Source organism: Streptomyces sp. C10-9-1 (assembly GCF_024497955.1).
Lineage (GTDB): Bacteria > Actinomycetota > Actinomycetes > Streptomycetales > Streptomycetaceae > Streptomyces > Streptomyces sanyensis.
Window position 1 is genome coordinate 167,156 of record NZ_JANHKP010000006.1, and the last position, 57,671, is coordinate 224,826.

Here is a 57,671-nt window from a genome sequence, read left to right on the forward strand (position 1 = left end):
GGCCCTGGAGGGAGACGGAGTAGCCGCGCCCCTCGGCCCAGCCGGCCAGGTCCTTCAGCCAGCTCTCGGGCAGCAGCGGCCGTTCCACGACGAGGTAGGCGAACAGGTCCTCGGCGACGCGCTCCTTGCGCAGCCAGGCCGGGTCGGCCGTGGCGGCGAGGTGGGCGCGGATCTCGGCGAGCGGGGCGCATTCCGCGGCCAGCCGCCGCTCGACGGACCGGTACCAGTCGGGGTCGCTGACGCCGTCGACGAGGAGATGGCCGCCGTTGGCGCAGATCGCGTAGCGGGCGGGCCCGCCCGGCAGGTGGATGCGCTGGTACTGCTTGCGGGTGCGGGTCGTGGTGGGGACGAAGACGGTCTCCTCGGCGAGGCGGGCGAGGAGCCCGGCCGCGGTCTCCGTCAGGTACGACAGCGGCTTGTGCTCGTGGACCTCCACGCACAGCAGGCGGGGGGCGTCGGCATCGGGCATCGCCAGCGCGAGTGCCGCGGAGGAGTAGATGAGCGTCCGGTCCAGGTCGCTGGCGACGAGCACGGGGCCGTCGCGGTGCGCGGGGGTGCCGGAGGGGGCGGGCGCGGCGGTCATCGGGCGTCCACCGCCTTGCCGTCGGCGCCGGTCGCGCCGCGGGTGTAGCGGGGGTGGATCAGCCCGACACAGGTGTAGGGAAGGCCGTCGACCTCCTCCACGGGCACCCCCCGCTGCTCGGCCAGCAGCCGGACATGGGCGAGGTCGCTCCCGGCCCCGCGCCGCGCGAGCACCTTCCAGGGGACGCGGCGCAGCAGCACCCGGGTGGTCTCGCCGACGCCCGGCTTGACCAGGTTGACGTCGTGGATGCCGTACTCCCCGCTGATGCGCTCGACGGCCGCCCAGCCCTCCCAGCCGGGCTCCCGGTCGGGGGCGGCGAGCAGCTCCTTCACCTCGGCGGCGACGGAGTCGGCCACCTCGTCGAAGCGCGCGGCGACGGTGTCCAGGAAGTGTCCGGAGACGTCCGAGCCGGCGAGGTCCCGGTAGAACTTGGCGCCGTGGAAGTCGTGGGGGCCGACCAGGTCCTGGCGGAGCACGGTGCGGGATATCAGCCCCGAGACGGTGGAGTTCAGGCACGCGGAGGGGATCAGGAAGTCCTCGCGGGTGCCGTAGGTGCGCACGCAGCCGCCCGGGTCGGCCAGCACCGCGATGCCGGGGTCGAAGCCCGGGAACGCGCTGAGGGCGTCGGCGAGTTCGCGGGTGATGGCGCCCTTGCCCGTCCAGCCGTCGACGAAGACGACGTCGGCCGGGTCGTGGTGGGCGGCCAGCCAGCGCAGCGCGTTGGCGTCGATGCCCCGGCCGCGCACGATGGAGACCGCGTAGTGCGGCAGGTCCAGGCCGTGGCGGTGGAGCGCCCAGCGGCGCATCAGGACCCCGACGGGTGTACCGGCCCGGGCGAGGGAGACCAGGACGGGGCGCGGGGTGCGCTCGGCGAGCACGGTCTCGGTCACGGTGCCGACGGCGCGGGCGATCCGGGCGGCGGACGCCTCCAGCGCGTCCGCGAACAGTTCCTGGTAGCGGGCGCTCGGCTGGTACTCGACGGGCAGTGACTCGGCGTAGTGCGCCCCGCCGCTCTGGACGGCCTCCTCGCGCTCCTCCGTGGGCGCCTCCAGGTCCGCGTCCGAGAGGTCCTGGAGGAGCCAGCCCACCTCCTCGGGTGCGTAGGAGGAGAAGTCCGGTCCGCGGAGCGGGTCGGGCAGCATGGGGGCCCTTTCGGGAGTGCGGTGCGGTGCACCGGCAGCGGTGCGCCCGGCGTCCGGCACGGTGCGCGGGGGAACGTAGGAGGGGACGACGGCGAGGACGACCCGCCCCGTGTGCCCGGCGAGGCGCGCGAGCAGGCCGTCCTCGGCGTGCAGGGCGGCGGTGTCGCCGGCGGAGTCGACGACGGCGACCACCGCGTCGAAGCCTGCTCCGGCGACGTTGTAGGCGTAGCGCTCGCCCGGGCCGTCGGCGGGGTCGTCGTGGGCGGGGAAGACCAGCCGGGTGCGGATGGCGTAGCCGGGGTCGTCCACGGCGAGGACGGGCGAGCGGGTGGTGGTGGAGTAGCGCACCTCCCGGCTGCCGTCGGCGGACTCCTCCAGGGCGAGTGCGAGGCGCAGCGGCGTGTACATCAGCTCCTCGGTGCCGAGGACGAGGACGCGGCGGGTGCCGTGCAGTGCGGCGGCCAGGGCGTCCGCCATGGCGGGGAGCGCGGCGTCGAGTTCCGCGCGGTGCGCGGGTGTGAAGCCGTGGCGGCCTCCGTCGGGGAGCCGCGCGGGCCAGCGGAGGTCGACGCGGACGGGGGGGTGCGCGGCCTTCCCCGATGCCGGCCGCTCCCCCGTCCGGGTGCCTGCCGCCCCCGCTCCCGCGGTCGGCTCCTCGTGGGTCTCTACCAGGGCCCGGCCCCGGGCGAGCACGTCGGCGGGGAGGCGCACGGTGCCCGAGGCCAGGGTGACCAGGTCCAGGCGTGCGCCGATCTCGTCCGCCGCCGCGGCCAGCGCCCTGTGGTGCTCGGGGCCGCGCATGTCGACCAGGGCGACGATGACGTACCGCTCGCGGGGGAATCGCCCGTGCAGGGCGCGGACGGTGTTGAGCACGGTGTTGCCGGTGGAGAACTCGTCGTCGACGAGGACCAGCGGGCCGTCCCCGGCGAGGAGGCGCGGGTCCTCGGGCAGCAGCAGGTGGGAGGTGGCGTGGGAGTGGGACTCCTCGAAGCCGCCTGCCGGGGCCACGCCCTCGACGGGGCGGCGGGTGGAGTGGAGGTAGGGCGCGCCGCCGAGCCCGTCCGCGACGCAGTGGCCGAGTCCGGTGGCGGTCTCGGCGTAGCCGAGGACGGTGGCGCGGGCGGCCTCCGCCGGGGTGAGCAGCTCCCGCACGCGGAGGCCGAGCCCGTACCCGGCGTCGCGGACGACGGACGGCCGCTGGGGGACGTGCTTGCCGAGCACCGTGGAGACCAGCAGGTGGGCCCGCTTGGGGTTCCGCCGCAGGGCCAGGCCCAGCAGCTCGGGGAGCCGTGCGTCGCCGTCGATGCCGACCCCGAGCCGCTCGGCGACCCAGCTTCCCGACCACACCACCGCGCCGCCGTCCTTCGTCGTCTGTGTCATCAGTCCCTCTCCCGGCGGCGCGGTGCCGCCGGAGCCCTGCCGGGCCGCTGCCCGGCCGTGTGCCCGGTCGTGGTGCCCGGGGCGCGCCCGCGCAACGGTCCGGCGGGCGCCGCTCCCGATCCTGCCCCACCCTCAGTCACCGAGGCACGCCGCCAGCAGGTCGACGAAGCCGACGTCCGCGGCCGCGACGCCGAAGACCTCCGCGCGCTGCAGGGTGCGCTCCGCCCAGGCCCGGTGGGGCTTCACCTCGTTCATCTTGTTGGTGTAGGCGGAGCGCAGCACTCCGCCGCCGCCCCGCTCGGGCCGCAGGATGTCCCGGGCGTCGCTGTACTCCTCGTGGCTGACCACGGACAGGGCGTGCACGGGGGCCACATGGGTGGGGTGGATGCAGGTCTTGCCGAGCAGTCCGTTGGCCCGGTCCAGTTCGATCTCGCGGAGGAGCCCGTCCATGTCGCGCTCGATCAGCGCGGTGCGCAGCTCCTCCGCGCTGCCCTCCAGGAAGGGGCTGCGGCGCAGCTGCGGCTTGAACATGCGCTCCGGTGCCGGGAAGTACTCCCAGACGGGACCGGTGATGGTGAAGCCGGTGCCGTCGGAGCGGCCGAGCACGTTGACCACGTCGGCGATGACGGAGGTGACGATCCGCACGTCGTAGGCGGTCATCTCCTGGGAGCGGCGCAGTCCGTAGGCGGAGCAGAAGTCGGTGACGCCGAGCCGGAGGGCCAGGACCCGTTCGCGGTACTTGTCGACGGCGCGCGCGATGCCCAGGAGGGTGTCCGTCCGCGTCTCCAGGTAGAGCAGTTCGGGCGACTCCAGGACGGGCATGGCGAAGAGGCGGCGGCCGGTGGCGGCCTCGGCGGCGCCGAGCGCCTCCAGGAAGGGCACGCCACGGGCCTCGGTGAACTTGGGGAGTACGAATCCGGACAGGAGTCGCCTGGCCGGTCCCAGTCGTTCGGTGAGCGTGGGGATCTGCTCGGGGTGGCGGACCCGGATGAAGAGCAGGGGCACCTCCGCTCCCGCGTCACGGAGGTCGGCGAGCGCGGAGAACTGCCGGACCAGATTGGCCTCGGCCTCCTCCACGTCGGCGTCGTCGATGGAGTCCTCCAGGCAGAGCACCATGGACACCACGCCGTGACCGGCCTGTTTGGCCACGTCCTCGGCGAGCCGGGGGCGCGTGGCGGGGCTGTAGAGGGTGGCTCCGAGCGCGGCGGACAGCACCGCGGCCGGTGAGTCCGCGTCGAACTCGCACGGCTGCCGGTGGAACAACCGGTCTCGGGACGCGGCCGGGATGTGCCCGAAATGACGCATGGAGATCCCCTGTAGCAGCCTCGACGGCCCTGGTGACGTATGGCCGGTAATAGTACGTAGGGGCGGGTGTCCGGAGTTCCCGGTGTGCATGAAATCCAGGTAACCCGTCCGCTTCCGCCGGGTGGGAGGCCGGGCGGCGGCGGGTGCGACCGGCCGGTGCCCGCCCCCGCGTTGTCCCCTCACCCCTCGGCCAGGCAGGATGACGGGCATGACGCACGCGATGACGAAGGGCTCGAACGTCCCCCTCGGTGCCGCGGCCGTGCGGGCCGTGCTGCGCTGGACCCCGGGTACGGGGGTCCCGGACGTGGACGTCTCGGCGCTGCTGCTGGGCCCGGGCGGCCGTGTGCGGAGCGACGAGGACTTCGTCTTCTACAACCAGCCCCGGCATCCGTCGGGCCTGGTCCGCCGTCTGCCGAAGAAGCGGGTGGCGGAGCACCTGACGGACACGGTGGAGGCCGACCTGACGGCGCTGGACGCCTCCGTGGAGCAGGTGGTGATCGCCGCCTCCTCGGACGGCGGGACCTTCGCCCACGTACCCGACCTGCGGATTCTCGTGCACGACGCGGCGGGGGGCGACGGGGAGCCGCTGGCCGTCTTCGACGTGCGGCCGGAGACCGGGGAGGAGACGGCCGTCATCTGCGGCGAGCTCTACCGGCGCGGGGAGGGCTGGAAGTTCCGTGCCGTGGGGCAGGGCTACCCGACGGGCCTGGTGGGGCTCGCGACCGCGTTCGGGATCTCCGTGGACGAGGCGGAGGCGGACGGGGAGGACGGCGGCGACCCGGCGGCGACGGAGCCGGAGGGGGCCCCCGCGGCACCGGAGCCGGAGACGCAGGTGGTCCCCGCTCCGCCCGGCGTGCCGCCGGCGTACGGCTATCCGGGGGACGGCGGGGCCGCCCCGGCCTACGGCTATCCGCCCGCGGCGCCGCCTGTCCCGGCCGCGGCCCCCGCGGCCGGGTACGGGTACCCGCAGCCCGCGGGCGCGGTTCCGGGCGCCGGGCCCGATCCGTCGTTCCGGCTGCCGCCGATGGGGCCGCAGTTCCTGCGCAGGTGACCCGGCCCCGGTGCGGGCGCGCCTGGTCCGGGGTCTGACGCCCCCGGCGGGCGGCCCCGGCGGGCGGCCCCGGCGGCGGCTTCGCCGGGGGCCTCGGGGGCACGGACGGCACCGAGGCCGCGAGCGGCTCAGGGCCCGCACCGCGGCCTCCGGGGCGGGGCGCAGCTGTCACACCCTGCTCTTGTAGCCCCTGCCCCACTGGAGCCCCCAGCCGTAGAGCCGGTCCAGCTCGGCCTGGAAGCCGTAGACGAACTTCACCTCGCGGCGGACGACCAGCTCGCCCTTGGTGTTGTCGACGGAGAACACCGCGCAGGACCGGGCCTCGGGGGCGCGCTCGTCGAGTTCGATCTCCAGCCGGGGCCCGTTGCTCGGGTAGAGGGTGCAGGTGGCGTGGGTCCGGTCGAAGGCCGGGGTCTGGTCGTAGATGTAGACGAAGAAGAGCAGCCGCGTGATGTCCTCGCGGTGGTCCAGGTTGACGAAGATCGTCTCGCCGGAGGGGGCGCCGAAGCGGTCGTCGCCGCTGAGGCGCACGTAGGGCGGCTCGTTGAGGTCGCCGAAGAAGCCGCCGAGGGGCTGGACGACGCCCTTGGTGCCGTCGGCGAGCTCGTACAGGCAGCCGAGGTCGAGGTCGACGTTGACCATGCCCTGCGTGTGGGCCTGGACGACCTCCGGCTGGAACATCCTCAGCGGGTTCCTCAGCAGGCCGCCGGCGGGGCGCGAGCGGCCCTCGATGTCGGAGGTGCGCATCCGCCAGGAGAGGTTGACGCGCAGGTTGCCGCTGGCGGCGCCCTGCTTGGACAGCGACACCGACGGGCGCCGCCTGGTCAGCTCGATCGCGTTGGAGGCGGCGCTGCCGGAATCGAACTGCGCCGCGCTGCCTCGAAACAGGTTGTCCCAGAAGGCCATGCCCCACCCCACACTCGCCGTGCCCGACTGTCCGTGCCTGTGCCGCGCCTGCGCGGGCGCTGCGCCCGTGCCCGTGCCCGTGCATGCGGCGGGGCGGCCGCGAGGCTGAGCACCTCGCGACCGCCCCGCCGGGAAGCGTTCCCGCCCGGGGGCGGGTGTCACACCCCTGAGGAGACCCCGGCCTTGTCGCCGGAGGAGCCGCCCTCGGCCGCCGCCGCCTTCCTGTTGCGCTGCAGCGAGGAGAGGAAGGAGGCCGCGATCAGCACGACGCCGACCAGGCCGGTGATGATCTCGCTGATCTCGTGCTGGATCGTGATCAGCAGGATGACGGCGAGGGCGCCGATCGCGTAGTGCGCGCCGTGCTCCAGGTAGACGTAGTCGTCCAGGGTGCCCTGGCGGACCAGGTACACCGTGAGGGAGCGGACGTACATGGCGCCGATGCCGAGGCCGAGTGCCATCCAGAAGATGTGGTTGGTGATGGCGAAGGCGCCGATCACTCCGTCGAAGGAGAAGGAGGCGTCGAGGACTTCCAGGTAGAGGAAGAGGAAGAAGGCGGCCTTGCCCGCCAGGCCGACGGCGGAGACCTGCTTGCCCTCGCGCTTGGCGCGCTCCTCCTCCTCGTGCTCGCGCTCCTCCTCTTCCTCCAGCTTGTCCTCGAAGTAGCCGGAGAGGCCGCCGACGACCAGGTAGGTGATCAGGCCCGCGACGCCGGAGAGCAGGACGGTGGCGGACTTGTCGGCGTGGCCCGTGCTGGTGTGGGCGTGGGTGGCGAAGGTGATCGCCGTGACCAGCAGGACGATCAGGGCGACGCACACCGAGAGCATGTCGATCTTGCCCAGCTTGGCCACCGGGCGCTCCAGCCAGGCGAGCCACTTGTGCTCCCGCTCCTCGAACAGGAAGTCGAGGAAGATCATCAGGAGGAACATGCCGCCGAAGGCCGCGATGGCCGGGTGGGCGTCGGTGACGAGCGCCTCGTAGCGGTCCGGATCGTCCATGGCCAGCTGGACGGCCTCGATCGGCCCGACCTGGGCGCTGATGGCCACGATCACGACGGGGAACACCAGCCGCATGCCGAACACGGCGATCAGAATGCCGATCGTCAGGAAGATCTTCTGCCAGAAGGCATTCATCTTCTTGAGGATGCCGGCGTTCACGACCGCGTTGTCGAAGGAGAGGGAGATCTCGAGGATCGAGAGGATCAGGACGATCCCGAAGGCTTCCCAGCCCCACTGCCAGGCGGCGAAGGCCAGGCCGGCCGCCGTTACGGCGAACGACCAGCCGAAGGTTTTCAGAACCACTGGTTACCCAATCGTGTGATGGTCCCCCGGGTGAAGCCTGGGGGATGGCCCTCCCCCGCACCGCACGCGGCTTTACGAAACATTGACCCCGAAGTCTAGAGCGATGCCGCGCAGGCCCGATGCGTACCCCTGCCCCACCGCGCGGAACTTCCATTCGCCCTGGTAGCGGTAGAGCTCGCCGAAGATCATCGCCGTCTCCGTGGAGGCGTCCTCCGAGAGGTCGTAGCGGGCCAGTTCCTGGCCGTCGGCCTGGTTCACCACCCGGATGAAGGCGTTGCTGACCTGCCCGAAGGTCTGGCCGCGGTTGTCCGCCTCGTGGATGGAGACGGGGAAGACGATCTTGTCGACGTCGGCGGGGACCTGGGGGAGGTCCACGACCACGGACTCGTCGTCGCCGTCACCCTCACCGGTGAGGTTGTCGCCCGTGTGCTGGACGGAGCCGTCCGGGCTGGTGAGCTGGTTGTAGAAGACGAACCACTCGTCGCCGAGCACCCTGCCGTCGCGGCACAGGAGTGCGCTCGCGTCGAGGTCGAAGGGCGCCCCGGTGGTGGAGCGTGCGTCCCAGCCGAGCCCGACGAGGACCTGGGTGAGATTGGGTGCGGCCTTGGAGAGGGAGACGTTGCCTCCCTTGGCGAGTGTGACGCCCATGCTGGTGTGTCCTCCCCTTGGTGACGTGCGGTGCGAGGGTGCCTCGGCGAGGCACGACCGGCGCCGCACGGGGTGTGCGGCGCCGGAGGCGACCTCGGCCCCGCCCCTGCGGCTGCGGCCGTCCGGCCGACGGCCGTCGGCCGGAGTTGCGGGGGCGGGGCCGAGGGGTGTGCGGATCAGACGTTGACGCCGAAGTCCTGCGCGATGCCGCGCAGGCCCGAGGCGTAGCCCTGGCCGATGGCACGGAACTTCCACTCCGCGCCGTTGCGGTAGAGCTCGCCGAAGACCATGGCCGTCTCGGTGGAGGCGTCCTCCGAGAGGTCGTAGCGGGCGAGCTCGTTGTTGTCGGCCTGGTTCACGACGCGGATGAAGGCGTTGCGCACCTGGCCGAAGGACTGCTGACGGGTCTCGGCGTCGTAGATGGAGACCGGGAAGACGATCTTCTCGACGTCGGCGGGGACGGCGGACAGGTTGACCTTGATCTGCTCGTCGTCGCCCTCGCCCTCGCCGGTGAGGTTGTCGCCCGTGTGCTCGACGGAGCCGTCGGGGCTCTTGAGGTTGTTGAAGAAGACGAAGTTCGCGTCGTTGGTGACCTTGCCCTCGGCGTTGGTCAGCAGGGCGCTGGCGTCGAGGTCGAAGTCGGTGCCGGTGGTGGTCCGGACGTCCCAGCCCAGACCGACGGTCACCGCGGTCAGATTCGGTGCGGCCTTGGTCAGCGAGACGTTGCCGCCCTTGCTGAGGCTGACTCCCACGAGTCCCTCCAGTGGTGTTCAGGGGCAGCGCCCCCGGTGGTGCGTTCCTGTACGGATCAACGAGAGGATCCTAGTGACCGGTTCCCGCGCGAAACAGGCTTTCACCCGCGGGTCCGGCCGGTGTGCTCAGCCGTGCCGCCGCCTCACAGGGCGCCGAGGGCCGCGACGTAGTCGTTGAGGTCGCGGGCGTCGGGGAGCCCGTTGACGACGGTCCAGCGCACGATGCCCTCCTTGTCGATGATGAAGGTGCCGCGCACGGCGCAGCCCTTCTCCTCGTCGAAGACGCCGTAGTCCCGGGAGGTGTCGCCGTGCGGCCAGAAGTCCGACAGCAGCGGGTACTCCAGGCCCTCCTGCTCGGCGTAGACGCGCAGGGTGTGGATCGAGTCGTTGGAGACGGCGAGCAGCTGCGTGTCCTCGTTGACGAAGGTCGGCAGCTCGTCGCGGAGGGCGCACAGCTCGCCGGTGCAGACCCCGGTGAAGGCGAACGGGTAGAACAGCAGCACCACGTTCTTCTCGCCGCGGTAGTCGGAGAGTGCGACGGTGCGGCCGTGGTTGTCCTTGAGCTCGAACTCGGGAGCCTTGTCGCCGACCTCGATCGCCATGGGAAACCGCCCTTTCAGTGAGCCGGATCAGTGGGCCGAACCGGTGAGCCGGACCGGTCGGTCCCACCCTACGCAGCCGGTGCGGGGCCCGTGGAAGGGCCCCGCCGGGCATGGGGAAGGCCCCCGTCGACGCAGGCCGGTGCTCCGGGCGTCGGCAGGGGCCTTCGGGATGGTCCGCCGGGGGCGCGCTGTCAGCGCTTGGTCTTGGCCGCCTTCGGGGTGGACAGCCGGCTGCCGCTCCAGTCCTTGCCCACGCTGATGCTGCGGGCCTGGGTGAGTCCGGCCGTCTGCGCCGCCTCGTTGATGTCGCTGGGCTCGACATAGCCGTCACGGCCGGTCTTGGGGGTCATCAGCCAGATCTCCCCGCCCTCGTCGATCAGGCCGATGGCGTCCACCAGGGCGTCCGTGAGGTCGCCGTCCTCGTCGCGGAACCACAGCACCACGACGTCGGCGACGTCGTCGTAGTCCTCGTCGACGAGCTCCTGCCCGATAACGGCTTCGATTGCCTCGCGGAGTTCCTGCTCGACGTCGTCGTCGTAGCCGATCTCCTGGACCACCTGTCCGGGCTCGAACCCCAGCTTCGACGCCGGGTTGGTCCGCTCCTCCGCGTGGTCCGCGGTCGCGCTCACGGCTTGCCTCCTGATCGTTCTCGGAAAATGCGTCGGCCGCGCGCGTACGCGTGGCATGGGCCGTAGTCCACACGGGCGGGACGGATCGCGCAAGTACCCGGCCGTAGGGACCGCCGAAACGGTGACGTTTGCGGCCGTCTCGGCTCAACTCCAGGCGCTGCCGTCCGTTCGGTCGCACGATCCTCCCGGTCGCGCCCCGGCCACGCCCTTTGAGGCCCTTTGCGCCAAACCTACCCCTCCATCCGTCGTTCGGAACCGGGCGGCCGGCCGAAACACGTGAACGGTGTGGGCGTAAGGTTGCGGTTCGATAGGGTCCGCTCCCCCGGTTCGACGGGGCCGACCGCCGCCGCCGGGGCCCGGCGCGGGCCGCCCCGGGCGGTCCGGACCGCCACCGAGGGCGCCACGCGGGCCCGCACCGGCGCACCGGCGGACGGATCCGCCGGACACCGGGAGTTACCACTCGGTAGAGATGACGTACGCGGCCAGGCGGTACACGATGGATGCGGTGCGACAGCTCGACCGTCATCACGTCAGCGCGTCTTCCCGCGGCAGCGCGGCCAGACACCCCAAACAGTGAAGGAACAGCGTGGCTTCCGGATCCGATCGCAACCCGATCATCATTGGCGGCCTTCCCAGCCAGGTCCCCGACTTCGATCCCGAAGAGACGAAGGAGTGGCTGGACTCCCTCGACGCCGCCGTCGACGAGCGGGGCCGCGAGCGCGCCCGCTACCTCATGCTGCGCCTGATCGAGCGGGCCCGCGAGAAGCGCGTGGCCGTGCCCGAGATGCGCAGCACGGACTACGTCAACACCATCGCGACCAAGGCCGAGCCCTTCTTCCCCGGCAACGAGGAGATCGAGCGCCGGATCCTGAACGCCACCCGCTGGAACGCGGCGGTGATGGTCTCGCGCGCCCAGCGCCCCGGTATCGGGGTCGGCGGCCACATCGCCACCTTCGCCTCCTCCGCCTCCCTCTACGACGTGGGCTTCAACCACTTCTTCCGCGGCAAGGACGACGGCCGGGGCGGGGACCAGATCTTCTTCCAGGGGCACGCCTCACCCGGCATCTACGCCCGCGCCTTCCTGCTGGACCGGCTCTCGGAGCAGCAGCTCGACGCCTTCCGCCAGGAGAAGTCGAAGGCGCCGAACGGCCTCTCCAGCTACCCGCACCCGCGGCTGATGCCGGACTTCTGGGAGTTCCCGACCGTGTCGATGGGCCTCGGGCCCATCAGCGCGATCTACCAGGCCCGCATGAACCGCTACATGGAGGCGCGCGGCATCGCCGACACCTCGGGCTCCCACGTGTGGGCCTACCTGGGCGACGGCGAGATGGACGAGCCCGAGTCGCTGGGCCAGCTGTCCATCGCGGCCCGCGAGGGCCTGGACAACCTCACCTTCGTGGTGAACTGCAACCTCCAGCGCCTCGACGGCCCGGTGCGCGGCAACGGCAAGATCATCCAGGAGCTGGAGTCGCAGTTCCGCGGTGCCGGCTGGAACGTGATCAAGCTGGTCTGGGACCGCACCTGGGACCCGCTGCTCGCGCAGGACCGCGACGGCGTGCTCGTCAACCGGCTGAACACCACCCCCGACGGGCAGTTCCAGACGTACGCCACCGAGACCGGCGCCTACATCCGCGACCACTTCTTCGGCGACGACCACCGCCTGCGCGCCATGGTCGAGAACATGACGGACCACCAGATCCTGATGCTGGGCCGCGGCGGCCACGACCACCGCAAGATCTACGCGGCCTACGCGGCGGCCCGGGAGCACAGGGGCCAGCCGACGGTGATCCTCGCGCAGACCGTGAAGGGCTGGACCCTCGGCCCGAACTTCGAGGGCCGCAACGCCACCCACCAGATGAAGAAGCTCACGGTCGACGACCTGAAGGGCTTCCGCGACCGCCTCCACATCCCCGTCACCGACGCCCAGCTGGAGTCCGGCCCGCCGCCGTACTACCACCCGGGCCGGGAGTCGGAGGAGATCCAGTACATGCACGACCGGCGCCAGGCGCTCGGCGGCTACGTGCCGACCCGTGTGGTGCGCTCCAAGCCGCTCGCGCTGCCCGACGACACGGCCTACGCGGCCGTGAAGAAGGGCTCCGGCCAGCAGTCGATCGCCACGACCATGGCGTTCGTACGGCTGCTGAAGGACCTCATGCGGGACAAGGAGATCGGTCGGCGCTTCGTGCTGATCGCGCCGGACGAGTACCGCACCTTCGGCATGGACTCCTTCTTCCCGAGCGCGAAGATCTACAACCCGCTCGGCCAGCAGTACGAGGCCGTCGACCGGGAGCTGCTGCTCGCCTACAAGGAGTCGCCGACGGGCCAGATGCTCCACGACGGCATCTCGGAGGCCGGCTGCACCGCCTCGCTGATCGCCGCCGGCTCGGCCTACGCCACGCACGGCGAGCCGCTGATCCCCGTCTACGTCTTCTACTCGATGTTCGGCTTCCAGCGGACCGGCGACCAGTTCTGGCAGATGGCCGACCAGCTGTCCCGCGGCTTCGTGCTGGGCGCCACGGCCGGGCGGACCACCCTGACCGGTGAGGGCCTCCAGCACGCCGACGGCCACTCCCAGCTGCTGGCCTCGACCAACCCGGGCTGTGTGGCCTACGACCCGGCCTTCGGCTTCGAGATCGCGCACATCGTCAAGGACGGCCTGCGCCGGATGTACGGCGGGGACGCCGAGCACCCGCACGGCGAGGACGTCTTCTACTACCTCACCGTGTACAACGAGCCGATCCTGCACCCGGCCGAGCCGGCGGACGTGGACGTGGAGGGCATCCTCAAGGGCATCCACCTGCTGCGCCGCGGCGGGAAGGGCCGGATCCCGGCGCAGATCATGGCCTCCGGTGTGGCCGTGCCCTGGGCCGAGGAGGCGCAGCGGATCCTGGCCGAGGAGTGGGACGTCCGGGCGGACGTGTGGTCGGCGACCTCCTGGAACGAGCTGCGGCGCGAGGCGGTCGCGGTGGACGAGCACAACCTGCTCCACCCGGAGGAGGAGCAGCGGGTGCCCTACGTGACGCGGAAGCTCTCGGGCGCGCAGGGCCCGTTCGTCGCCGTGTCGGACTGGATGCGCTCGGTGCCGGACCAGATCGCGCGCTGGGTGCCGGGCACCTACACCTCGCTGGGCGCGGACGGCTTCGGCTTCGCGGACACCCGCGGGGCGGCCCGCCGCTACTTCCACATCGACGCCCAGTCGATCGTGCTGGCGGTCCTCACCGAGCTGGCCCGCGAGGGCGCGGTGGACCGCAGCGCCCTGAAGCAGGCGATCGACCGCTACCAGCTCCTCGACGTCGCGGCGGCCGAGCCGGGCGCGGCGGGCGGCGACGCGTAGCGGCGGCACGGACGAGGGGTTTCCGGGGGCGGCGGGCCGGGCGGTCCGCCGCCCCCGGGCCGTGCGGGACGGGGACCCGCCGCCCGGACCGTGTCCGGACCGTGTCCGGGGGTCCCTACGATGCTGGGCATGGAAGTCCGGAACGCGCAGATCCGCTGGGAGCAGCGGATGCAGAACCCCCTGCTGGCCCTGGCGGTGGCCTTCGCCGTCGCCTACGCCGTGCCGATCATGACGCCCGGTGCCCCGTCCTGGGTCCACGGCGCCTGCACGGGCGTCGAGTGGCTGGTGTGGGCCGCGTTCGCGGTGGACTACACGGTCCGGCTGTCGCTGGCGCCCGCGAAGTGGGAGTTCGTGCGCCGCCATCCGCTGGACCTGTGCGCGGTGCTCCTGCCGCTGATCCAGCCGCTGCGGCTGCTGCGGCTGGTGTCCACCGTGCTGCTGGCGGGGCGGCGGGCCAGGATGGCGCCGCAGATCACGCTGACCACCTACGTCGGCGGCTCGGTGGTGGGCCTGATGATGTTCGGCTCCCTGGCGGTGCTGCGGGTGGAGCGGGACGCGCCCGAGGGCAACATCAAGACCCTCGGGGACGCCGTGTGGTGGTCCTTCACCACGATGACGACCGTCGGCTACGGCGACCTGGCGCCCACCACGGGGCTCGGGCGGCTGCTCGCGGTGGGGCTGATGATCTCCGGGATCGCCCTGCTCGGTGTCGTCACGGCCAACATCGCCGCCTGGTTCATCTCGCGCTTCGAGCGGGACGACGCGATGGAGCGCCGCCAGACGGAACTCCTGGAGGCCCTCACGGCGGAGGTGCGGGTGCTGCGCTCGGAGGTGGCCCGGTTGTCTGCGGGCACGGCGCCGGACGGGGCGGACGCCGGTGGGGCGGGGACGGCGCCGGACGGGGTGGACGCCCCGGGGCGCTCCGGTGTGCCGGTGCAGGGGCCCGGCGGCTGAGCGGCGCGGAGAGGGCCCGGGCCCGGCACGGGCGGACCGGGGGCTCCCGGACCGCCGGGCTCAGTGCTCCCAGACCGTGAAGGCCCGCACCCGGTAAGGGGAGAGCGGCACCCAGGTCCCGCTGCCCGGGTAGGTCTCGAACTCGCCCGTCCCGGCGCACTCGGCGGACTGGTAGGTGGTCACCGGGCGCCCCGTGCGGTTGGCGAGCGAGGCGGCGTGGGCCCCCGCGGGCAGGGGGGTGCAGTTCTCCACCCCGGTGGCCGCCAGTTCGTAGCCGCGGCGGGTGCCGCGGAAGCCCGGCTCCGTCCACAGGCACAGCTCCCCGGCGGCGCAGTCGCCGCCCCGGGCGGCGGCCGGTGCGGCGGCCGGTGCGGGGACGGCCGCGGCGGAGGGCGGCAGCGCCGCCGGGGAGAGCAGCGCGGCGAGGGCGGGGACGGCGGCGAGCAGGGTCCTGGGCATGCGGGTCGACCCCCGTGGTGTCGGTGCGGGAGGGCAGGAGCTGGTCCCCCGCAGCCTCGCGCCGCCGCCCCCGGCCGGGGAAGGGCCCCCGGCGAGGATCATCCGGACGGGCGACGGCCCCCCGCCGGGTGGGCGGGGGGGCCGTCGCGCGGCACGGGGTGCGTCAGACGTGCACGCCGCCGCCGGCCGCGTCGGCGTTGGCACCGCGCCTGGCCAGCGTCGCGACCCCGGCCGCGACCACGGCCACCACACCCGCGACGGTGAACGCCAGGCCCATCCCGGACATGAAGGTGTCGTGGATGACCGTGCCGATGGCCGAGGCCAGCTCGGGGGTCATGCCCGGTGCGTCCGCGAGCCCGGCGGGCACGGCGCCGAACTCAGCGGCCTCCTCCAGCCTCGGGTCCGGCGGGGCCGGGATCCCGGCGGCCGTCCAGTTCTCCGCGAACTCGGCGCTGACCCGGGAGGACATCACGGCGCCGAGCACGGCGGTGCCGAGTGCGCCGCCGACCTGCATCGCGGCCTGCTGGAGGCCGCCCGCCACACCGGAGAGCTCCAGCGGGGCGTTGCCGACGATCACCTCGGTGGCACCGACCATCACCGGGGCGAGCCCGAGGCCGAGGAGGGCGAACCAGAGGGACATCGCGAGGGTGGAGGTGCCGTCGGTGAGGGTCGTCATGCCGAACATGGCGACGGCGGTGCAGACCATGCCGCCGACCAGCGGGACCCGCGGCCCGAACCGGGTGATCAGGGCCCCGGCGAGCGGCGAGGAGACGATCATCATGGCGGTCAGCGGCAGCAGCCGCAGCCCGCTGTCGACCGGGCTGAGCTCACGGACGCCCTGGAGGTAGAAGGTCACGAAGAACAGCCCGCCCATGAAGGCGAAGGCCATGAGCACCATCAGGACGGTGCCGGCCGACAGCGGGACGGAGCGGAACATCCCGAGCGGGATGAGCGGCTCCCCGACCCGGGTCTCCCAGAGGGCGAACAGCACGAAGAGCAGGACGGCGCCGCCGAGGCACAGCCAGGTCCTCGTCCCGCCCCAGCCCCAGGACTCCCCGGCCTTGATCAGCCCGTAGACCAGGGCGCCCATGGCGCCCGAGAGCAGCAGGATGCCGGGGATGTCGAAGGAGCGCGGGGCGTTCTCGGCACGGTGGTCCCTGAGGATCACCAGGCCGAGGGCGAGCGCGACCACCCCGACCGGCACGTTGATGAAGAAGACCGACTGCCAGCTGACGTGCTCGACCAGCAGCCCGCCGAGGATCGGGCCGCCCGCGGTGGAGGCGCCGATCACCATGCCCCAGATGCCGATCGCCATGTTGAGCTTCTCGGCGGGGAAGGTGGCCCGCAGCAGACCGAGGGCGGCCGGCATCAGCAGGGCGCCGAACAGGCCCTGGAGGACCCGGAAGAGGATCACCAGGGCGATGGAGCCGGAGAGCCCGATGGCGGCCGAGGCCGCCGCGAAGCCGGCGATGCCGATGAGGAAGGTCTGGCGGTGGCCGAAGCGGTCGCCCAGCTTCCCGGCCGTGATCAGCGCGACGGCGAGGGCGAGCAGATAGCCGTTGGTGATCCACTGGACCTGGGAGAGGGAGGCGCCGAGGTCCTTCTGGATCGCCGGGTTGGCGATCGCGACGATGGTGCCGTCCAGGGCCACCATCATCACGCCGACGGCGACGCCGAACAGGGTCAGCCAGGGGTGGCCGCGCAGCCCCCCGGACGGCGCGGGCGGCGCGGAGTCCCGGGAGCCTCCGGGCTGCTCCGGAGCCTTCTCGGCGATGGTCTGACGAGTCATACCGGGAGGCTAATGTCAGTCGCTGACAGTTGACAAACGGGTTCGGGACCCCCGGCCGCCGGCTCCCCCACCCGCCGCCCGCGGGTAGCCTGAGCAGTTCGGACGCTCTCGGAGAAGGACGGTGGCGTGACGGTCGAGACGACCGGACTGCGGGCCCGCAGGAAGCGGCGCACCCGGGACGCGCTGGTGCGCGTCGCGCTGGAGCTGTTCACCGGCCAGGGCTACGAGCGGACCACGGTGGACGAGATCGCGGAGGCCGTGGAGGTCTCGCAGCGCACGTTCTTCCGCTACTTCTCCAGCAAGGAGGAGGTGGCGTTCGCGGTCCAGGACCTGATGGAGTCGCACTACCTGGCGGCGCTGCGCGAACGCCCCGCGTGCGAGGGCCCGATCGAGGCGCTGACCGCGGCGGTGTTCGCGGCCTGGGACACGGTGGAGGAGGCCGTCTCCGCGATCATCCCGATCGATCTGCACATGCGCAGCTATCTGATGATCGAGTCCACCCCGGTGCTGCTCGCCGCGCACATGCGCCGCTCCGCCGAGTCGGAGGAACTCCTCGCCGGGCTGATCGCCCGACGCGAGGGCCTGGACCCGGTACGCGACCCGCGGCCGCGGGTGGCCGTGGCCGCCTTCGGGGGCGTCATGCGTGCGGCGGGCCGGCAGTGGGGCCAGGGCGGGGACGCGAGCGTGGAGGCCATCCGCACGATCACCGAGGAGTGGCTGGCCCATCTCGGCCCCGCCCTCGCGGCCGACTGGCGGCCCCCGCCCACTCCCGGAAACGCCTGAGGCCCGTCGCGGCACCGGCGCGAACAGGCCGGCCACCGGGCGTGGTTCGGGGCTGGCTCACCGTGCTTCCCGCGCACCGTACGCGCACGGAACGTCACCCTCCCCGCAGGCATTCCGTCCACTCGCGTGATCTGCCTCACCCGTGCCGTGCGGCCGCTCCCGCGTCTCCTAGGGTGTCCCGCAGTGACTCCCATCGACACCGCCCCGCCCCCGACCGCTCGGCGCGCCCTGCTCGTCCTGGCGGTGGTCCTGATGATGCTGGCGACCACCGGCTGGACCGTCGTGCGACATCAGAAGGGCCCCCGCACCGCTCTCGCCGCCGAGTTGGCCCGCTGGCGCGAGTCCGCCACCGCCGGCGGGGGGCTGCCTCCCGCCGACGCCCCGCCCGCACGGATCACCGCCTTCTTCCACTCGCTCACGCCCCGGGAGGGCTCCCGGCTCGCCGCGCGGTACCCGCATGTGGTCGGCAACCTCAACGGCGCCCCGGTGACGCTGCGTTACCTCGCCAACCGTGCGGCGCTCGCCTCGGCACTCGCGCGGGAGGAGGAACGGGTGGCCGGTAACGGACTGACCGCCGACGGGCGCCGCGAGGCCGCGCGGCGGGTGCACCGGTTCAGCTCGCTGATGGGCGAGGACCGTCAGATCCTCGCCTTCGACCCCTCGGGGCAGGGCAGGGTCGCGGAGGTCTTCGGCGACCTGGACGGGGCCGAGCGGGTCTCCGTCGTGGTGCCCGGGGTGGACACCAACCTGCTGACCTTCCAGCGGACCGCCCGCCGGTACTCGGCGCCGGTCGGCATGGCGAGGTCGCTCCACGCCGCCGAGCGGCGGGCGGCCCCCGCGGTGCGCAGCGCCGTGGTCGCCTGGGCGGACTACACCTCTCCCGCCGGGGTGGGCATGGACTCGGCCACCGGACGCCTCGCCGAGCTGGGTGCGGTGCGGCTGACCGCCTTCACCGAGGCGCTGCCGGGCCGTTCCCGGGTGGCGCTGTTCTGCCACAGCTACGGCTCGGTCGTGTGCGGTGTGGCCGCCCGGCACCTGCCCGCGCGGGTGGTGGACGTCACCGTCGCCGGGAGCCCGGGCATGCGCGCCGACGACGTGGCCGGGCTCGGCACCACCGCGCGGGTCTGGGCCGCCCGGGACGCCGACGACTGGATCGAGGGCGTGCCGCACCTGGCGGTCGGCGACCTCGGGCACGGGGAGGACCCCGTGGCCCCGGAGTTCGGTGCGCGCGTGGTCTCCGCCGTCCGCGCGGTGGGTCACACCGGCTACTTCGAGCCAGGCACGGACAGCCTCGGCAACTTCGCGGCGATCGGCGTGGGAGCCTACTCGGCCGTCGACTGCGCCGACGGCGGTGCCTCCTGCCGGAAGGGGACGTTCGGCGCGGAGAACGGCGAACGCGCGTAGAGCACGGGGCGAACGGCTTGCCTCGGAGGGGCGACGGACAGGCCCCGGACGCATACGATGTGGCACATGGGTGACGTACTGGCCGGAATGCACGCCACGTGGGAGTTCGACACCGACTCCGTGCTCATCCGCTTCGAACGGGGTATCCGCGCACCGAGGTTGTTCTCCGTGCTGCGTGAACGGCGTATCCCCTACGAGGCGCTGGCCACGGTGGAGCTGTCCCCCGGCAAGCGGGGCACCGTCGTGCTGCACGCCGCCCCGAGACCTGGTGCGGACCCCCTGATGGAGGCGGCCGCGGGGCAGTTGAAGGAGGGGGTCGACCCCTACCGGCTGGTGCTGCCCGGGGAGCGCGGGACGCTGGCCGAGTACTACACCGAGGAGCTGCGGTCGCGGCTCGGCCCGGCCGCCGGGGAGAGCGCCGAGCGCTACCTGGTGACCGCTCCCGAGGCGCCGCTGGGCTTCAAGGCGTATGACGGAAAAGCGACGTTCGACGGCTCCCGGGTCGCGTTCCGCTGGTACTGGACGGGCGCGACCACCGCCAAGTGGAAGGCCGGCGACCAGAGTTTCGCGCTCTCGGAGCTCAGCGGCGTCGAGTGGCGCTCGCCGGAGGTGCTGGGCGGGTACCTGCGGCTGCTCCCCCGGGGCGGCGGCCCCGGCGCCCCGCAGCCGGACCAGGACCCCGCCGCGGTGGTCTTCGGCCTCGGCTACGGGCTGCTGCACGAGTCCCTGCCGTTCGCCGCCGCGGTCCTCCAGGCCGTGCGCAGCCAGAGTCCCGCCCCGGCGCTGACCGCCGCGCAGCCGCGCCGGGACCCCGCCGACATCGCGGACCGCATCCGCCACCTCGGCGACCTGCACGGGGCGGGTCTGGTGACGGACGAGGAGTTCAGCCGCAAGAAGGCGGAGCTGCTCGCGGAGCTGTGAGCACCGGCCGGGGCCGGCGCGCGTCCTACTCCCGGGCCGCCGAGGTCGTCGACATGTCGGGGTAGCGGTCGCCGGCGACCCGGTCGGCGATCGGCTCCAGCGCGGCCAGCTCCTCCGCGTCCAGGTGGAGCCCGGTGGCGGCGACGTTCTCCCTCAGCCGGGACGGCTTGCGGGTGCCCGGGATCGGGACGACGGCCAGGCCGTGCACCTCGGCCCGCTGCTGCACCCAGGCCAGGGCGACCTGCGCCGCCGTCGCCCCGTGGGCGGCGGCGATCTCGTGCACCGGCTTCAGCAGGGCGGCGTTGGCGGCCGCGTTCTCACCGGTGAAGCGGGGCTGGTAGCGGCGGAAGTCGTCGGTGCCCAGGTCGGTACCGGCGTCGGCGAACGCGCCGGTGAGGAAGCCCCGGCCGAGCGGTGAGTAGGGGACGAAGGCCACACCCAGTTCGGCGGCGGCGCCCACGGCGCTGCGCTCGACGTCGCGGCTGAACAGGGACCACTCCGATTGCAGGGCCGCGATCGGGTGGACCGCGTGCGCCTCGCGCAGTTCCGCGCCCGTCACCTCGCTCAGCCCGAGGTGGCGCACGAGACCGCGCTCGACCAGCTCCCCCATGGCGCCGACGGACTCGGCCAGCGGCACGGCCGGGTCCCGGCGGTGCATGTAGTAGAGGTCGATCACGTCCACGCCCAGGCGGCGCAGGCTGCCCTCGACGGCCCGGCGTATGTACGCCGGGTCGTTGCGCACCGTCCGCCTCTCGTCACCCGCGCCGCGGTCGACGGCGAACTTGGTCGCGATCGTGATCTCGTCGCGGTGGGCGGCGACGAACGGGGCGAGGAACTCCTCGTTCGCGCCCCGGCCGTAGATGTCGGCGGTGTCGAGGAGGGTGACCCCCCGTTCCAGCGCGGTGTCGAGGGTCTCGCGGGCGGCGGACTCGTCGGTGGCGCCGTAGAACTCGCTCATGCCCATGCAGCCGAGTCCCTGGACGCCCACGAGGGGGCCCTGTGCGCCGAGGCGCACCCGGTCGATCACGGGGTCTGCCATGGTGGTTCAGTCCTTCCCGGACGCCGCGACGGCGTCGTGGTAGTAAGCGATCTTGCGGTCGAGGACGGCGAGGGTGTCCCGGAGTTCGGCGATCCGGGCGGCCGTGTCCTCGCGGGTGCGCTCCAGCAGGGCGCGGCGGGCGTCGACGGTCTCCTCGCCGACGCGGACCATCTCGGCGTAGGCGACCATGTCGGCGACCGGCATCCCGGTCAGCCGCAGCTTGGCCACGAAGGCCAGCCAGTCCAGGTCGCGGTTGCTGAAGCGGCGCTGCCCGGTGTGCGAGCGGTCCACGTGCGGCATCAGCCCGATGCGCTCGTACCAGCGCAGGGTGTGCGCGGTGAGGCCGGTGAGCGACGCCACCTCGCCGATGGTGTAGCGGTCGCGGCCGTCGGGGCGCGGGTGGCGCGGCTCGGAGGGGCCGGTGCCGCGGCCCGCGGGGCCGGCGGCCGGCGCCGGGCTGCTCGGGATCACCGTCATGTCCTCCACGCTAGGAGGTTGGAGTGCACTCCAGGCAAGCGCGGGCCCGCGCGGAAACTCCCGGCGGCCGCCGGGGCGCCCGGACTACCCTGTCGCTCCATGATCCCGCTGCGCAGCGCCACGCCCGAGGACGCCGAGGAGCTGGTGCGTCTCCGTACGGTCATGCAGGAGTCCCTCTCCGGCACCGATCCGGACACCGACTGGCAGCCCGTTGCGGTCGCGACCCTGCGCAGGCGGCTGGCCGAGGCGGACGGGGACCTCGCCGCGTACGTCGTCGAACGCCCGGGGGGCGGTCTGGCCGCCTGCGCGGTGGGGACCGTCGAGTACCGCCTCGGCGGCCCGGGGAACCCGCAGGGCACGACCGGGTACGTGTTCAGTGTCGCAACGGATGCCGACATGCGCCGCCGCGGCTTCTCCCGGGCGTGCATGGAGGGGCTGCTGGGCTGGTTCCGCGACCGCGGCGTCCGGCGGGTGGACCTGCGCGCCTCCGAGGAGGCGGAGCCGCTGTACGCCTCGCTCGGTTTCGTGCGCACTCCCGACCCGGCGATGCGGCTGCGCTGCTGACGCGGCCCGGCCGGCGGGCCCGCGGGGCGGGTCCCGCCCGCGGGAGGGGCCCGTCCGGCGGGGCACTAGGCTCGGGGCCATGCAGAGCCTGGCGATGATCGAGAACTGGCCGGTACCCACCGCGGCGGTCGCCGTGGTGCGCGCGGACGGGAGCCTCGCGGGGGCCCACGGGCCCACCGGCCGGCGCTTCCCGCTGGCCTCGGTGACCAAGCCCCTCGCCGCGTACGCCGTCCTGGTCGCGTACGAGGAGGGGGCCGTCGAGCTGGACGAGCCCGCCGGGCCCGCGGGCTCCACCGTGCGCCACCTGCTCGCCCACACCTCCGGGCTGGCCTTCGACGAGGACCGGGTGATGGCCGCGCCGGGCACCCGCCGGATCTACTCGAACGCGGGCTTCGAGGCGCTGGGCGACCACATCGCGAAGGCGACGGACATCCCCTTCGCCGACTACCTGCGCCAGGCCGTCCTGGAGCCGCTCGGCATGGCGTCCACCACCCTGGAGGGCTCCCCGGCGAAGGACGCGGTGTCCACCGTGGACGACCTGGTGCGCTTCGCCGCCGAGGTGCAGGCGCCCCGGCTGCTGGACCCGCGCACGGTGCTGGAGGCGATGACGGTGGCCCACCCCGGGCTGTCCGGGGTGCTGCCCGGCTACGGGCAGCAGAAGCCCAACGACTGGGGCCTCGGCTTCGAGATCCGCGACGGCAAGTCGCCCCACTGGACCGGCTCCGCCTCCTCGCCGCGCACCTTCGGCCACTTCGGCCAGTCCGGCACCTTCCTGTGGGTCGACCCGGACGCGGGGGCCGCCTGCGTGGCCCTGAGCGACCGGGACTTCGGCCCGTGGGCGATCGAGGCGTGGCCCCCGCTGACGGACGCGGTGCTCGCGGAACTCCGCGGGCACTGAGGGCCGTTCCGGCCGGGTCCGCCCGTCGGAGCGGCCTCCGGTGCGGCGCGCCGGGCGCTCCCCGGGTCTGCCCGGCCGAGGCTGCGCGAGGCCGCGGGGGCACAACACGGCCTCGCGGACCGCCGCGGAGGCCCGGTCGCAACGGCGTTCGCACCCGGACAACACAGCGGTGGCACACGGCAGTTGACAGCGCGAATCCAGCGCGTCAGAGTCCCGGCGTGAGCGAGACCGACGATCTTTCACCCGCCGAGGCCCGCGTGTGGCGGGCCTTCCCCCGGGGCGAGTCCGTGGACTTCACGGCGGCCGGGGACGACGACCCGTCGTCCGGCGACGCCTGGGGGGCCGAGCGGACCGTACGGGCCGGCGTCCTGCGGGCGCTGCTGCTCAGGACGCCTCGGGAGGAGGGGGAGATCCCCGCGCTCAGGATCACGGGGGCGCGGATCACCGGCGTCCTGGACCTGAGGTACGCCACCGTCGACACCGCCGTCCGGCTGAGCCGGTGCCGTTTCGACGGCACACCCGACCTGTACGGAGCCCAGCTGCGCCAGCTCGACCTGAGCAGGTCCGTCCTGCCGGGCCTCACCTCGGCGACCCTGCGGGTCGAGGGGAAGCTCCGCATGACGGAGTGCCGTGTCCGGGGGCCCGTGCGGCTCGGCGGGGCACGGATCGCGGGGGCGCTGTTCATGGAGCGGGCGCACCTCACGGCGCCGGACGACTCCGAACCGGTCCTCCAGCTCAACCAGGCGGTGATCGGGGACGACCTGTGGGCGCCGGGGATGCGGGCCCACGGGCAGGTGCGGCTGACGGGCGCCTCCGTCACCGGGCGGATCAACGTCCAGGACGCCGAGTTCGACAGGCCCGGGGGGACCGCGCTGGACGCCCAGAACCTCCACGTGGGCGCGCACATACGGGCGCGGTGCATCCGGGCGCGGGGCCGGGTCGAGCTGCGGGGCTCGCGTATACCGGGCCGCCTCGACCTGCTGCACGCCCGCCTGGCGCATCCGGGCGGCACCGCGCTGCGGGCGAGCAGCTGCGTCATCGGTGAACTCTGGCTGCGCGGGGGCGAGCGCATCGAGGGCGCCCTGAACCTGCGGCGTTCCCAGATAGAGATCCTGACACTCGAACCGGAGATGCTGCCGGACCGGGTGCAGCTCAGCAATCTCACCTACGTCGCACTCGCCCCGCACGAGCCCGCCGAGCGCCGCCTTCCGATGCTGGAGCGGGACGGGGGCGAGTACGAGCCCTACAACTACGAGCAGTTGACGGCGTCCTACCGCCGGATCGGCGACGACGAGGCGGCCCGGCTCGTCCAGCTCGCCAAGCAGCGCCGCCGGCGCCGCACGCTCGACAGGTACGGACGGCTGTGGGGGTACGTCCAGGACGCGGCCGTCGGCTACGGCTTCCGCCCGCTGCGCGCGGCCGCCTGGCTGCTCTCCCTCGTGGCGGCCGGATCCGTCGCGTACGCCCTGGAGCACCCGCGCCCCGTCAAGGCGGACGAGGCGCCGGACTTCAACCCGGTCTTCTACACGCTCGACCTGCTGCTGCCGGTCGTCAGCTTCGGCCAGGAGCCGGCGTTCGCCCCCGGGGGATGGCACCAGTGGCTGTCGTACGCCCTGATCGTCACCGGCTGGATCCTGGCGACGACGATCGTCGCGGGGGTGACCCGTACGGTCAGCCGCCCCTGAGCCCCGCTGCCCCGGCCCGGGTGCCCGGGGCCCGGGCCCGTGGGCGCCGGGGCGGGAGCGGGGCGCAGCGCGCCGTCGCTCCCGGTGGCCCACCGCGGGGAGGTCCCCCTCGCGGTCCTGCACAGGGGCGACCGTGCAGGCCGGCTGCGGCAGGCCCGCCTCCCCGGTACCGCCCACCGGGGCGCCCAGGACCAGGCTCGCCCCCTCCCGCACGGAGGGGCGTCCTCGACGAGCGGGACGCGGGGCGGGGCGGCGTGTCTCCTGGGCGGCCTGGGGCGTTCCGGCACCGGGAGGGGGCGCGGGGCACCCGGCCGGTGCGGCGGGTGCGGCGGGTGCGGCCGCTCTCCGCGACACCCGCCCCGCCCTGACGGCACGCCCCCGCGCGCCGCCGGTTGCCTCAGCGGCCGCTCCGCGGGCGCCGGAGCCGGGCCGCGGCCCGCCCGGTCCACACCTCCAGTTCGGTCAGCCGCAGCGGGCGCGCGCACAGCAGGAACGCTCCGGCGATCGCCGCCGCCCCGGCGGCCGCGGCGGCGGGCGGTCCCGCGGGCGCGGCCCACCGCGCCACGAGGTACCCCAGCGCGGTGGCCGGAACGGCGGCGACGGCCAGCCGGGCCTGGGCGGCGGCCGTGGCGGAGCGCAGGAGCCCCCGCCGCGGCGGGCCGGCGGCCCCGGCGGCCGGATCGGGCACCGGGTCGGGGCGGGACAGCCGCCGGTGGAGCACGGCGGCCGTGACCGCCCACCCGGCGAGCAGCGCGGCGGAGTACGCCCCGGCGATGCCGGTGACCGCCCAGCGGGCCGGCAGCACCCACCAGGCCGCGAGCGACAGGGCGGTGTTGAGCCCGGCGATCACCAGGTTCAGCAGGAAGGGGGTGCGGGTGTCGGACAGCGCGTAGAAGGTGCGGGAGAGCACGTACTGGCCGGAGAAGGCGACCAGCCCGGGGGCGAAGGCCATCAGCACGCCCGCCATGGCGGCCGCGCCGTCCGCCCCGGTGCGCCCGTACCCGAACACGGTGGCCATCAGGGGGTGCGCCAGCGCGACCAGCGCGCAGGCGGCGGGCACCACGAGGGCGGCGCTGCGGCGCAGCGCCAGTGCGGCGTCCCCGGTCAGCGCGCGGATGTCCCCGTCCGCGGCGGCGGCGCTCATCCGGGGCAGCAGCGCGGTCATCAGGGAGACGGTGACGATGCCGTGCGGGACGGCCCACAGCACGTAGGCGTTGGTGTACGCGCTGAACCCGGCGCCCTCGGTGCCCCCGGCCGCGGCGGCGAGGCCCGCGGAGGTCGCCAGCCGGGTCGTGACCAGGTAGGCGGCCTGGTTGGTGAGGACGAGGAGCACCAGCCAGCCGGCCGAGCGCAGCGGCCGGGCCAGGCCGGAGCCGCGCCAGTCCAGGCGCGGCCGGTAGCGGAAGCGCGCCGACCGCAGCGCGGGGAGCAGAGCGGCGGCCTGCACCGCGATGCCCGCGGTGGTGCCCCAGCCGAGCAGTGCGGTCTGGGCCTCCGTGGGCGGCGCTCCGCCGCCGTCCGCCGCCACCGACAGGTAGAGGGCGAAGACGGCGATGACGACCACGTTGTTGAGCACGGGCGTCCACATCATCGCGCCGAACCGGCCGCGGGCGTTGAGCAGCTGCCCCAGCAGGGTGAACAGCCCGAGGAAGAAGATCTGCGGCAGGCAGTAGCGCGCGAACGCGACCGTCATCGCGCCCTGTTCGCCGTCGTAGCCGGTGTAGGCGCCGACGAGTGCGGGGGCGGCCCACACGGCGGCGGCGGTGAGCGCGGCCAGGGCGAGGAGGCAGGCGGTGAGCAGGCGGTCGGTGTAGGCGGCGCCGCCGTCCGCGTGCTCCTTGGCGGCCCGCACCAGCTCGGGCACGAAGACGGCGTTGAGCGCCCCGCCGATGAGCAGGGTGTAGACGATGGTGGGGACGGCGTTGGCGACGGCGTAGCCGTCGGCGACCACGCCCACGCCGAGCGCGGCGGCGACCACGGCGGAGCGCGCGAAGCCGGTGGCCCGGGAGACCAGCGACCCCGCCGCCATGACCAGGCCGCTGCGAGCGAGGGAGGGCGCGGCGGGGACGGGCGCCGATCGGGCGCCACCCGGGGGCGGCGGGGCCTCGGGGGCGGCAGGGACGGAGGGGGAGACCACGGTGGGCGAGGCGGCCGGGGCGGAGGGGGCCCGGTCCGGCGACTCGGGCGCGCCCGGCTCCCAGCTCTCCCCCGCCGGTGCCTGCGCTCCCGTGCGGCCGGCGGCCGTCACCGGCGCGCCCGGTACGACCGGAACGCCCGGCGCGGGGCGTGGTGGGCGGTACCGTCCATAAGTCTCTCCCGTTCCCCCGAGGTCTCCACGACCTCTCCCCCCGGTCCCCGGTTTCCGGCGCAGCCGTCCGGATCCGCGCTCCCCGGCGCCGAGGGGGGAGGGTACCCCGCGCATGCCGTAGACGTCGGCGTCGAGGGCGCGGACGTCCCGGAGCATCGCCACCGCAGCAGCGGAGAGGGGTGCACGTCCCGCCGGTGGCCGACCGGGCACCGGTACCGGGCGCGGCGCCCGAGCCGCACCATCGGCCGTCACCGGGCGAGGCACCAAGGGCGTCCCCGCGCCGGGGCAGCGGCTCCGTCGCGTGGAACCGCTCCTTATACCGGTGGCGGGCGAGGAGCGCACTGCGCCGAGCGGCGTCCTACGAGGGCGGGGCGGTGCCGTCCCCGGCGTGCTCGGCCCGGCACTCGAACCACACCGTCTTGCCCCGCCCGCCCGGACCCGGCCGCACGCCCCACCGGTCGGTGACGGCGTCCACCAGCACCAGCCCCCGGCCGCCCTCGGCCTCAAGGCGACCGCCCCGCGCCGGGGCGGGCAGCCCGGGGCCGTCGTCGGCGACCTCCACCCGGACCCCGCCGCCGATCCGCGCCAGCACCATCCGGCAGCGGCGGCCGGGGACGTGGCGCACCACGTTGGCGACCAGCTCGGTGAGCGCCAGCCCGGCGGCGTCGGTGAGTTCGGGCAGTTCCCAGGCGGAGAGGTGGAGGTACAGGATGCGGCGCAGATGGCGGGCGGAGTGCTCGGCGACGGCGAACTCCGCCCGGTAGGCGGTCTCTCCGGGGCGGCGGTCCGCGACGTGGGGGCGCACGTCCGCCTCGTGGGGGTGAGTTGCGTGATCCATGCCACCAGAGTGCGATGCACTGGCTACGCTCTGCTACGCAAGGAACCGAACGCCGCGAGGCGTTGCCGACCGGAGGTGCCCGCCGTGGCCAACGTCCAGTCACTCGACCCCAGTGCGTCCCCGCTCGACTACTACGGCTGGGAGCTGCGCCGCCTGCGCGAGGCCCAGGGCCTCAGACAGGGCCAGCTCGGCGAGATCGTCTTCTGCACGGGCTCGCTCATCGGCCAGATCGAGACCACCAAGAAGGTCCCCACCAGGGAGTTCTCCGAGCGGGTGGATGCCGCCCTCGGCACGGACGGGGTGTTCTCCCGACTGATCGGACTGGTGCTGCGCAGCCAACTCCCCAGCTGGTTCCAGCCGTACGCGGAGATGGAGGCGAAGGCCGCGTACATCTCCACCTACCAGGCCCAGTTGGTCTACGGGCTGCTCCAGACCGAGGCGTACGCGCGTGCGGTGCTCGCGACGGGCGAACCGGACGGTCTCGACGGGCTGGTGGCGGCCAGGATGGAGCGCCAGCGCATCCTGGAGCGCGAACAGCCGCCGCTGGCACTGGTGGTGCTGGACGAGGCGGTGCTGCACCGGCCGATCGGCGGCCGCGCGGTGATGCGGGCCCAACTGGAGCGCCTGTTGGAACTGGGCGGACACCGGTGGATGCAGATCCAGGTGCTGCCGAACGAGGTGGGTGAACACCCGGGACTGGCAGGGGCGTTCAACATGCTCAGGTTCGATGCGCATCCGGATGTCTTCTACACCGAGGACATGATGTCAGGCCACATGACCGCCGATCCGCAGGTCTTCAGAGAGGCTTCACTCCACTACGCTCGCATGCAGGCCCTCGCCCTCTCGGCAAGGGACTCGAAGGCGCTGATCGAGCGCGTGATGGAGGAACGCTATGGAGACCAAGACGACCCCGGCGAACACACTTTGGCGTAAGTCCAGTTACAGCGGCCCCAACGGCGGCGACTGCGTGGAGTGCACCGTCGCCGGGGCCGCCGCCTGGCGGACGTCCAGCCACAGCGGCAACACCGGCGGCGACTGCGTGGCGGTCGCCGACGGCTGCCCCGAAGCCACCGTGCCCGTGCGGGACAGCAAGAACCCGCACGGCCCGGTCGTGGTGGTCGGCGCCGCCGCCTGGCAGACCTTCGTGGACGGGCTGCGGTAGGCCGCGCAGCCGGTACGCGAAACGTTCCTCCGCACCCGGCCCCCGTCCGCCCCGGCCGCAGGACCAGGATCACCACGGGGCACGATGTCCGCATGACCACCGAGAGGAAGCCCGTCGCGCCGCGGACCGCGACGCTAGACGACACCCTCCTCGTCGGCGGCGTCCTCGCCCGCGCCTTCCACGACGACCCGATGACGGCCTGGTTCTTCCCCGAGCCCACCGCCCGGGAGGCGCGGCTCGCGCGGTACTTCGGCACCCTCTTCGCCCGCCAGTACGCCCACGACGGCGTCTGCGAGCGCACCGACGCGGCGGCCGCGTTCTGGGTGCCGCCGGAGGGGCGGGCCAAGGCCGTCCCCGACGCGGAGACCGCAGCGGAGCTGACCGGCCTCCTCGGGGACCGGGCGCCGCTGTTCCGGCAGGCCGTGGAGGCGGCTGCCGCGCACACCCCGGCGGAGGACCACTGGTACCTCGCCGTGATCGGCGCGGACCCGGCAGCACAGGGACGGGGGCAGGGCGCCGCACTGCTGCGCTCCGGGCTCGCACGGGCCGACGCCGCCGGGCTTCCGGTGCTCCTGGAGTCCTCCCAGGCCGCCAACCTGCCGGTGTACGAGCGCTTCGGCTTCACCGTGACGGGCGAGCTGCGCCTGCCGGGAGGCGGGCCGCCCCTGTGGGCCATGCGCCGCGAGCCCTTGGCCGCCGCGGGAGGCTGAGCCCGCCCCGAGGCCGCCGCGTGCGACCGTACCGGTCCTCCACAAACGAAAAGGCAAGGAGTTCGTCCGCTCCTTGCCACTCTCAACCTATAGCGCACCGGGGGCCTTGCCGCAAGGCCCCCGGTGTGCTGCACAATCACCGACCTGAGCCGGAAACTGCGAGCTTCTCACCTTTGCTGCATGACCTACCGGTATGAGCGGGTTCATGCGCAGAGAGCAGGGGCCGGAGTGCGCGCCGCCGGGACCGCATGCGGCGGCCGACGGCATACGACGGGTGAAGGGGGATTCCCGATGGACGAGACCATCGACGTGATCATCGCCGGTGGCGGACCGACCGGTCTGATGCTCGCCGCGGAGCTGCGCCTGCAGGACGTGCGGGTGCTGGTGCTGGAGAAGGAACAGGAGCCGACCCGGCAGGTCCGGGCGCTCGGCCTGCATGTGCGCAGCATCGAGGTGATGGACCAGCGCGGCCTGCTGGAACGCTTCCTGGAACACGGCACGCGGTACCCGCTGGGCGGGTTCTTCGCCGGCATCGGCAAGCCCTCCCCGGGCGGGCTCGACACCGACCACGGCTATGTGCTGGGCATCCCGCAGCCCGTCGTCGACCGGCTGCTGGCCGAGCACGCCGCCGCGGCGGGCGCCGGGATCCGGCGCGGCTGCGCCCTCGTCGGCCTGGAGCAGGACGGCGACGGGGTGACCGTGGAGCTGGCCGACGGGACCCGGCTGCGCTCGCGGTACCTGGTGGGCTGCGACGGAGGGCGCAGCACGGTGCGGGGGCTGCTCGGAGTGGGCTTCCCCGGGGAACCCGCGCGGCACGAGACCCTGCTCGGCGAGATGGAGGTGGACATGCCGCCGGAGGAGGTGGCGGCCGTGGTGGCCGAGGTCCGCAGGACCCAGCTGCGGTTCGGCCTCGGCCCCCTCGGGGAGGGGGTGTACCGCGTCGTCGTGCCCGCCGAGGGGCTTGCCCCGGACCGCTCCGTCCCGCCGGGCCTGGAGGAGTTCAGGGAGCGGCTGCGGGCCGTGGCGGGCACCGACTTCGGGGTCCACTCGCCCCGGTGGACCTCGCGCTTCGGCGACGGGACCCGGCTGGCCGACCGCTACCGGGTGGGGCGGGTGCTGCTGGCGGGCGACGCCGCGCACGTCCACCCGCCCGCCGGCGGGCAGGGGCTCAACCTCGGCCTTCAGGACGCCTTCAACCTCGGCTGGAAGCTGGCCGCCGCCGTGGCGGGCCGCGCCCCCGCGGGGCTGCTCGACAGCTACGAGGCCGAGCGGCGCCCGGTGGCCGCGGACGTCCTGGACACCACCCGCGCCCAGATGGAGCTGATGTCCACCGAGCCGGGGGCCGTGGCGGTGCGGCGGCTGCTGTCGGAGCTGATGGACTTCGACGAGGTGAACCGGTACCTGATCGAGAAGATCACCGCCATCGCGGTCCGCTACGACCTCGGCGGGGGCCACGACCTGGTGGGCCGCCGGATGCGGGACCTGAAGCTGGAGCGGGGCCGCCTCTACGAGCTGATGCGCGACGGGCGCGGCCTGCTGCTCGACGGCACCGGTCGGCTCTCCGCGGAGGGCTGGACGGACCGGGTGGACCACGTCATCGACCCCGGCACGGGCGCCGTACGCCCCGACGCCCCCGCCCTGCTACTGCGCCCCGACGGCCACATCGCCTGGGCGGGCGAGGCCCAGGACGACCTGCACGCCTCCCTCGCGACCTGGTTCGGCGCGAAGGCGGGTTGAGGGCTCCGGGCCCTGCGGGAATGGCTCGCCGTCCGCGTTCCGGGGGTCGAGAAGAGTGCCGAGGGGCCAGCCGCGCATCTCGCGCGAACAGACGGGGGATCGACTGCGTGCCGAGTGCTTGAAATCCCCGCCGCTGGTTCCGCTTCTCGCTCTGCCCGAGGTGATCGCCCCAGGGGATACGTCACCAGCAACACGCTCCCCCAATGGGTGACGTTCTCGGACGGCCCCGACCACTGGACCGGCGCCGGACGCCCATCCTGCTGCCAGGACTTAGCCGCTTTGACGGCACCCTCACGGACTCGCGTCACCCTCCCGCCGCCGGGGCGGTTGCCGGGACGCGGTTTGCGTCGGCGGTGGTGGGGACCTGGCGCGGATGTGAAGGCCACCGACCCGCACCGGACGCCGATGGGTCATCCAGTGCGAGCCCCGCCGCAACGGCCTCGCCAGCCTCGCAGTGTCGTTCAAGGGGTGCCGTGCAGAGCCTCGTTGGTCGTGCGCGGCTGGAGCGACAGGAAGCGATCGACCTAGACCAAAATTGTAGGAGTGGGATAAGTTCCCCCTGACCACAATTGTTTCATGAGATTTTCATGATGCGGGGGAATGAAGAAGATGCAGACGCATGCGCGCATGCGCGGCGTCGGGGGAACCATCGCACTCGCTCTCAGTTCCGCACTCGCGGTCGGGCTGCTGCCCGCCACCGCGACGGCGGCCGTCGTCTCGAAGGCGCCGGACACCCAGAACGCACTGACCAGCTCTGGGGATGCCGCGCTGTCCGAGGACAAGGCACGGGAGCAGGCCGTACGAACCGGCCGCAGCGTGGAGATCACCTCGATGCGCGGTGAGAGCACCGAGGTGTTCGTGACCCCCGAAGGGGATCTTGAAAGACGGGAGTACCTACGTCCCGTCCGGGCCAGGGTCGACGGCGAGTGGAAACCGGTCGACACGGCTCTGACGCCGAACGGCAACGGCACAGTCGCGCCGAAGGTGGCCACCGTCGGACTGGAGTTCTCCGGCGGCGGCTCCGACGCACCGCTGGTGCGGATGAGCAAGGCGGGTCGCGAGCTGGCGCTGTCCTGGCCCGGCATGCTGCCCGCGCCCGAGCTGGACGGTGCCACGGCGACGTACCGGGACGTGTTGCCGGATGTCGATCTACGCATGGGCGCACAGGAGGACGGGTTCACCCAGCTGCTCGTGGTCAACTCGCCTGAGGCGGCCGCGAGTCCGGCACTGACCGAACTGCGACTGAAGCTGGCCGCCGACGGCATGGAGGTGAAGGAGACCGCGGCCGGTGGACTGGCCGCGGTCGACAAGGGCGCCGGTACCCCGGTGTTCGAGGCTCCGAAGCCACAGATGTGGGATTCCGGCGACGGCAGGCTCGGCGGAGGTGCCGACAAGGATGACGACGCCAAGAACACCGAGGAGGGGCCCGCTCCTCAGTTCCTGAAGACCGCCGCCCTGTCGGATGACGTCGATCCTGCTCCGGACGGCGCCACCGACAGTGAACCCGGCCCCGCCGAGTCCGCCAAGCTCGCCCCCGTCGGTGTGGAACTCCCGGCCGGTGGCCGCGAGCTGGTGCTCAAGCCCGATCTGGACGTGCTGAAGGGCGAGGACACCGAGTACCCGGTCTTCATCGACCCCCAGTGGTACACGCCGCGCGCCTCGGCCTGGACGATGGCGTCCAAGTACTGGGCGTCGTCTCCGCAGTGGAAGTTCAACGGCAAGTCGGACTCGGGCCTCGGCTACTGCGGTTGGGCGTACTGCAAGCCGTACGACACCAAGCGGCTCTTCTACCGCGTGCCCACGTCCAAGTACGCGGGCCGGACGATTCTGTCCGCCGAGTTCGTGGTCCGCAACACATGGTCGGCCTCGTGCTCGAAGCGGGAGGTCGAGCTGTGGCGGACGAAGGACATCTCCTCGTCGACGACATGGAACTCTCAGAACGCCTCCGGGTTCTGGATCAAGCAGCTGCGGTCCAGCTCGTTCGCGTACGGCTACTCGGGCTGCGCCTCCAAGGACGCCGAGTTCGATGTGAAGGCGGCGGTGCAGGAGGCTGCGAACGGCAGGTGGCCGACGATGACGTTCGGGCTGCGCGCCGGCAGCGAGTCCGACCGGTACGGCTGGAAGCGGTTTTCCGACAAGGCGTTCCTGCGGGTGAAGTACAACCGTCCGCCGCAGCAGGTGAAGATGTCACAGCTCGCCATGGAGTACGGCGGCACCTGCAAGAAGCCCGGGAGCGCGGCCCGGGTGCGCACGCTGGGCAAGATCTACGCGAACAACGTTACCGACCCGGACGGCGACAACATCGCGGTCCAGTTCCAGGCGAAGTGGGATACCGGCGACGGCAAGGGCCCGATCGTCCGCTGGAAGCCGGCCCGGACGTCGTACAAGAAGTCCGGTTCGAGCTTCTCCATCGCCCTACCGAAGTCGGTCACGCCGAACAAGCAGGTCCACTGGTTCGTCCGTTCGTACGACGGGGCGCAGTACTCACCGTGGTCGTACGCCGGGGATCCGACCGGTTGCTACTTCGTCTACGACACGAGCGTGCCCAAGGCACCCGCGATCTCCTCGGACCAGTACCCCGCATCGGACCCGGAGGACCCCGACGACCCGTGGTACGACGGGGTGGGCCAGTACGGTACTTTCTCCCTTGATTCGCCGTCCACGGACGCGGTCCGCTACCGCTACGGGTTCAACACCGACCCGTCTGCGTCCCGGCAGGTCGCTACCAGCGGAGGCGCGGCCAGGTCCGTACGGCTGCTGCCCGCCAAGCCGGGCCTGAACTTCGTCACCGCCCAGGCGTTCGATCAGGCGGGCAACGGCTCCGAGGTCCGCACCTACCAGTTCCGGGTCAAGGCCGGGCAGCCCGAGCGTGCGGCCTGGCAGCTGGACGAGCCCGCCGGTGCCACCATGGCAGCGGGTGCGACGCCCCCGAGGACCGTACGGCTGCACGGCGGGGCAGCCCTCGGTGCCGAGGGCAGGAAGGGCACCGGGCTCCACTTCGACGGCACGTCCGGGTACGCCGACTCCGACCTCACCGTCGTCGACACCTCGGACAGCTTCTCCGTCTCCGCCTGGGCCCGACTCGACCGGATGCCGGAGAACGCGGCGATCATCGCCGCCCAGCCGGGCAACCATTCTCCGGGATTCGAGCTGTACTACTCGCGGTACTACGACCGCTGGGTGTTCAACCAGTACACCTCCGACACGGCAGGGGCCTCCATCGCCCGCGCCATGGCCGCGGCCCCAGGCGACGCCAAGCCGGGTGAGTGGACCCATCTGGTCGGCGTGTACGACGGCAAGGCGAAACAGCTGCGGCTGTACGTGAACGGGAAACTCGCCGGGTCCACCGTTTACACCACCGCCTGGGAGGCCCGGCGGGGCCTCCAGCTTGGCGCCGGCATCTACAGCGGCACCCGCAAGTCCTTCTTCCCCGGCACCATCGACGATCTGCGGATCTTCGACCGCGCCGTCGGCGCGGCCGGGGCTGCAGCGCTTCAGCAGGGCCAGGACCTCACCGGCGGCCGGCCGGCCCGAGCGGTCTTCCCGCTGGACGAGGACGCCACCGCCACCGAGGTATCCGGCAGGGCCGTCGAACAACCGCTCACGCTGCACGGCGGCGTGGCCGGCGGCACGAGCGGAGTCGCGGGCAACGCCCTGACGCTGGACGGCAAGGACGACTACGCCGCCACCGAACACCCGGTGCTGAACACCGCCGCCTCCTACACCCTGTCTGCCTGGGCGAAGCTGCCCGAGGGCGGCGTGAGCGGCAACCGTACGGTGCTCAGCCAGAGCGGCACCTACTACAGCCCGTTCTACCTGTCGTACGAGGCGGGGGCCGACACCTGGAGCCTGCGCACGTCCCTGGAGGACGTCGAGGCGGGCAACATCCGGGACCAGGTGGTGCGAGCGACCCAGCCCGCACGGCCCGGTGAGTGGGCCCATCTGGTGGCGGTCCACGACGCCACCGCCCAGCAGATCCGGCTGTACGTCAACGGACAGCTCCAGGGAACCGACGCCGCGCCCAGGACATGGGAGGCACAGGGACCCGTGCAGGTCGGGCGGACCGTCTGGACGGGCAAGTACGTCGACTACTTCTCCGGGAGCATCGACGACGTACGGCTCTTCGACCGGCCCGTAGCCGACGACGAGGTCCGCCAGATCTTCCAGCAGCGCCCCCTGGTCAAGAGTCGCTGGACGTTCGAGGAGACCACCGGCACCGGGCCCGTCACCGCCCCGAACGCGGCGGGCGGCGGCGCCCTCACCCTGAACGGCGGTGCGAAGAAGTCCGACACGGGCTTCATCGACAGCGGCAGCCTGGAACTGGACGGCGTCGGCGGCTACGCGGCCACCACCTCCGTACCGGTCGATACCAGCGCCAGTTACACCGTCGCCGCCTGGGCGCAGGCAGCCGCGCTGCCCCAGCACGGAGTGACGCTGGTCAGCGCCGAGGGCGCCGCCCAGAACGCCTTCGAGGTCCGCTTCGTCCCGGATGCCACCGACCCGGAGGGCCTCGGCCACTGGGAGCTGACAGTGGCCGACAAGGACGGCTCGGACGCCACCATCGTCCGCGTCGAGAACAGCGAGTTCTTCGACGCGCGGGAATGGAACCACCTCGCCGCGGTCTACGACGGCTTCGCCAAGCAGACCCGCCTGTACGTGAACGGCACCCTCCAGGTGGTCTCCTGCGCCGACAACGACGCCGACGGCGAGACCGACGAGGACGCGTGCGCGGACCAGGTCTCCTGGGCGGAGAACACGCTGGCCTTCAGGGCGGCCAAGTCCCTCCAGATCGGGCGCGCCAAGAACGGCGGCTCGTGGGGCGCGTACTTCCCCGGCCTCGTCGACGACGTCTGGACCTTCCAGGGCGCGCTGACCGACAGGCAAATCGAGCACTTGGCCGGCCAGTTCTTTGACATTCCCACGGAGGTCCCTGCCGGATCCTGACTCGGCCGGCCGGGGACCCCAGGGTCCCGGCCCGCCAGTTTTTGTTCTCTCCGTCTGTTCGGGCGCCGCTGAGCGGTCCCCTTCTGATCTGGATGACGCATGTCCATACCCGGAACACCCCGTCTCCGAGGCGGGTTCCTACGACCGGCGGTCACCGCACTGTCGACCGCTCTGATCGCCTCGCTCCTGCAGTTCGCAGCGGCCCCCGCAGCTCAGGCCGAGGACGGCCTGAGAGGGCTGCCGGACGCGGAGAAGCCGGTCAAGGGCTCCGCCGAGAACCGTGTGAGACCCCGCACGCTCGACGAGGGATCGCCGACGCCGTCCCACAAGCCCCATTCCGCCCCGCCTGCCCCGGCGCATGAGATCGTGCAGCTCGGCGACTCGGCCGAGCCGGTGCAAGCAGAAAGCGTGCCCCTCACGGTGGGACCGGCGCACGGCAAGGGCGGCCGGGCCGCCCGGACGACGACGCCGGACGCGGTGGACGTACGCCTGCTGAGCACCGGGGACCACCGCGCCTCAGAAGCCGACGACGTTGTGTTCACGCTCCGCCCCCGGCAATCGGGCGGGAGCACGAGCAGTGCCAGGAGGCAGCATGTGTCGGTGGAGGTCGACTACAAGCGCTTCGGTGAGCAGTACGGCGGCTCCTACGGGTCCCGCCTGCGCCTGGTGCAGATGCCAGCCTGCGCACTGGACGGCGACAAGGGCGGAGAGTGCGGACGGACCAGCCCGGTCGCCGCGATCAACGACAAGGACGCCGCCACACTGACGGCAGGCCACGTCGCCCTCGATGCCGCGCGGCCCACCGTGCTGGCGCTCACCGCTGCCGCCGAAGGCGATACCGGCACCTACAAGGCGACGTCGCTCTCTCCATCGTCGTCGTGGAACACGCAACTCAACACCGGCGACTTCACCTGGCACTACCCGATGCCGACTCCCGAAGTGCCCGGGGCCCTGTCGCCGACGGTCGGGTTGGGCTACTCGGCACAGAGCCTCGACGGCCGCACCACCGCCACGAACAACCAGGGTTCGTGGATCGGCGACGGATTCGAGTATGCTCCCGGCTTCATCGAGCGCCGCTACAAGGCCTGCGCGGATGACGGCGAGAAGAGCAGCACCGGCTCCAAGCCCGGGGACCTGTGCTGGGGCTACGACAACGCCTTCCTCACGTTCAACGGGAACTCCAGCGAACTGGTGCCGACCGGCGCGAACAGCTTCAAGCTGAAGAACGACGACGGCACCAAGATCGACAGACTGCGCAACTCCGGCCTGGCCAACGGGGACAATGACGGCGAGTACTGGCGGCTGACCTCTCCGGACGGGACCCGCTACTACTTCGGCTACAACCGGCCTTCCGGCTGGGCCGCAGGCAAGAACGAGACGAACTCGTCGTGGACCGTCCCGGTGTTCGGCAACGATTCCGGCGAGCCGTGCAACAAAGCTACCTTCGCAGAGTCGTGGTGCCAGCAGACATGGCGCTGGAACCTTGATGCAGTCATCGACCTGCACGGCAATCTGATGTCGTACTACTACGGCAAGGAGAACAACTCCTACGGCCGCAACCTCAAGGCCGCTGACGACACACCCTACGTGCGTGGCGGCTACCTCAAGCGCATCGAGTACGGGCTGCGTGGCAACTTCTACAAGACGCCCAACGCCAAGGTTTTGTTCACCAGCAGTGAGCGCTGCCTGCCCGAACCCGGCGTGTCCTGTGCTGAAGACACCATCGGCGACAAGGCCTCCTACTGGTACGACACCCCCTGGGATCTGAACTGCAAAGTCGGCACGGAGTGTAGCGAGGGCCGTTTCTCGCCGAGCTTCTGGACGCGCAAGCGGCTGACCGAGGTCACCACTCAGGTACTGCAACCCGATGGAACCTTTCACGCCGTGGACTCCTGGAAGCTGAAGCATCGCTGGGGCATGGCGGACACCGACTACCAGCTGCTTCTGGACAGCATTCAGCACACCGGCTCGGGAACCGCCACACCCATCACGCTGCCGAAGACGACACTGGCCTACACCCAGCTGCCCAACCGGCTCGACAAGACCGCGGACGGATACGCCCCGTTCATCAAGTCCCGCCTGTCCTCTATCGCGAACGAGACGGGTGGTCAGACCGACATCACGTACTCTGCACCGGTCTGCGACGCGGCCGACCTGCCCACGCCGCAGGCGAACACCACCCGCTGCTTCCCGCAGTACTACGGCGGCGGGTTCAACGAAGACCCGGCCGTCCACTGGTTCAACAAGTACGTCGCCACCTCGGTCGTCGACACTGACCGCACCGGTGGAGCCCCCGATCAGGTCACTCGCTACACGTACCTGGACGGTGCGGCCTGGCACTGGGACGACAACGGGCTGACCAAGGACAAGGAGCGCACCTGGTCCCAGTGGCGCGGCTACGGGCACGTCCGCATCCGCACCGGCGGTGAGGGCGGCGACAGTGCGCTGAGGAGCCAGGAAGACCACTACTTCCTGCGCGGCATGGACGGTGACCGCAAGGACAGGGCCGGCGGCGCGACCAGGAGCGTCTCGGTCACCCTCAACCCCGGCGAGGGCGCCGCGATCAGCGATCACGATGCCTGGGCCGGCTTCAAGTACAAGCAGGTCACCTACGACGCCCCCGGCGGGAAGATCCTCGCCCGAACTGTCAACCACCCCTGGCGGCACGAGACCGCGGCCAAGCAGCGCGACTGGGGTTCCATCGCCGCCCACTACATCGGCACCGCCCACACCAAGACCTTCAACAGCCTCGACGGGGGCGCGGGTGTGAGATGGCGGACCACATCGACCGCGACGACCTTCGATGACACCACCGGGCGTGCCGTACAGGCGAACGACTTCGGCGACGACTCCACAGCCGCCGACGACGAGTGCACCCGCACCACGTACGCCACCAACACCAGTCTCAACGTTCTGGGCCTGACGTCACGTGTGGAGACCGTGGCCGGATCCTGCGCGGACACGCCGGACCGGTCCAGGGACGTCATCTCCGACGTGCGCACCGCGTACGACGGCAAGTCCTACGGCGCCGCCCCGACCAAGGGCGACAGCACCACCACGGCGACACTCACGTCACACGACGGCACCAAGGCCACCTATCTGGAGACGGGCGCCACCTTCGACTCGTACGGCCGTCAGCTGACCGCCACGGACCTCACCGCCGACGTGATCGTCACCGGCACGGGCGATCCGATACGCACGCCGCGCAGCGACGGCCGCACCACCACAACCGTCTACACCCCGGCAACCGGACGACCCACTCAGATCACGTCGACCACCCCGCCAGCCACGGCCGGCGATGCTGCTACGGCCCAGACCAGGACGCAGGAGCTAGATCCAGTGCGCGGCCTGGTCACCAAGGAGAGGGACACCAACGGCAAGGTCACTGAGTTCGCCTTTGACGCGCTGGGCCGCTCCCTCAAGGTCTGGCTCGCCGACCGGCGCAACACTCAAACCCCGAGCTTCCAGTTCTCCTACACCGTCGCCGAGGGCAAGCCCGTCGCGGTGACCACCAAGAGGCTCAACAACAACGGCGGGCAGATCGCCAGCACCGTCATCTACGACGGTCAGTTGCGCAAACGCCAGACGCAGGAGCCCGGTCCCGGTGGCGGGCGCATCCTGTCCGACGTCTTCTACGACGAACAGGGCTTGGCCACGAGGACGTTCGCCCCGTACTACACCACCGGTGCCCCGGGCACGAGCTTGTTCAAGCCCGAGGACGCCCTGTCGGTCGAGACTCAGACCCACACCACATACGACGGTCTTGAGCGTCCCGTCGAGGTCAAGCAGATCGCGGGGAACGGCGACGGCGGCACAGTCCTGCAGACCACCAGGACGATCTACGGTGGCGACCGCGCCACGGTCATCCCGCCCGTCGGTGGCACCGCCACCACCGCGCTGATCGACGCCCGCGGCCAGACCACGGAACTGCGCCAGCACCACACCCGCAGCGCCAGCAGCGCCTACGACACGACCAAGTACGAGTACGACGTTCGCGACAACCTGGTAAAGGTCACCGACCCGTCGGGCAACATCTGGTCCTATTCCTACGACCAGTTGGGCCGCCAAACCCGCGCCCAGGACCCGGCCAAGGGCACGAGCACCAGCGGCTATGACGACCGCGGCCAGCTGACGTCCACCCAGGACGCGCGCGGCACGAAGTTTGCCTACTCTTACGACAACGTGGGCCGCAAGACAGAACTCCGTCAGGACTCGGCCACCGGACCTCTGCGCGCCAAGTGGGTCTACGACACCGTGCCCGGCGCCAAGGGCTATCTCGCGGAGTCCATCCGCTACGAGGACGGCGAGGCCTACACCAAGAAGGTCACCCAGTACGACCGGCTCTATCGGGCGTCCCGTACCGCAGTCGTCATTCCGGCCGTCGAAGGCGCCCTGGCGGGTACCTATCAGACCGGCACCAGCTACAAGGCCTCCGGTCTGGTCGCCGGCGTGAGCTACTCCGCGGCCGGCGCGCTGCCCGGTGGCGGCTTCAACTACAGCTACGAGGACGAGACCCTCCGCCCGATCAGCGTGTTCGGGCAGGGCATGAGCACCTCGATCTCCTACAGCCTCACCGGCAAGCCCCTGCAGTACACGATGGGACTGACCGCCGGAGGCAACAAGACACAGGTCACCAACACCTACGAGTGGGGCACCCAGCGCCTGGCGACCAGCCGCGTCGACCGGCAGGAACAAAGCGGTGTCGACCGCAACGTCACCTACCGCTACGACGAAGCAGGCAACATCCTCTCCCAGAGCGATGTCTCCCGCACCGGCACCGACAACCAGTGCTACACCTACGACTACCTGCGCCGCGTCACCGAGGCCTGGACCGCCAAGACCACCACCTGCGCCGCCAAACCCGCCGCGGCTGACCTCGGCGGCCCGGCTCCCTACTGGCACTCCTACACCTACGACAAGGCAGGCAACCGCCTCACCGAAACCCGCCACGACACCGGCGGAAACACCGGCAAGGACACCAAGCGCACCTACGACTACACCCCTCCCGGCACGACGGACGCCAACCAGCTCACCGGCGTCACCACCACCCAGGGGACTGACACGTCGACGGCCTCGTACGGATACGACGCGGCTGGAAACACCACCACACGCCCCGGGCAGAAGCTGACCTGGGACGCAGAAGGCCACGTGGCCACCGTCAGCGAGGGCAGCAGCACCACCAGCTACCTCTACGACGCCGACGGCAACCGCCTCATCACCCGGGCACCGTCCAAGACCACCCTGCACCTCGGCCACACCGAGATCACCCTCGACAAGGGCGCCACCACCGCCAAGGCCACCCGCTACATGAGCCTCGGCGGCGGCAACCAGGCCATCCGCAACAACGACGGCACCTTCGCCTTCACCCTCGGCGACCACCAAGGCACCGCCGGGCTCGCCGTCAAGGCCGACGACCTGGCCCTGTCCCAACGCCGCAACCTCCCCTTCGGAGGCGACCGCGGCACCGACAGCGGTACCTGGCCCGGCACCAAGGGCTTCGTCGGCGGCACCGACGACACCGACACCACCGGCCTGGTCCACCTCGGAGCCCGCGAGTACGACCCGGCCATCGGCCGCTTCATCTCCGTCGACCCCGTCCTCGACGTGACCGACTCCCAGCAGATGAACGGCTACAACTACGCCAACAACAGCCCCATCACCTTCTCCGACCCCGACGGCCTCCGCCCCATCGGCCCCACCGACACCGTCCGCGGCGACGAGGAGTACGCCAGGAAGCACCACGGCTCTCAGTGGGTCAACAACGGCTACGGCTGGTACTGGAAGAACGTCCAGCAAGCCAAAATCGAGGGCCACGGCACCGTCTCCGTCACCACCTACATCGGCCGCGGCACCAAGAACCACCCCGCCCCACGCGGCTCGGTGACCTTCAAGGCCATCAAGCCCAAGCCCAAAGAAATCACGATGCGCCCGTGGATGGGCGGCGGGACGTACGGGCCTTCCGTCACCTACACGCCACCCCCGCTCAAGACCTGGCAGAAGATCGTCCTTGGCGGCATCACGGTCGTAGGCCTCGCTGCAGCGACCGCACCAGTTGCGCTGGCAATCGGCCCCGAAATCGCCGCAGCCTGCCTCGCCAACCCAGCAGGCTGCGCCCAAGTCGCTGCCGAACTCGGCACCGCCGGAGCAGCTGGTGGCAGCCTTCCCCAGGGGGTTTCTACGATTGCCGCAACCCAGGTGAGGTTCAGCCAGAAGTCAGTCACTCGGGCCGGGGGAACGATTGACAGCATCGCGGCGAATGGTTGGAAGGGTGACCCCGTGGACATCGTGGCAATGCCTGATGGCAGGTTCACATCCGTGGATAATCGTCGGGTTCTTGGGGCTAAGAAGGCCGGTGTGGATGTGCAAGCCCGCGTGCACGGATTCGACGATCCCCTGCCGCAGGAAATGATCGATTCGGGCAGGTTCAATACGAAGAAGTCAACACCCACCACGTGGGGTGAAGCTGTCATGGCTAGGATCGACAAGCAGGGCGCAGCGTACAGGAACAACAATCCATATGGATCCGACACTACGAGTTGGAACGGCGAGTAAGGAGCGATGACTCCCATGGAGAAAGAGCGGCCAGAGGGATTCGCGTACCCTGATCTGTTCATGCGAGCAGCTACGGCTGGGCTGCTGGACTTGGATCCGTGGTGGGCGCTGGATGATGCGACGCTAGCCGCTAGATCTGCTGGCCTCAGCCAGCGGTACCCTACGCGGAATCTGATCCCCTTCTCTCGGCGTCAGGACAACGACGAAGTTGCCTGCTGGGATCTGGATCTAGGCGGAGTGTCCGTGGTGGAGGACTACTCACCTCCTGGTCAGGAGCAGATTTCTCACTTCGAAGAATTTAGTCAGTGGCTCGCAGCTGCCCTGAATGATTTCATCGAATACGAAGAGTGAAGTCTTCTCGGTAGCGATCACTCCCAGATTTGCGTTGAGGGCGGGTACGGCTCGGCGATGGGCGATGCCTCTGATGTGGCAGAGGCTGAGGGTGATCCGCTTCAACGCGCGCCAGCGTTCCTCAGGCTCGGTGGCGGTGCGTTCGACCGAGTGCCCGTACGTTGCGCAGGAGCACGTTGTAGGTCCGATCGTCGACGTAAAGGGCCGAGTACTCCACAGCGTGGCGATAGTTCCGCTGCGGAAACTTCGGTGGAGCGCCAGTTCAGCAGGGAGGGCCACTCCGCTTCGCTCGGAGTGGCCCTCCCTGCTGAACCTCGCAACTGCTGAAAGAGGGGGACTTCCTGTGGAATACATAGGTGCGTTCGAAGAGTTGTTCGTGGTCGAGGGGTATCGCGAGATACGTAAGATGACCGCAGAGCGGTTGGCTTCTGGTCGTTCCGAACCCGCGCTGTACTTGTGGTTGGGGCTTGGGCACATGGCCGAGGATGAAGACGACCATGATGCCGCGGCGGAAGCGGCGTTTCGGCGTGGGCTGGAGCTTGCTCCGGACGACATCGACCTGATCGCCGCGTATGCCGAGCTCTGTCTGCGGGCCGACGGGTTCGACTATCCGGGGCGCGTGAGGCGTGCGCCGGAATTGGTCGCTCGGCTCAAGGAGTTGGCTGCGGGGTCTCCTCAAGACGAGCATGTGCAGGCGGTGTTGGCCTGGCATGGGCGTGGCTATCTCGAAGATTTTCGGCTGGCGGTGGTGGACGCGCGTCGGCGTCGAGCACAGCTGTCGCAGCAGAGTGCAGCCCTCGATTCCGCGGGAGCGGAGGGCTTTCGCGGCGCGAGCGGCGATGAGGTCACCGCTGCGCCCCGACAGGGCGCCGCAACCGTCGTCGAAGAGCATGAGGCGGCAGTGGCTGCCGCGACGGTGCAGGAGTTGTCGGGCCGGGCTGATGCTCCGCTGAGGTGGCTCGCCAGAAATCGTTCCGGGGCCTGGGTGTTGGCCGCGGGGTTGTCGTTCCTGACGAACATGCTGCTGCGCACGTTCGGTGTGGTCGAGGGGTTCACGCTGTGGGGCTTCCTCTGGTTCGCGCCCCTCTTGCTTCTGGACCGCCGCCTGGCTTCTGCCCGGGAACGGGCGCGGCAGTCGGTTGTCGACAGGATCGTCCAGAGCGTTGATCGTGGGCCGGCTGGCGAGCCGGGTACCTCTGATTCCTGACCCACAGGATCGGCAGCGCCTCCGTACGGGGAACGATCACTAGATGAACGGGTAAAGATCTTCAGAGTCCGCTGGCGACGCAGGTCAGACCCACTCGTGAACACCCCCTTGAACTGCCAAAACGCCCAACAACACTAAGGGCTGTCCCGTAACTGCTGGTCACAGGTGAGATGATCTTGGTGTGGCTGGTGTGATCACGGCATCGGAGCCGTCCTGGATAGCCCCGTTCACCGGGCTGAGCCCGAGGCAGTTCGGGAAGCTGGTGACGGTTCTGCGTCGTGAGGGTGCGGACGCTGTCCGCAAGGGTCGACCGTGGAGCCTTCCGCTGGAGGACCGGGCACTGCTGGTCGCGGCTTACTGGCGCACGAACCTGACCATGCGGCAGCTCGCCCCGCTGTTCGGGGTGTCCAAGTCGGCGGCGGGCGGCCGTGACGAGTTGGGCGGCTGCAGAGAAGAGGCGGAGCCTGAGGCGACGGGGCCCCCACCTGCGGATTTCGCGGGTCAGGGCGAGCATGGGCATCCACGCGAGCAGGTCGATGGCGAACTGGACGATCTCCAGCCAGATCTGGTTCTGCGCGGTGTCGTGCAGGGGTAGGTTGCGCAGGCCGGTGGCCCGCACGGCCCGGTGTGCGGTCCTCGGCGCGTGCCCGTTGGCGGTGCCGCAGTTCCAGTGCCGCGATCGGAACGTCCGCCGTGTTGGTGGCGAAGCAGGTCAGCCCAGTCCGTCCGCGTCGGTGACCCGCAACTGGGCGCCGGGGTGCGGCCGTTCCTTCCGCACGATCAACCGCATCCCTCTCGGCCAGCCGGTCAGCACGTCACCGGTGATCTCGGCGACCCAGGCGCCGTGACGGATGTCGCCGCCCGGCTCGACCGCCGGTGTCCACGCCAGGGCCGGGATCTTGAGTACGGCCTGGTGAATCTGTTCGGTGATGGTCATGCCGACCGAGTACGACAGCCATCTGCCGCGCTGGGCGAGCCAGGCCACGAACTCGTGGGTGCCGCCTGCGGAGTCGGTGCGGATCAGCGTCCGACGGCCTCGCCGGTAGGTCTTCGGCAGCTGGGCCAGGGCGAGTTGGGTGGCGGTGATGCGGTCCGCGGCGGTGTTGCTGCCTGCGTTTCCGGGCCGCAGCACAGCGGCCAGCGGTTCGCCTGACCCGCCGGTGGCGAGGGTGTCGATGAGCCGGGAGACCGTCGGATCTGAGGCCACCGTCCCGAACACACCGGGCTCCGCCCACAGCATGGCGACATCGGCGAGGCAGTCGCCGCCGAGCACGACCGCGAGCGCGAGATCCAGCACCGTCTTGCCAGGATCGTGCACCGCGCGGGACTTCCGCCAGGGCGCCAGCGCCGTCGACATCGCCTGATCAAAACCGGACTTGCGGACCTTCTCCACCAGCAGCACGGCCCCGGCCGGCGAGACCACCCCGCGACCGCCGCCCTCAGCGCGAACACGCGAGTACGACTCGATACGACTCCGCGACCTGCAACTCCGCGTCCGTGCCGACCAACAGACACCCGACTGGAAGACCCACTACGCGGTCCACTCCGGAGTGGAAGGCACAGTCAACGAGTTCGCGCACGGCCACGGCATGCGCCGCTGCCGATACCGGGGACAGGGCAAAGCCCACGTCCAGCACGTCCTGGCCACCATCGCCATCAACATCGAGCGCCTCAGCAGTCTCCCACCGACCGAAGAAGCGCCCCCTCCCTGTCGGCCGACCGCCTTCCAGAACTCCCTCGACCAACGCGAGATCCCCCGGCCAAAATCCTGGCGCACCCTGGGCACCTGATCTCGGCAACTCCAAAATCCCCGACAGAGTCAAGTTAAGCCTCGTCTCGCTGCGAACCCCTGCTGACCCGCTGCCAGAGACAGGATGAGAACGGCTCTTTGAGGCCGCTGACTCCTCGCCCCGTCGGCCGAGGGTCGGCGGCAGCCCCAGCCTCGCAGCGGACGCAGCTACCGGAATCTGCCGGGCCGTACGAGGGCACGCAGAGTACAGGACTCTCCGCCGCAAACTCGGAGACTCTGCCGAGGCCGGGGGCCGTCCAGCGTGTGGGCCCCCGCCTCACCCCCCGGCCATCTCCCACACCAGCACCTCGGCGCCCGCGCCCCCCGCGACGAGTTCCAGCCCCCGGGAGCCGGTGACACGGGCCGAGTCGCCGGAGGTCAGCAGCGCCTCCCCCAGCGCGGCCTCCCCGCGCACCGCGTGCACATAGGCGAAGGGCGCCTCCGGCAGGGCGGCGCGCTCCCCGGCGGCGAGGCGGCGCACGTGCAGCAGGGCGCCCGCCTCGGGGAGTTCGTAGGGGGTGGCGTCGGCGACGCCGCGGACGATCTCGTACGAGGGGTCGCCGCCCGGGTCCCGCGGGGCCAGCCACATCTGTACGAAGACCAGCGGCTCCGTCCCGTCGTTGCGCTCCACGTGCCGCACGCCCGAGGCCGCGCTCAGGCGCTGGACGTCACCACGGCGCACCACCGTGGCGTGGCCCGCGGAGTCGCGGTGGGTGAGTTCGCCGGAGACCACCCAGGTGACGATCTCGGTGTGGCTGTGCGGGTGCTCCGCGAACCCGGCCCCGGGTGCGAGGTGCTCCTCGTTGCAGGCGAGCAGGGCGCCGAAGCGCAGGTTGTCCGGGTCGTAGTGCCCGCCGAAGGAGAACGCGTGCCGGGAGGTGATCCCGGCGTCCGGCTCGCCTCCCGGGTAGCGGTCCCCGGCGCGGTGGACGGAGATCGTGGTGGCTGTCACGGGACCACGGTAGCGGTGCCCCGCGCCGCCCCGGCGGGACCGGTCGGGCTCCCCCGGCACTCCACCCGGCGGGACCGGTCGAGCCCCCTGCACTCCGCCCGGCCGTCCCGATAAGGCAGTCTTGTCACCGTGCCCGAACCTGCCGCGAACGCCTCCCACCCCCACTCCGCGACCCTGCGCCGCCTGGAGCAGTCCTCCGGCCGTCTCGCGGCGAACGCGATCGCCCGCATGGACGAGTCGCTGCCCTGGTACCGGGCGATGCCACCGGAGAACCGGTCGTGGATCGGGCTGGTCGCCCAGGCGGGCATCGCCGCGTTCACCGAGTGGTTCCGGCACCCGGAGACCCCTCAGGCCATCTCGACCGACGTCTTCGGCACCGCGCCGCGGGAGCTGACCCGGGCGATCACCCTGCGGCAGACCGTGGAGATGGTGCGCACCACGATCGAGGTCATGGAGAGCGCGATCGAGGAGGTCGCGGCCCCGGGCGACGAGTCGGTGCTGCGGGAGGCGCTGCTGGTGTACGCGAGGGAGATCGCCTTCGCCACCGCCCAGGTGTATGCGCAGGCCGCGGAGGCCCGCGGCGCCTGGGACGCGCGGCTGGAGTCTCTGGTGGTCAACGCGGTGCTGTCCGGCGAGGCGGACGAGGGCGCCGTGTCGCGGGCGGCCGCGCTCGGCTGGAACTCGCCGGACCATGTGTGCGTGATCCTCGGGACCGCGCCGGACGGTGACAGCGAGCTGACGGTGGAGGCCATCCGCAGGGCGGCACGGCACGCCAAGCTCCAGGTGCTGACCGGTGTCCTCGGCGACCGGCTGGTGGTGATCGCCGGCGGGAGCGACAACCCGCTCCAGGTGGCCAAGGCGCTGATCGGCCCGTACGCGGCGGGGCCGGTCGTGGCGGGCCCCGTGGTGCCGGACCTGCTGGCCGCCACGCGGTCCGCCCAGGCGGCCGCCGCGGGGCTGAAGGCGTGCTCCGCCTGGCAGGACGCGCCCCGCCCCGTGCTGGCGGACGATCTGCTGCCGGAGCGGGCGATCGCCTCCGACCCCGCGGCGCGCGAACAACTGGTGGAGGAGATCTACAGACCGCTGGAGGAAGCCGGGTCGGCGCTGCTGGAAACTCTCAGTGTCTATCTGGAACAGGCGAGCAGTCTGGAAGGCGCGGCGCGGATGCTCTTCGTCCACCCGAACACCGTGCGCTACCGGCTCCGACGTGTGACCGACGTCACCGGATGGTCACCCTCGGACGTCCGCTCCGCCTTCACGCTGCGGATCGCCCTGATCTTGGGGCGTCTGGCCGACGCGGACACACAGCCCTAGACTTTTGTGGGACACCGACAATTCCCCCGACGGTTCTTCGTCCTTGTCCTCACGGGCGGGCGGAGCCGTCCACAAGAGAGAGTGTGAGGGTGCTCGTACTCGTCGCTCCCGGCCAAGGCGCCCAGACGCCCGGCTTCCTGACCCCCTGGCTCGAACTGCCCGGCGCGGCCGACCGCGTGGCGGCCTGGTCCGATGCCATCGGCCTCGACCTCGCCCACTACGGCACCAAGGCCGACGCGGACGAGATCCGCGACACGGCCGTCGCCCAGCCCCTGCTCGTGGCCGCGGGGCTGCTTTCGGCCTCCGCGCTCGGTGACCTGGTGCCCGGCGCCGTCGCCGGCCACAGCGTGGGCGAGTTCACCGCGGCCGCCTTCGCGCGCGTCGTGGACGACACGACCGCGCTGCGCCTGGTGCGGACCCGCGGGCTCGCGATGGCCGAGGCCGCCGCGGTGACCGAGACCGGTATGTCGGCGCTGCTCGGCGGCGACCCGGGCACCAGCGTGGCGCACCTGGAGAAGCTGGGCCTGACCCCGGCCAACATCAACGGCGCGGGCCAGATCGTGGCCGCCGGCACCATGGAGCAGCTGGCGGCCCTCGCCGAGGACAAGCCCGAGGGCGTGCGCCGGGTGGTCCCGCTGAAGGTGGCGGGCGCGTTCCACACCCGCCACATGGCCCCGGCGGTCGAGACGCTGGAGCGGGCCGCGGCGGACGTCGCACCGGCCGACCCGGCGGCCACGTACGTGTCGAACAAGGACGGCGGGATCGTCGGCAACGGCGCCGAGGTGCTCTCCCGCCTGGTGGGCCAGGTGGCCAACCCGGTCCGCTGGGACCTGTGCATGGAGACCTTCGCGACGCTCGGGGCGACGGCTCTGCTGGAGGTGTGCCCGGGCGGCACGCTCACCGGCCTCGCCAAGCGGGCCCTGCCGGAGGTGGCCACCGTGGCGCTCAAGACACCGGACGACCTCGAAGCGGCGCGGGCGCTGATCGCCGAGCACGCCGCAGCCTGAGCCGGACAAGGAGCCGTAAGAGCATGGCCAAGATCAAGCCCAGCAAGGGCGCTCCGTACGCACGCATCATGGGTGTCGGCGGCTACCGGCCGACCCGGGTCGTCCCGAACGAGGTCATCCTGGAGCGGATCGATTCCTCGGACGAGTGGATCCGCTCCCGGTCCGGGATCGCCACGCGCCACTGGGCCTCCCCCGAGGAGACCGTGACGGTCATGTCCGTCGAGGCCGCCGGCAAGGCCCTCGCGGACGCGGGCGTCGCACCGGAGCAGATCGGCGCCGTGATCGTCTCGACCGTCTCCCACTTCAAGCAGACGCCCGCGGTCGCCACCGAGATCGCGGACAAGATCGGCGCGGGCAAGCCCGCCGCGTTCGACATCTCCGCGGGCTGCGCCGGGTTCGGCTACGGCCTGACCCTGGCGAAGGGCATGATCGTCGAGGGCTCGGCCGAGCACGTGCTGGTCATCGGCGTGGAGCGGCTGAGCGACCTGACCGACCTGGAGGACCGGGCGACGGCCTTCCTCTTCGGCGACGGCGCCGGCGCCGTCGTCGTCGGCCCCTCGGACGAGCCGCACATCGGCCCCACGGTGTGGGGTTCGGAGGGCGACAAGTCCGAGACCATCAAGCAGACCGTGCCGTGGAACGAGTTCCGGCTCGGCGACCTCTCCCACCTCCCGCTCGACGAGCGCGGAGAGGTCAAGTTCCCCGCCATCACGCAGGAGGGCCAGGCGGTCTTCCGCTGGGCCGTCTTCGAGATGGCGAAGGTCGCCCAGCAGGCGCTGGACGCCGCCGGCATAGCGGCGGCCGACCTGGACGTCTTCATCCCGCACCAGGCCAACATGCGGATCATCGACTCGATGGTGAAGACGCTGAAGCTGCCGGAGCACGTCACGGTCGCCCGCGACGTGGAGACCACCGGCAACACCTCCGCCGCCTCGATCCCGCTCGCGATGGAGCGGCTCCTGGCGACGGGGCAGGCGAAGAGCGGCGACACCGCGCTCGTCATCGGCTTCGGGGCGGGTCTCGTCTACGCCGCGACGGTCGTTACCCTCCCCTAGGCGCCCGTCCGGGCCTCCGGATCCCCGGAACCCGCCCGTACGGCACCTGCCACACCCTCTGATACATACCGAAGGAGCGCCACATGGCCGCCACTCAGGAAGAGATCGTCGAAGGTCTCGCGGAGATCGTGAACGAGATCGCCGGCATCCCGGTCGAGGACGTCCAGCTGGACAAGTCCTTCACCGACGACCTGGACGTCGACTCGCTGTCCATGGTCGAGGTCGTCGTCGCCGCCGAAGAGCGCTTCGACGTCAAGATCCCGGACGAGGACGTCAAGAACCTGAAGACCGTCGGCGACGCCGCGGACTACATCCTCACCCACCAGGCCAAGTAACCGTCCTGGGAACCTGACGCGCTGTCCGCCACCCGCGGTGGCACCGTGACAGTTCGGCACCCCCTTACACGTGGAGAAAGAATTCCTGTGAGCTCGACCAATCGCACCGTGGTCGTCACCGGTATCGGCGCAACCACACCGTTGGGTGGCGACAGCGCATCGACCTGGGAGGGCCTGCTCGCCGGCCGTTCCGGCGCGACGGTCCTGGAGGACGAGAAGTACGCCGACCTCCCGGTCCGCATCGCCGCGACCGCCGCGGTGGACCCGTCCGAGGTCCTGCCGCGCCCGCTGGCCCGGCGGCTGGACCGCTCGGCGCAGTTCGCGCTGATCGCCGCACGCGAGGCGTGGGCGGACGCCGGCTACACCGCCCCCGCGGGCGAGGACGAGGCCGTGGCACCGGCCCGCCTGGGCACCGTCATCGCCTCCGGCATCGGCGGCGTGACGACCCTGCTCGACCAGTACGACGTGCTGAAGGACAAGGGCGCCCGCCGCGTCTCCCCGCACACCGTGCCCATGCTGATGCCGAACGGCCCCTCGGCCAACGTCGGCCTGGAGGTCAACGCCCAGGCGGGCGTGCACACCCCGGTCTCGGCGTGCGCCTCGGGCGCCGAGGCGATCGGCTACGCCGTGGAGATGATCCGCACCGGCCGTGCCGACGTGGTCGTCGCGGGCGGCACGGAGGCGGCGATCCACCCGCTGCCGGTCGCCGCCTTCGCCAACATGATGGCGATGTCCAAGAACAACGAGGAGCCCACCAAGGCCTCCCGCCCGTACGACACCGGCCGGGACGGCTTCGTCCTCGGCGAGGGCGCAGGCGTGGTGGTCCTGGAGTCGGCCGAGCACGCGGCCCGGCGCGGCGCGCGGGTCTACTGCGAGGTGCTGGGCCAGGGCCTGTCGGCGGACAGCCACCACATCGCGCAGCCGGAGCCGACGGGCCGCGGCATCGCGGCGGCGCTGCGGAACCTGCTGGAGAGCACGGACCTCAAGCCCGCCGAGGTCGTGCACCTCAACGCGCACGCGACCTCCACCCCGCAGGGCGACGTCGCGGAGATCAAGGCCCTGCGCGCCGTCCTCGGCGACGACCTGGACCATGTGGCGGTCTCGGCGACCAAGTCGATGACCGGTCACCTGCTGGGTGGGGCGGGCGGCATCGAGACCGTGGCCACGGTCCTGGCGCTGCACCACCGCACGGCGCCCCCGACGATCAACATCGACGAGCTGGACGAGTCGGTGGACGCCGACGTCGTCCGCGACGAGCCGCGCGCCCTCCCCGAGGGCACCATCGCCGCGATCAACAACTCCTTCGGCTTCGGCGGCCACAACGTGGTCCTCGCCTTCCGCACGGTCTGACGGACCCGCGCGACACGCCGGACACGGTGGCCCGCACCCCCGACGGGGGTGCGGGCCACTGCGCGTCGCGGGGCCGGGGCACCTGGCGGACGGCTCCCCGGCGGAGGGCTGAGCGGGTGCGGGGCTCAGACCACCTGGTGGAGCCAGCGCACCGGGGCGCCCTCACCGGCGTGGCGGAACGGCTCCAGCTCGTCGTCCCAGGGCTTGCCGAGCAGCTTCGCGAGCTCGTCCTCCAGCTCCGTCTCCCCGCGGGAGGAGCGGGCCAGGGCGGCCCTCAGCCGGTCCTCCGGGACGAGGATGTCGCCGTGGATGCCCGTCACGGCGTGGAAGATGCCCAGGTCGGGGGTGGCGCTGTAGCGCTCGCCCTCGGCGGTCGCACAGGGCTCGGCCGCCACCTCGAAGCGCACCTGCCAGCCCCGCAGGGCGGAGGCGAGCCGGGAGGCCGCGCCCGGTTCGCCGCGCCAGGAGAGCTCGGCTCTCCAGGTGCCGGGGGACGCGGGCTGGCGGATCCAGTCGAGCTGGACCCGCGTGCCGAGCACCCCCGCGACGGCCCACTCGATGTGCGGGCACAGCGCGCGCGGTGCGGAGTGGACGTACAGAACGCCACGTGTCGTCACCGGGACCTCCAGTGTGGGACGGGGATCACCTTCCCAGCGGCCTCAGTAAACAGCATCCGGCGCGGCACTCCGCGAAGGGGACATCCGGTGACGCGATGTAATTTACTGGCGCCGACGGGCCAGATGCCTCTGGGTCGACGGGGAAAAGCTACCGTGCGGGCGCGGCCCGGGGGTGGCGTACGCTCGGTCCCGGACCCGTACGCACCAGGTATTCACCCGCCAGGAGTCGACCACCGGGTCCGGGGAGGAGTGGCACGGATGCGCCCGGGCTCCACGGGGCGCCGATCGCACCGCGGCCCCGCCGCGGCCGCCGCACTCGGCCTCCTCCTCACCGCCGCGCTCGGGGCCTGTGACGCTCCGTCACCGCACGAGGGGACGCGCACCGGGGTGTCCGCGTCCCCCTCGCCCTCGCCGAGCCCCGTGTCCCGCTGGGACCCCTCGCCCGCCTCGCTCGCCGCCGTCGGCGACTCGATCACCACCGGCTTCGACACCTGCCGCCTCCTCGCCGACTGCCCCGAGGCGTCCTGGGCGACCGGCACGGACGCGGACGTGGACTCGCTCGGTCTGCGGCTGCTGGGCTCCGAGGCGCTCGGCAGCCGCAGCTGGAACCTCGCGGAGAGCGGTGCCGACGCCTCCGACCTGCCCGCCCAGATGGCGCGGGCGGCGGCGCACCGGCCGGAACTCGTCACCGTGATGGTCGGGGCCAACGACGCCTGCGCGGACACCCTGGACCGGATGACGCCGGTGGAGTCGTTCCGCGACGCGGTCGAGGAGGCCATGGAGGTGCTGCGGGAGAGCGCGCCCGGGGCGCAGGTGTACATGGCGAGCGTGCCGGACCTCAAGCACCTGTGGGCGACGGGCCGCGACGATCCGCTCGGGCGCGGCATCTGGCAGCTGGGGATCTGCGCGACCATGCTCGCCGACGCCCGGGACGACGGCCCGCAGGCGCGCGAGCGCCGGGAGGCGGTGCACCGCAGGGTGATCGCGTACAACACGGTGCTGCGGGAGGTGTGCGAGGCGGACGAGCGCTGCCGCCACGACGGCGGCCGGGTCTTCGGCTTCCGTTTCGGCAAGGAGCAGTTGAGCCGCTGGGACTGGTTCCATCCCAGCCGGGACGGGCAGCGGCGGCTGGCCGAGATCGCCTACCGGGCCGTCACCGCGCCCCGGGCGCCGTAGCCGGGAGCCCGCCCGGCCCGGAATACTTCCGCCCGACCCGACGGAAGGACCACCGTGCCCCTCGACCGCTTACCGATACCGCGGCGGACGCGTTCGCGCACCGCCCCGGCCGCTCCCGCGCTCGCCGTGCTCGCCGCCTCCGCCGCCCTGGCGCTCGCTTCCGCTCCCCCCGGCGCCGCCGCCCCGGTGCCCGGCGGGTCCGCTCCCCCGCCCGGTGCGACCGCACCGGCGCCCACCGTCGAGGAGCGGCGCCTGTCCCGCCCCGAACCGCAGGAGATCCTCCGGCGCGGCGGCTTCGCCGACGCGGGGCCCTCGCTGGAGCGGGCGCTCGGCCGCGCCCGGTCGCTCCACCGGGCCGAGGCCGCCGTGGCCCGGCACGGCGCGGCCCTGTGGGAGCGGGCCGTCGCCCGGGCCCAGGGCCGGGGGCCCGCACGGGGCGACCTGGCCCGCGGCGACGACCGCCCGCTCTACTGGGCGCGGTTGGACATGACGGCCCGGCTGCGCCACTGGGAGCCCCCGTTCGCCCTGGACGCGGCGGACCGGGCACGCCTGGAGGAGCGGCTGGAGCGCTCCTCGCGCGGGCAGGACTCGCTGCGCTTCCCGGCGGGCGGGGGCGTGCGGCGGGTGGTGGTGACCGGGTTCGACCCGTTCACCCTCGACCGGGACATCCGGATCGGCAACCCCTCGGGGGCCGCCGCGCTCGCCCTGGACGGCACCTGGATCCGCACGCCCGAGGGCCCCGCCCGCGTCGAGGCCGCGGTCTTCCCCGTCCGCTGGGAGGACTTCACCGGCGGCGAGGTGGAGCGGACCCTGGCCCCCGTGCTCCCACGGGCCGACCTCTTCGCCACCGTCAGCCAGGGCAGGGTGGGACGGTTCGACATCGAGCGGTTCAACGGGGCCTGGCGCGGCGGCTTCCCCGACAACGCGAACCTCTCCCGCACCGGCACGGTCCCCGTCTCCGACCCGGCCTCGCAGCCCCAGTGGACGGCCACCACGCTCCCCTACGCGGCGATCACCGAGGCCGCGACGGGCCCCTTCCCCGTCCTGGACAACACGGCGGTGACGGAGATCCCGGCGGGTGGCGGCGAGCCGGTGGTGCGGCCGCAGGGCCCGACGCCCGGCTCCGCGGCCCGCGCGGGCGGCGGCGGTGACTACCTGTCCAACGAGATCGCCTACCGGGCGACCCTGCTGCGCGACCGGCTGGCGCCCGGCGTGCCCGGCGGACACGTCCACACACCGGTGCTCCGCTTCGGGGAGGGCAACACCTCGCAGGTCACCGACCCGGAGTACGTCCGCAACCGGCGCGCGATCGTCGAGCAGGTGCGCATGATCATCACCGTGGCGCTGGAGGCACCGCCCGGGCGATGATGGCGGAATGAGGATCGCAGCAGCGCAGTTCCCGTCCGTGCCCGGTGACATCGCGGCCAACGTCCGCTCCATGGCCGGCCTCGTCCGCGAGGCCGCCGCCAGGGGCGCACGCTTCGTCGCCTTCTGCGAACTGGCCGCCCACGGCTACGCACTGGAGCCGATAGCGGCGGACCCGGGAAGCTGGCTCACCGAGGACGACCCGCGGCTGGAGCCCGTGCGCGAGGCGTGCCGGGAGACGGGCACCGCGGCCCTGGTGGGCTGCGCCGCCCGCACGGACGGCGACCGGCCCGCCATCACGGCCCTGGTCATCGGCCCGGACGGGGAACTGCTGACCCGCTACGACAAGCGGCACCTGTACGGCAGGGAGACGGAGGTCTTCACGGCCGGGACGGCGGAGGGGCGCTTCACCGTGGACGGGGTGCGCTTCGCGGTGGCGGTCTGCTACGACAACCGCTTCCCCGAGCTCGCGCGGAGCGCGGCGGCCGACGGCTGCACGGTCTACGCGGCCTCCTCGGTGCTGGTGGAGGGGAACGACTCCTTCGAGACCGTCTACCCGGTGCGGGCCCGGGAGAACGGGCTGTACGTCCTGGTGGCCAACCAGGTCGGCCCGGCCGACCCGGGCCACTGCCCGGGCGGCAGCGCGGTGTGGTCCCCGGACGGGGCACGGGTCGCGTCGGCGGGCGCGCAGGCGCCGGGGCTGGCGGTGGTGGACCTCCCCTGACCTGCGGGGGCCGCCCGCCGCCGGGCGCGGTTCCTTCGGGGCCGTTCGGCACCCCCGGCGGGGTCCACCAGCCCTCCCTCGGGCCCGCGGGCGCCGCCAGACTGGTGGCGTCGTCCCGACGAGGAGGCCGCCATGAGCAGCAGTACCGCATCGCCGCGCGTCGCCGCCGCGCTGCCCGCCCCGTACCGCGACCGCCTGATGGGCTGCGCCCGCCGGGTGTCCTTCCCCGACGGGGCGCGGCTCTTCGAGGAGGGCGGGGCGGCCGACCGCTTCTGGGTGGTCCGCACCGGGACCGTCGCCCTCGACGCCCGGGTCCCCGGCCGTCCCCGGGCCGTCGTGGAGACCGTCGGCACCGGTGAACTGGTCGGCTGCTCGTGGCTGTTCGCCCCCTACCGGTGGAACCTGGGCGCCGAGGCCACGACACCGGTGCGCGCGGACGAGTTCGACGCGCGGCGGGTGCGGGAGCTGATGGACGCCGACCCGGCGTTCGGCTCGGCGCTGGGGCATGTCGTCGGCCGGGTGCTGGCCCATCGGCTGTCCTCGGCGCGCATCAGGCTGCTGGACCTCTACGCCCCGCACGGCAGCGGCCTGTAGGTCCGTCGGGTCCGTCGCCCGGTAGGGGGCGGCCCCGCGGACGGCTCCGGGGCCTGGCCGCGGGGCGGCGGCGCCCGGTCCTGCTGGACGCTGACGGCGGCGCCCGGTCCGGGCGCCGCCGTCAGCAGGGACCCAGGCGGACGCAGGGACTCAGGCGGACGCCGCGGGGCCCGGGGCGTCGTGGTTCAGCTCCTCCCCGATGTGGTGGGCCCAGCTGCGGATCCTCTCGGGGTTGCGGAAGTCGCCGCCCTTGCCGCCGCGCACCATGGCGCGGGCGAACCGGCCCGGGGTCTCCTCCGTGAGGCTGCCGCCGAAGGTGATGTGCTCGCGTCCGCCGAGGCGCTTCATCTGCCGGGCGACACCGGGCACCGGCTCGATCTCCCGTTCCTCGGCGGAGGTGTCGACGGGACCGCTGCTGAACAGCCACACCGGGCGCTCGCGGAGCTGCTCGGCATGGCGGCGGGCGCACCGGCGGGCCTTGCCGCTCCAGTGCCCCGCGTAGAGGGAGCCGCCGAGGACGACCCCGTCGTAGCGGCTGACGTCGGTGACGGACTCCGCGGGCATCACCTCGGCGTCGAGTCCGTCCTCGCGCAGGGACCTGCCGATCTCGTCGGCGATTCCGGCAGTGGCGCCGTGGCGGCTGCCGTAGGCGACGAGCACGCGCTTGCGGTTCATGGCTGCTCCCCGGGTGGGATCGATGACCGGTGGGTGGGGGTCGGGCGTGCGGCCTCAGTCCGTGTGGGCGTGGCGGGCGTGCCGCTGGCGCTCCTCGGCGAAGGCGGGGGGCACCACCTCCACGGGGCAGTGGGCGTGGTGCAGCACGCTGTGGGCGACCCGGCCGAGGGACGGGCGCCCCACGGGCAGTTTCCTGCGGTGACTTCCCATGACCAGCAGGTCCGCGTGGGCGCTGGCCTCGACGAGGGCGCCGGGGACGCTGGTGCCGGTGTCGACGTGGGGGCTGACGGTCAGCTCCGGATAGAC

The 57,671-nt window shown here is 72.2% G+C and carries 46 protein-coding genes and 2 pseudogenes (2 of these 48 running past the window's edge); 28 read left to right on the top strand and 20 right to left on the bottom strand.

Features of this window, described 5'->3' with window-relative positions; all coding sequences use genetic code 11:
- From NPS70_RS10555 to NPS70_RS10565, 3 genes are all read right to left on the bottom strand, one after another.
- A protein-coding gene (locus tag NPS70_RS10555) for an HAD family hydrolase (protein WP_256523871.1) crosses the window boundary here: on the bottom strand, window positions 1–583 show its 5' portion. 278 nt of this gene lie to the left of the window's left edge; the window shows 583 of its 861 coding nt (coding positions 1–583); it begins with the start codon at window positions 581–583; the stop codon falls past the left edge of the window.
- Complete coding sequence (locus tag NPS70_RS10560; protein ID WP_256523872.1) at window positions 580–3,105, bottom strand: phosphoribosyltransferase; 2,526 nt, start codon at window positions 3,103–3,105, stop codon at window positions 580–582. The genes NPS70_RS10555 and NPS70_RS10560 overlap by 4 nt, the downstream gene beginning before the upstream one ends.
- A 132-nt stretch (window positions 3,106–3,237) precedes the next feature.
- Entirely contained in the window at window positions 3,238–4,410 is a 1,173-nt protein-coding gene (locus tag NPS70_RS10565) for an HpcH/HpaI aldolase/citrate lyase family protein (RefSeq protein WP_256523873.1), read from the bottom strand.
- A 199-nt stretch (window positions 4,411–4,609) separates the two neighbouring features.
- On the opposite strand from NPS70_RS10565, the gene NPS70_RS10570 reads away from it, so the two are divergent.
- Complete coding sequence (locus NPS70_RS10570) at window positions 4,610–5,461, top strand: TerD family protein (protein ID WP_256523874.1); 852 nt, start codon at window positions 4,610–4,612, stop codon at window positions 5,459–5,461.
- Window positions 5,462–5,629: 168 nt separating this feature from the next.
- Here the strand turns inward: NPS70_RS10570 and NPS70_RS10575 are convergent, their stop codons facing one another.
- From NPS70_RS10575 to NPS70_RS10600, 6 genes are all read right to left on the bottom strand, one after another.
- Window positions 5,630–6,367, bottom strand: a complete 738-nt coding sequence (locus NPS70_RS10575) for a Tellurium resistance (RefSeq protein WP_256523875.1) — start codon at window positions 6,365–6,367, stop codon at window positions 5,630–5,632.
- A gap of 158 nt (window positions 6,368–6,525) precedes the next feature.
- The gene (locus NPS70_RS10580) at window positions 6,526–7,665 is read right to left on the bottom strand and encodes a DUF475 domain-containing protein (RefSeq protein WP_256523876.1); all 1,140 of its coding nucleotides are present in this window, start codon (window positions 7,663–7,665) and stop codon (window positions 6,526–6,528) included.
- A 72-nt stretch (window positions 7,666–7,737) separates the two neighbouring features.
- Window positions 7,738–8,313 (bottom strand): TerD family protein, encoded by a 576-nt coding sequence (locus NPS70_RS10585; protein ID WP_256523877.1) that lies wholly within the window; start codon window positions 8,311–8,313, stop codon window positions 7,738–7,740.
- A 176-nt stretch (window positions 8,314–8,489) separates the two neighbouring features.
- A complete protein-coding gene (locus NPS70_RS10590) occupies window positions 8,490–9,065 on the bottom strand; it encodes a TerD family protein (protein WP_256523878.1) in 576 nt (191 codons plus the stop codon).
- Between the two features lie 143 nt (window positions 9,066–9,208).
- The gene (locus NPS70_RS10595) at window positions 9,209–9,667 is read right to left on the bottom strand and encodes a peroxiredoxin (RefSeq protein WP_256523879.1); all 459 of its coding nucleotides are present in this window, start codon (window positions 9,665–9,667) and stop codon (window positions 9,209–9,211) included.
- A gap of 191 nt (window positions 9,668–9,858) precedes the next feature.
- Window positions 9,859–10,296 (bottom strand): DUF3052 domain-containing protein, encoded by a 438-nt coding sequence (locus NPS70_RS10600; RefSeq protein ID WP_256523880.1) that lies wholly within the window; start codon window positions 10,294–10,296, stop codon window positions 9,859–9,861.
- 586 nt (window positions 10,297–10,882) lie between these two features.
- On the opposite strand from NPS70_RS10600, the gene aceE reads away from it, so the two are divergent.
- Together aceE and NPS70_RS10610 are read left to right on the top strand one after the other, a co-directional pair.
- Entirely contained in the window at window positions 10,883–13,630 is a 2,748-nt protein-coding gene (aceE, locus tag NPS70_RS10605; RefSeq protein ID WP_256523881.1) for a pyruvate dehydrogenase (acetyl-transferring), homodimeric type, read from the top strand.
- Window positions 13,631–13,759: 129 nt separating this feature from the next.
- Window positions 13,760–14,584, top strand: a complete 825-nt coding sequence (locus NPS70_RS10610; RefSeq protein ID WP_256523882.1) for a potassium channel family protein — start codon at window positions 13,760–13,762, stop codon at window positions 14,582–14,584.
- A 60-nt stretch (window positions 14,585–14,644) separates the two neighbouring features.
- On the opposite strand, the gene NPS70_RS10615 is transcribed toward NPS70_RS10610, so the two are convergent.
- A complete protein-coding gene (locus NPS70_RS10615; protein WP_256523883.1) occupies window positions 14,645–15,043 on the bottom strand; it encodes a peptidase inhibitor family I36 protein in 399 nt (132 codons plus the stop codon).
- Between the two features lie 163 nt (window positions 15,044–15,206).
- Window positions 15,207–16,817 (bottom strand): MFS transporter, encoded by a 1,611-nt coding sequence (locus NPS70_RS10620; RefSeq protein ID WP_374211976.1) that lies wholly within the window; start codon window positions 16,815–16,817, stop codon window positions 15,207–15,209.
- Window positions 16,818–16,958: 141 nt separating this feature from the next.
- Between NPS70_RS10620 and NPS70_RS10625 the strand changes: the two genes are divergently transcribed.
- The 3 genes from NPS70_RS10625 (at window position 16,959) to NPS70_RS10635 (ending at window position 19,940) form a co-directional block, all read left to right on the top strand.
- Window positions 16,959–17,615 carry a TetR family transcriptional regulator gene (locus NPS70_RS10625; RefSeq protein WP_256523885.1) on the top strand — a complete coding sequence of 219 codons (657 nt, stop codon included), beginning with the start codon at window positions 16,959–16,961 and terminating at the stop codon, window positions 17,613–17,615.
- A gap of 183 nt (window positions 17,616–17,798) precedes the next feature.
- Complete coding sequence (locus NPS70_RS10630; protein WP_256523886.1) at window positions 17,799–19,019, top strand: alpha/beta hydrolase; 1,221 nt, start codon at window positions 17,799–17,801, stop codon at window positions 19,017–19,019.
- Between the two features lie 66 nt (window positions 19,020–19,085).
- On the top strand, window positions 19,086–19,940 hold the full coding sequence (locus tag NPS70_RS10635; RefSeq protein ID WP_256523887.1) for a DUF4429 domain-containing protein: 855 nt from the start codon (window positions 19,086–19,088) through the stop codon (window positions 19,938–19,940).
- 25 nt (window positions 19,941–19,965) lie between these two features.
- Here the strand turns inward: NPS70_RS10635 and NPS70_RS10640 are convergent, their stop codons facing one another.
- Together NPS70_RS10640 and NPS70_RS10645 are read right to left on the bottom strand one after the other, a co-directional pair.
- A complete protein-coding gene (locus tag NPS70_RS10640; protein ID WP_256523888.1) occupies window positions 19,966–20,979 on the bottom strand; it encodes an aldo/keto reductase in 1,014 nt (337 codons plus the stop codon).
- 6 nt (window positions 20,980–20,985) lie between these two features.
- A complete protein-coding gene (locus tag NPS70_RS10645) occupies window positions 20,986–21,456 on the bottom strand; it encodes a MerR family transcriptional regulator (protein WP_256523889.1) in 471 nt (156 codons plus the stop codon).
- Between the two features lie 99 nt (window positions 21,457–21,555).
- Between NPS70_RS10645 and NPS70_RS10650 the strand changes: the two genes are divergently transcribed.
- From NPS70_RS10650 to NPS70_RS10660, 3 genes are all read left to right on the top strand, one after another.
- Window positions 21,556–22,020 (top strand): GNAT family N-acetyltransferase, encoded by a 465-nt coding sequence (locus NPS70_RS10650; protein WP_256523890.1) that lies wholly within the window; start codon window positions 21,556–21,558, stop codon window positions 22,018–22,020.
- A 79-nt stretch (window positions 22,021–22,099) separates the two neighbouring features.
- Window positions 22,100–22,918 carry a serine hydrolase gene (locus NPS70_RS10655; RefSeq protein WP_256523891.1) on the top strand — a complete coding sequence of 273 codons (819 nt, stop codon included), beginning with the start codon at window positions 22,100–22,102 and terminating at the stop codon, window positions 22,916–22,918.
- A 218-nt stretch (window positions 22,919–23,136) separates the two neighbouring features.
- The gene (locus tag NPS70_RS10660) at window positions 23,137–24,603 is read left to right on the top strand and encodes a membrane-associated oxidoreductase (RefSeq protein ID WP_256523892.1); all 1,467 of its coding nucleotides are present in this window, start codon (window positions 23,137–23,139) and stop codon (window positions 24,601–24,603) included.
- 397 nt (window positions 24,604–25,000) lie between these two features.
- On the opposite strand, the gene murJ is transcribed toward NPS70_RS10660, so the two are convergent.
- Together murJ and NPS70_RS10670 are read right to left on the bottom strand one after the other, a co-directional pair.
- A complete protein-coding gene (gene murJ, locus NPS70_RS10665; RefSeq protein ID WP_374211977.1) occupies window positions 25,001–26,740 on the bottom strand; it encodes a murein biosynthesis integral membrane protein MurJ in 1,740 nt (579 codons plus the stop codon).
- Window positions 26,741–27,269: 529 nt separating this feature from the next.
- On the bottom strand, window positions 27,270–27,749 hold the full coding sequence (locus NPS70_RS10670; protein WP_256523893.1) for an ATP-binding protein: 480 nt from the start codon (window positions 27,747–27,749) through the stop codon (window positions 27,270–27,272).
- An 84-nt stretch (window positions 27,750–27,833) separates the two neighbouring features.
- Here NPS70_RS10670 and NPS70_RS10675 point away from each other — a divergent pair, with 84 nt between their 5' ends.
- The 9 genes and pseudogenes from NPS70_RS10675 to NPS70_RS10715 all read left to right on the top strand — a co-directional run.
- Window positions 27,834–28,682, top strand: coding sequence for a helix-turn-helix transcriptional regulator (locus tag NPS70_RS10675; RefSeq protein WP_256523894.1), 849 nt, complete (start codon window positions 27,834–27,836; stop codon window positions 28,680–28,682).
- On the top strand, window positions 28,642–28,911 hold the full coding sequence (locus NPS70_RS10680; protein ID WP_256523895.1) for a DUF397 domain-containing protein: 270 nt from the start codon (window positions 28,642–28,644) through the stop codon (window positions 28,909–28,911). The genes NPS70_RS10675 and NPS70_RS10680 overlap by 41 nt, the downstream gene beginning before the upstream one ends.
- Window positions 28,912–29,003: 92 nt before the next feature.
- Complete coding sequence (locus tag NPS70_RS10685; RefSeq protein WP_256523896.1) at window positions 29,004–29,621, top strand: N-acetyltransferase; 618 nt, start codon at window positions 29,004–29,006, stop codon at window positions 29,619–29,621.
- A 291-nt stretch (window positions 29,622–29,912) separates the two neighbouring features.
- Window positions 29,913–31,358, top strand: coding sequence for a rifampin monooxygenase (gene rox, locus NPS70_RS10690; protein WP_256523897.1), 1,446 nt, complete (start codon window positions 29,913–29,915; stop codon window positions 31,356–31,358).
- A 600-nt stretch (window positions 31,359–31,958) separates the two neighbouring features.
- Window positions 31,959–36,302 carry a LamG-like jellyroll fold domain-containing protein gene (locus tag NPS70_RS10695; RefSeq protein WP_256523898.1) on the top strand — a complete coding sequence of 1,448 codons (4,344 nt, stop codon included), beginning with the start codon at window positions 31,959–31,961 and terminating at the stop codon, window positions 36,300–36,302.
- Window positions 36,303–36,401: 99 nt separating this feature from the next.
- Window positions 36,402–42,854: an RHS repeat domain-containing protein gene (locus NPS70_RS10700; RefSeq protein WP_256523899.1), complete on the top strand. Its 6,453-nt coding sequence runs from the start codon at window positions 36,402–36,404 to the stop codon at window positions 42,852–42,854.
- A gap of 6 nt (window positions 42,855–42,860) precedes the next feature.
- A complete protein-coding gene (locus tag NPS70_RS10705; RefSeq protein ID WP_256523900.1) occupies window positions 42,861–43,205 on the top strand; it encodes a hypothetical protein in 345 nt (114 codons plus the stop codon).
- A 343-nt stretch (window positions 43,206–43,548) separates the two neighbouring features.
- On the top strand, window positions 43,549–44,412 hold the full coding sequence (locus tag NPS70_RS10710) for a hypothetical protein (RefSeq protein ID WP_256523901.1): 864 nt from the start codon (window positions 43,549–43,551) through the stop codon (window positions 44,410–44,412).
- Between the two features lie 181 nt (window positions 44,413–44,593).
- A pseudogene (locus tag NPS70_RS10715) lies at window positions 44,594–44,833 on the top strand (transposase family protein); the annotation flags it as partial.
- A 51-nt stretch (window positions 44,834–44,884) separates the two neighbouring features.
- Here NPS70_RS10715 and NPS70_RS10720 read toward each other — a convergent pair.
- A pseudogene (locus NPS70_RS10720) lies at window positions 44,885–45,835 on the bottom strand (transposase); the annotation flags it as partial.
- Between NPS70_RS10720 and NPS70_RS10725 the strand changes: the two are divergent.
- Complete coding sequence (locus NPS70_RS10725; RefSeq protein WP_256523902.1) at window positions 45,789–46,202, top strand: transposase; 414 nt, start codon at window positions 45,789–45,791, stop codon at window positions 46,200–46,202. The pseudogene NPS70_RS10720 and the gene NPS70_RS10725 sit on opposite strands and share 47 nt — an antisense overlap.
- A 276-nt stretch (window positions 46,203–46,478) precedes the next feature.
- Here NPS70_RS10725 and NPS70_RS10730 read toward each other — a convergent pair whose 3' ends face one another.
- Window positions 46,479–47,153 (bottom strand): pirin family protein, encoded by a 675-nt coding sequence (locus NPS70_RS10730; protein WP_256523903.1) that lies wholly within the window; start codon window positions 47,151–47,153, stop codon window positions 46,479–46,481.
- A 129-nt stretch (window positions 47,154–47,282) separates the two neighbouring features.
- Between NPS70_RS10730 and NPS70_RS10735 the strand changes: the two genes are divergently transcribed.
- The 5 genes from NPS70_RS10735 (at window position 47,283) to NPS70_RS10755 (ending at window position 52,214) form a co-directional block, all read left to right on the top strand.
- Window positions 47,283–48,467 (top strand): helix-turn-helix domain-containing protein, encoded by a 1,185-nt coding sequence (locus NPS70_RS10735; protein WP_256523904.1) that lies wholly within the window; start codon window positions 47,283–47,285, stop codon window positions 48,465–48,467.
- 89 nt (window positions 48,468–48,556) lie between these two features.
- Window positions 48,557–49,474 carry an ACP S-malonyltransferase gene (locus NPS70_RS10740; RefSeq protein WP_256523905.1) on the top strand — a complete coding sequence of 306 codons (918 nt, stop codon included), beginning with the start codon at window positions 48,557–48,559 and terminating at the stop codon, window positions 49,472–49,474.
- Window positions 49,475–49,497: 23 nt separating this feature from the next.
- On the top strand, window positions 49,498–50,529 hold the full coding sequence (locus NPS70_RS10745) for a ketoacyl-ACP synthase III (protein WP_256523906.1): 1,032 nt from the start codon (window positions 49,498–49,500) through the stop codon (window positions 50,527–50,529).
- A gap of 83 nt (window positions 50,530–50,612) precedes the next feature.
- Window positions 50,613–50,864: an acyl carrier protein gene (locus NPS70_RS10750; protein ID WP_256523907.1), complete on the top strand. Its 252-nt coding sequence runs from the start codon at window positions 50,613–50,615 to the stop codon at window positions 50,862–50,864.
- An 87-nt stretch (window positions 50,865–50,951) separates the two neighbouring features.
- Window positions 50,952–52,214, top strand: a complete 1,263-nt coding sequence (locus tag NPS70_RS10755) for a beta-ketoacyl-[acyl-carrier-protein] synthase family protein (protein ID WP_256523908.1) — start codon at window positions 50,952–50,954, stop codon at window positions 52,212–52,214.
- 125 nt (window positions 52,215–52,339) lie between these two features.
- On the opposite strand, the gene NPS70_RS10760 is transcribed toward NPS70_RS10755, so the two are convergent.
- The gene (locus NPS70_RS10760) at window positions 52,340–52,831 is read right to left on the bottom strand and encodes a DUF3145 domain-containing protein (RefSeq protein WP_256523909.1); all 492 of its coding nucleotides are present in this window, start codon (window positions 52,829–52,831) and stop codon (window positions 52,340–52,342) included.
- Between the two features lie 387 nt (window positions 52,832–53,218).
- Between NPS70_RS10760 and NPS70_RS10765 the strand changes: the two genes are divergently transcribed.
- The 4 genes from NPS70_RS10765 (at window position 53,219) to NPS70_RS10780 (ending at window position 56,690) form a co-directional block, all read left to right on the top strand.
- Window positions 53,219–54,007 carry an SGNH/GDSL hydrolase family protein gene (locus NPS70_RS10765; protein WP_374211974.1) on the top strand — a complete coding sequence of 263 codons (789 nt, stop codon included), beginning with the start codon at window positions 53,219–53,221 and terminating at the stop codon, window positions 54,005–54,007.
- Window positions 54,008–54,133: 126 nt separating this feature from the next.
- Entirely contained in the window at window positions 54,134–55,375 is a 1,242-nt protein-coding gene (locus NPS70_RS10770; protein ID WP_374211978.1) for a pyroglutamyl peptidase, read from the top strand.
- Between the two features lie 7 nt (window positions 55,376–55,382).
- A complete protein-coding gene (locus NPS70_RS10775; RefSeq protein WP_256523911.1) occupies window positions 55,383–56,096 on the top strand; it encodes a carbon-nitrogen hydrolase family protein in 714 nt (237 codons plus the stop codon).
- Between the two features lie 132 nt (window positions 56,097–56,228).
- Window positions 56,229–56,690 carry a cyclic nucleotide-binding domain-containing protein gene (locus tag NPS70_RS10780; RefSeq protein WP_256523912.1) on the top strand — a complete coding sequence of 154 codons (462 nt, stop codon included), beginning with the start codon at window positions 56,229–56,231 and terminating at the stop codon, window positions 56,688–56,690.
- A gap of 150 nt (window positions 56,691–56,840) precedes the next feature.
- Here the strand turns inward: NPS70_RS10780 and NPS70_RS10785 are convergent, their stop codons facing one another.
- Both NPS70_RS10785 and NPS70_RS10790 read right to left on the bottom strand, forming a co-directional pair.
- Entirely contained in the window at window positions 56,841–57,365 is a 525-nt protein-coding gene (locus NPS70_RS10785; RefSeq protein WP_256523913.1) for a flavodoxin domain-containing protein, read from the bottom strand.
- 54 nt (window positions 57,366–57,419) lie between these two features.
- A protein-coding gene (locus NPS70_RS10790; protein ID WP_256523914.1) for a universal stress protein crosses the window boundary here: on the bottom strand, window positions 57,420–57,671 show its 3' end. The gene runs 678 nt beyond the window's last position; 252 of the gene's 930 nt are visible here — the last part of the coding sequence; the start codon falls outside the window, past its right edge — the gene reads right to left on this strand; its stop codon occupies window positions 57,420–57,422.

Bases quoted from the DNA above. Each gene is read 5' to 3' on its own strand.
- NPS70_RS10775 (WP_256523911.1), top strand. From the start codon at position 55,383: ATGAGGATCGCAGCAGCGCAGTTCCCGTCCGTGCCCGGTGACATCGCG.
- NPS70_RS10680 (WP_256523895.1), top strand. From the start codon at position 28,642: ATGGAGACCAAGACGACCCCGGCGAACACACTTTGGCGTAAGTCCAGT.
- NPS70_RS10615 (WP_256523883.1), bottom strand. From the start codon at position 15,043: ATGCCCAGGACCCTGCTCGCCGCCGTCCCCGCCCTCGCCGCGCTGCTC.
- rox (WP_256523897.1), top strand. From the start codon at position 29,913: ATGGACGAGACCATCGACGTGATCATCGCCGGTGGCGGACCGACCGGT.
- NPS70_RS10635 (WP_256523887.1), top strand. From the start codon at position 19,086: ATGGGTGACGTACTGGCCGGAATGCACGCCACGTGGGAGTTCGACACC.
- NPS70_RS10595 (WP_256523879.1), bottom strand. From the start codon at position 9,667: ATGGCGATCGAGGTCGGCGACAAGGCTCCCGAGTTCGAGCTCAAGGAC.
- NPS70_RS10745 (WP_256523906.1), top strand. From the start codon at position 49,498: ATGGCCAAGATCAAGCCCAGCAAGGGCGCTCCGTACGCACGCATCATG.
- NPS70_RS10645 (WP_256523889.1), bottom strand. From the start codon at position 21,456: ATGACGGTGATCCCGAGCAGCCCGGCGCCGGCCGCCGGCCCCGCGGGC.
- NPS70_RS10750 (WP_256523907.1), top strand. From the start codon at position 50,613: ATGGCCGCCACTCAGGAAGAGATCGTCGAAGGTCTCGCGGAGATCGTG.
- NPS70_RS10560 (WP_256523872.1), bottom strand. From the start codon at position 3,105: ATGACACAGACGACGAAGGACGGCGGCGCGGTGGTGTGGTCGGGAAGC.
- NPS70_RS10610 (WP_256523882.1), top strand. From the start codon at position 13,760: ATGGAAGTCCGGAACGCGCAGATCCGCTGGGAGCAGCGGATGCAGAAC.
- NPS70_RS10780 (WP_256523912.1), top strand. From the start codon at position 56,229: ATGAGCAGCAGTACCGCATCGCCGCGCGTCGCCGCCGCGCTGCCCGCC.
- NPS70_RS10640 (WP_256523888.1), bottom strand. From the start codon at position 20,979: ATGGCAGACCCCGTGATCGACCGGGTGCGCCTCGGCGCACAGGGCCCC.
- NPS70_RS10655 (WP_256523891.1), top strand. From the start codon at position 22,100: ATGCAGAGCCTGGCGATGATCGAGAACTGGCCGGTACCCACCGCGGCG.
- NPS70_RS10670 (WP_256523893.1), bottom strand. From the start codon at position 27,749: ATGGATCACGCAACTCACCCCCACGAGGCGGACGTGCGCCCCCACGTC.
- NPS70_RS10785 (WP_256523913.1), bottom strand. From the start codon at position 57,365: ATGAACCGCAAGCGCGTGCTCGTCGCCTACGGCAGCCGCCACGGCGCC.
- NPS70_RS10570 (WP_256523874.1), top strand. From the start codon at position 4,610: ATGACGGGCATGACGCACGCGATGACGAAGGGCTCGAACGTCCCCCTC.
- NPS70_RS10685 (WP_256523896.1), top strand. From the start codon at position 29,004: ATGACCACCGAGAGGAAGCCCGTCGCGCCGCGGACCGCGACGCTAGAC.
- NPS70_RS10585 (WP_256523877.1), bottom strand. From the start codon at position 8,313: ATGGGCGTCACACTCGCCAAGGGAGGCAACGTCTCCCTCTCCAAGGCC.
- NPS70_RS10575 (WP_256523875.1), bottom strand. From the start codon at position 6,367: ATGGCCTTCTGGGACAACCTGTTTCGAGGCAGCGCGGCGCAGTTCGAT.
- NPS70_RS10650 (WP_256523890.1), top strand. From the start codon at position 21,556: ATGATCCCGCTGCGCAGCGCCACGCCCGAGGACGCCGAGGAGCTGGTG.
- NPS70_RS10700 (WP_256523899.1), top strand. From the start codon at position 36,402: ATGTCCATACCCGGAACACCCCGTCTCCGAGGCGGGTTCCTACGACCG.
- NPS70_RS10695 (WP_256523898.1), top strand. From the start codon at position 31,959: ATGAAGAAGATGCAGACGCATGCGCGCATGCGCGGCGTCGGGGGAACC.
- NPS70_RS10705 (WP_256523900.1), top strand. From the start codon at position 42,861: ATGACTCCCATGGAGAAAGAGCGGCCAGAGGGATTCGCGTACCCTGAT.
- NPS70_RS10565 (WP_256523873.1), bottom strand. From the start codon at position 4,410: ATGCGTCATTTCGGGCACATCCCGGCCGCGTCCCGAGACCGGTTGTTC.